A 57069-nucleotide genomic window follows, 5' to 3' on the forward strand; every position below is an offset into this window, starting at 1 on the left:
TCGGCGGCTCCGATCTCGGCCCCGCCATGGCCTACGAGGTACTCCGGCCCTTCACGGACCGCGATCTGACGGTGCGTTTCGTCTCCAACGTCGACGGTGCCGACCTGCACGAGGCCACCCGGGACCTGGACCCGGCCGAGACGCTCTTCGTCGTCGCCTCGAAGACCTTCACCACCATCGAGACGGTGACCAACGCCACCTCGGCGCGTCGCTGGCTGCTGGACGCGCTGGGCGACGAGAAGGCCGTGGCCGAGCACTTCGTCGCGCTGTCGACCAACGCGGAGAAGGTCGCCGAGTTCGGCATCGACACGGCCAACATGTTCGAGTTCTGGGACTGGGTCGGCGGGCGCTACTCCTACGACTCGGCCATCGGCCTGTCGCTGATGATCGCCATCGGACCTGATCGGTTCCGGGAGATGCTGGACGGCTTCCGCCTAGTCGACGAGCACTTCCGCACCGCCCCGGCGGAGAGCAACGTGCCGCTGCTCATGGGCCTGTTGGGGGTCTGGTACGGCAACTTCCACGGTGCCCAGTCGCATGCCGTGCTGCCCTACTCCCACTACCTGTCGCGCTTCACCGCCTACCTCCAGCAGCTCGACATGGAGTCCAACGGCAAGTACGTCGGTCGGGACGGTCGCGAGGTCGACTGGGAGACCGGGCCCGTCGTGTGGGGTACCCCCGGAACCAACGGCCAGCACGCCTACTACCAGCTGATCCATCAGGGGACCAAGCGTGTTCCGGCGGACTTCATCGGCTTCGCCGAGCCCGTCGCCGAATTGGGCGGCTCCCTCAGGGACCAGCACGACCTGTTGATGGCCAACTTCTTCGCCCAGACCCAGGCGTTGGCCTTCGGCAAGACGCCGGACGAGGTCCGGGCGGAGGGCGTGCCCGAGGAGTTGGTGCCCCACAAGACCTTCAAGGGCGACCACCCCACCACCACGATCCTCGCGCGCGCCCTGACCCCGTCGGTGCTCGGTCAGTTGATCGCCCTGTACGAGCACAAGGTGTTCGTCCAGGGAGCGATCTGGAACATCGACTCCTTCGACCAGTGGGGAGTCGAACTGGGCAAGGTGTTGGCCCGGCGGCTGGAGCCCGCCCTCACGGACGGCGTCGAGGTGCCGGGCACGGACGCCTCCACCCGCGCCCTGGTGTCCGTCTACCGCGGGCTGCGCGGGCGAGCCTGACGGGCTCTTGGGGAGGTGGCGCGCGGTCGCCGCCTCCCCAAGAGCGGGGCGCTCAGGCGACCGAGTCCAGCGTGTCGCCCAGTCGTCGGCGGACCGCCCGGGAGGCGGGCAGGACGGCGAGGATCACGGCGCCCAGGACCGCGCCCCCGCCCAGCGCCAGCGCCAGCGCCGGCGAGGGCCCCCGCGCGATTCCGGAGCCGATGCCGCTGGAGGCACCCTGGCCGTCGATCAGCCAGTGCGAGAGCGGCAGCCCCAGCACCAGGGCCAGGATGACCGCGGCCAGCGCCGTCAGACCGGTGGCGATCACTGCGACGGAGGCGACCTGTCGCGGCGACAGTCCCGCCGCCTTCAGGGCGGGAAGATCGCGCTCGCCCTCGCGCACGGTCCCGCCGATGGTGGTCAGAAGATCGATCAGCCCGATGAGGGCCAGGACGGTCGTCAGGCCGAGGACGACCTCCCGCAGCGGCGACAACCCGTCCGCCGGGTTGTCCACCGTGTGGGCGTCCATCCGCCCCCCGCCCGCGCGCGCGATGCGCTCGGCGACGCGCTCGGGGTCGGCGTCGGGGGCGAGGCGGACCCGGTACAGCGTGGGACGGAGCGCCGGGTCGTTCTGCCGGAGGGTGTCCAGGGAGGTGGAGACCACACGCCCCGCGTTCTCGGGTTCGATGGCGCGTCCCACGATGTGCAGGATCTGCGGTCGATCCCCCACGGTCATCCGCACCCAGTCTCCGACGTCCACCCGCAGCAGGTCGAGCAGTCCCTGCCCGGCCACGGCCTCGTCGGGGCCGCGCGCCGCGCGACCCTCCACCACGGCGTACGGATAGGGGTCGGCGCGCGTGCCGAGTCCGCGCAGGGCGATCGTGGCCGTCTGGCCCGGGACCAGCGCGGCCATCTCCACGCCCGGGTGGGCGGCGACCACGTCCGGATCACCCTCGATCCGCGCACGGGCGTCCGCGTCGCCCATCGCGGGGTCGGCGCGGACGGTGAGGGCGGCTGCCAGTCCGACCTCCTCGGGATGGCGGTGGAAGGCGTCGATGGTGGTCCACGCGCCGAGCGCCACCACGATCAGCAGCAACGGCAGGGACAGTCGGCCGATGGTGGCGGCTGTCCGGCCGCCTCGCCGGAACGCCGCGTGCCAGCCGAGGACGGCGGCGGCCGGTACCCGCAGCCGGGGCACCCCTCGCATCCGCAGGCCCAGGGCGCCACGGGCGAGGCCGGAGAGCCCGTTCCCGCCGGCCACCGCGGGACGGGCCCGCGGCACCGCAGGCACCCGTCCGGCCCGCCAGGCGGCCAGCCCGGTGGTCGCGCCGATGAAGACCACCACGCCCACCGGTACGGCGAACAGGGTGGCGGTGTGACCGACCAGACCCTGCCAGACCCCGACCGCCTCGCCGAGGCGTCCGGGAACCAGCCCGCCCAGCGCCTGGACCAGAGTCGCCCCGAGAACGGCACCGAGCACGGCGTAGGCCAGGTGCTGGAAGAGGAACACCCCGACGACCTGGCCGGGGGTGAAGCCGATCGCCTTGAGCACCGGGATGTCCCGGAGGTGTCCGCGAACGCGCGTGCCGATCGCCCCGTGCACGGCCAGCCCGGCGGCGAGCAGCGCCCCCAGCCCGAACAGCCCGAGCACCTGTCCGAGCAGCCGGTTGTCGACCTGTGCCTCGCCCCGGGCCTCCTGCCAGGTGGTGACGCGTTCGATCGCCCCCGATCCGAGCGCGGTCACGGCCCGCTGCACGGCGTAGCCCGTGTCGTCGGGCTCGGTCAGCCGCAACCCGACCGCCTGTCCGTCGGGTCGGGGCACGTCCGCCGGCAGCGCCCACACCAGCCCGGGACGCTCCCCGGCGCGGTAGCGCGGCTCGGGGCTCTCCGCCACGCCAACCACGGTGAGCGGCGCGCTCGCGTCCGGGAGTTCCAGGGCATCGCCCGGCTGCACGAGGAGCGCGGCTGCCAGGCGGTTCTCCAGGACGACGCCGCCGGGATCGCCCGGGTCCAGCCAGGTCCCGGAGGTGAGGAGCGGACGCCCCACGGCGGGCAGACCGGGCGTGCCGCGCAGTTCCACGGCTGCACGGGTGCCGCGCGTCGTGGTCACCGTGGTGTCGGCGGTCGGATAGGGCCCGGCGACCGACTCCACGCCGTCCAGCTCGCGCAGCGCCCCGGTGTCGGCCTCAGCGCCGGTGTGCAGCCACACGTGAGCCCCTCGCGCCTGACCGAAGACGCGTTGCCACGGGTTGGTGGCGTGCCCGAACAGGGCCGCGGCCAGCAACAGCGAGGCGACGACGCCCGCGGTGGCGAGCACCAGGAACAACGCTTCCCCGCGATGCGCCCGCAGGTCCGCGTGGGCCCAACGGAGGGCGGCTCGCACGTCTCTCACCCCCGCCGGGATCGCGGGTCGGGCACGGGCATGTCAGTCCCTCAGCTCCAGCACCCCGGAGGCCCCGGACCGGCGGGCGGGAGGGTTTCCGGTCAGGTCCGCGTCGTCGGCCACCGCTCCGTCGAAGAAGCTGATCACGCGGTCGGCGGCGCTCGCCAGCCGGGCGTCGTGGGTGACCAGCAGGATGGTCTGTCCGCGCTTGTGGAATCGGGACAACAGGCGCATGACCTCGCGGGTCCCTCGACTGTCGAGACTGCCCGCCGGCTCGTCGGCCAGGAGTAGCGGGGGGTGGTTGACCAGCGCTCTGGCCAGGGCCACCCGCTGTTGCTCGCCTCCGGACAGTTCGCCGGGCATGGCGCGGTCCTTCCCGGACAGCCCCAGCTCGCCGAGCAGCTCGGCCCGCTTCTCGCGGGCCCGTCCGGGGGGCGTTCCGGCGAGGAGGGCGGGCAGCTCCACGTTGTCGGCCACGGAGAGGCTCGACACGAGGTTGAAGAACTGGAACACGATGCCGACGCGGGTGCGACGCTCCACCGCCCAGCGGCCCTCGGACCACTGGTCCGTCGGGGTCCCGTCCAGCCAGAGCCGGCCCGCGTCGGGTCGTTGCAGACCGCCCAGCAGGTGCAGGAGTGTCGACTTGCCCGCCCCCGAGGGCCCGGTGATCGCGACGAACTCGCCACCGCGCACGCGGAGGTCGACACCGCGCACCGCGGGGACCGGAGCCCCCTCGCCGTGGTACGTCTTCACCAGGCCCGAGGCGCGCAGGGCAGGGGTGGGTGCCTCCTCGCTCACCTCAGTTCCTCCAGCTCCTCCTGGCACCGCTCCAGCCAGTCGAGGTCGGCCTGCAGGTGCAGCATCGCGCCCTCGATCAGCAGTTGTGCGATGCGGTTGTTCCGGTCTTCGGCGGCGGCGAGCCGGGACAGCTGCCGCATCGTGTTCAGGTACTGCCGGCGCTGTCTGTTGATGAGGGCGACCTGGTCGGCGAGTCCGGACTGGGGCGCCAAGGCGAGCTTCATGAAGAACTCGTCCCTGACCCGGGGCTCGTCCGCGGTCTCCTCGAACCAGAGGCGCAGGGCCTCCCGACCCGCGTCGGTGAGGTGGTAGACCTTCTTGTTGGGGCGGCCGGACTGCTCCACGTCCTCGCCCTCGATCAGCCCCGTCTTCTCCAGGCGGCCGAGGGTGACGTAGATCTGGCCGACATTCGGCTGAGGGTACGCCGAGCCCAGGATTTGCTCAAGGTCCTGTTTCAGCTCGTAACCGTGGGCCGGGCCACGAGCGAGGAGCGCCAGGAGGTGCGGGCGCACTCGGCTGTCCTCCCGTTCTGGTCGTGTGCCGCAGACCCTAGTATCACGTATACCCAACCGGTATACATGGCCTCTGACCGGGCGACGGCGCCCGGTCCGGCGCGGGCCGCGCGCCGGGATCGCTCGTGTCGGGAGGTGCCCATGCGGTGGATCGGTGCCGCCGGGAGGGGCCTCCTCGTCCTGTTGGTGATCATGACAGGTTACGCCGCGTCGGGAGTGCGCGCCCCGGAGGGGCTCGCGGAGGGTCGTGGCCCGCTGACCCTGGCCACCGCCGGGGACCTCACCGGGTACCTGGGCCCGCTGCTGGAGGGCTGGAACCTGACCCACCCGGACGAGCGGGTCACGCTCGTCGAACTCCCGGACTCCGCCGACGAGACCCGCGCGCAGATGGCCACCGACCTTCGCGACGGCGACCGTCATCGGTTCGACGTCCTCAACATCGACGTCAACTGGACCTCCGAGTTCGCCGCGGCCGGGTGGATACGTCCGTTGCCGCGCGAGCGTTTCGCGCTGGACGCCTTCCTTCCTCCCGTCGTGGACACCGCGACCTACGACGGCCGACTGTTCGCCGTGCCGTACGTCACCAACGCGGGTCTGCTGCTGTATCGGGAGGACGTACTGGAGGCCGAGGGGGTCGAGCCGCCGAGGACCTGGGCGGAACTGGAGCGGCAGGCGAGCACCCTGGCCCCGTCGCACGGTCTCGACGGCTACGCGGGGCAGTTCCTCCCCTACGAGGGGCTCACCGTGAACGTGGTGGAGGCGGTCCACTCGGCCGGTGGCGAAATCCTCGGTGACGAGGGGCGGCGGGTCACGGTCGACTCCGAGGCGTCTCGGGAAGGGCTCGGCCTGTTGGTGCGCGGGGTGCGGGAGGGCTGGATACCCCGGGAGGCGCTCACGTACAAGGAGGAGGAGTCCAGGCAGGCGTTCCAGGACGGGCGCCTGCTCTTCCTGCGCAACTGGCCCTATGCCTACGTGGCCGCCACCGCCCCGGGTTCATCGGTGGCGGGGAAGGTCGGCGCGGTGCCGCTTCCCGGCCCGGACGGCCCGGGGACCAGTGTCCTGGGAGGCTCCAACCTCGCCGTCGGCTCTCACGCGCGCCATCCCGACTCGGCCGCCCGGCTGCTCGCCTACCTGACGGGGGAGAGCGCCCAGCGCGAGGTGTTGACCCGGGGGGCGCTGCCGCCCGTCCGGGCCGATCTGTACGACGACCCGGAGCTGGTCCGCGACTTCCCCTATCTGCCGACGCTGCGGGAGAGCGTGCTGGCCGCCGCGCCGCGTCCCAAGAGCCCGCACTACGACCAGGTCAGCCTGGCCGTGCAGGCGGTCGTGTACGACGCGATGACCGGGCACGAGACGCCCGAGAGCGCCGTGCGACGGCTGGCGCGGGAACTGGCCGCCATCTCCCGCCGCTAGCGCCCGACGCCGCGCCCGCGTCGGGCGAGAGGCGTGCGCTCGGGTGTGGAGACACCTGCTTCATGGTTACGCGTTAGGTAACGCTCGCATCTCATTCATGCGGTCAATATGGACATATGCCAATTAATGGCCGCAGTCTTGCTCATGTTTCGTCTGCCCGCCGTTGACACTCTCCTGATGGCGCTACTTAACATGCATGTAGACGTATCGGAGCGACAGGCGGGCTGACGGGTGAACGGACACCACTGGTGGCGGGACGCGGTGATCTATCAGGTCTACGTCCGCAGCTTCCTCGACAGCACCGGCGACGGCGTCGGGGATCTCGCCGGGGTCCGGGCCGGGCTGCCGTATCTGCGCAGACTCGGCGTCGACGGCGTGTGGTTGAGTCCCTTCTACCCTTCCCCCCAGCACGACCACGGCTACGACGTGGCGGACTACCGTGGCGTCGACCCGCTCTTCGGCGACCTCGACGAATTCGACCGGCTCGTCGAGTCGGCCCACAGGCTGGGCATTCGCGTCCTGCTGGACATCGTGCCCAACCACTGCTCCAGCGAGCACCCGTGGTTCCGTCGAGCGGTCGAGGACGGGCCCGGGAGTCCGGCCCGCGCCCTCTTCCACTTCGCCGACGGCAGCGGGCCCGACGGCGCCGAGCCGCCCAACAACTGGCACGCCATGTTCGGAGGCCCCGCCTGGAGTCGGGTCACCGAGCCCGACGGTCGGCCCGGACAGTGGTACCTGCACCTGTTCACGCCGGAACAACCCGACTGGAACTGGCGCGCCCCCGAGGTCGGCGCCGAGTTCGAGCGCACCCTGCGCTTCTGGCTCGACCGCGGCGTCGACGGGTTCCGCATCGACGTGGCCGCCGGTCTCTTCAAACACCCCGACCTGCCCGACTCGCCCGACCCCGAGGCGGACGCCCGGACCCGTGACTCCGTCAACCCCCTGGCCTGGAACCAGCCCGAGGTCCACGACGTCTGGCGGCACTGGCGGTCTGTCTGCGAGGACTACACCGCCCGGGACGGACGCGAACGCCTCCTCGTCGGCGAGGTGTCCGTACCGACTGCCCGCGAGCACGCGCGCTACGTCCGTTCCGACGAACTCCACCAGGCCTTCTTCTTCGACCTCCTCGGCGCGCCGTGGGACGCCGACGCCTTCCGGAAGGTCATCGCGGAGGCGATGCAGGACATCGCGGGCACCGGGTCGACGGTGACCTGGGTCCTCAACAACCACGACCAGGTGCGCACCGTCACCCGCTACGGCGAACCCGCGCAGGGGGCCGGCGGCCTCGGCGCCGCCCGGGCCCGCGCCGCCGCGCTGCTCATGCTGGCCCTGCCCGGGGCCGCGTACGTCTACCAGGGCGAGGAACTCGGCCTGCCCGAGGTCGTCGACCTCCCCGACGACGTCCTCACCGACCCGATCTTCCACCGGACCGGCAGCCGGGCCCGGATCCGCGACGGCTGCCGCGTCCCGCTGCCCTGGTCCGGACAGGCTTCCCCGTTCGGCTTCACCTCCGGGGCACAGGGCGTCAAACCGTGGCTGCCCCAACCGGCGTACTTCGCCGAGTACGCGACCGACCGGGCCCTCGCCGACACGAGGTCCTTCTGGCATCTGTACCGCGACGGGCTCCAGTTCCGCTCGGAGCTGCCGCAGCTCGGCGAGGGCACCCTGCGGTGGCTGGACACCCCTCCCGGTGTGCTGGCCTTCGTCCGGGGCGAGGGACTGGTCTGCGCCGTCAACTTCGGCACCGCCCCCGCCCCCGCCCCGGTTCCGGGACCGCCCCTGCTGGCCAGCGGCCCCTGTCCGACCGGGGAACTGCCCGGCTCCACCGCCGCCTGGTGGATGGCCGACCTCTGAACCCGCGTCACCCACACCGTGAAGGGACATCGACGATGATGCGACGACGTACCACCTTGCTCACCGGCTGCACGGCGCTCGTGCTCGCCCTGGGCGCGACCGCGTGTGGAGGAGGGACCGTCGAGGCCGGCGGCGACAAGTCGCTGGACGGCAGCACGGTCACCGTGGCCGGTGTGTGGTCCGGCGCGGAGCAGGAGAACTTCCAGAAGGTGCTCGACGCCTTCTCCGAGAAGACCGGGGCGCGCACCGAGTTCGTCGCGACCGGCGACAACGTCTCGACCGTGGTCGGCAGCAAGATCGAGGGCGGCAACGCCCCCGACGTGGTGATGGTGCCGCAGGTCGGCGTGCTGGAGCAGTTCGCCGAGGCGGGCTGGCTCGAACCGCTGTCCGACACGGCCCGGGAGTCGATCGAGGCCAACTACGCCGGGGTGTGGCAGGACTACGGGACCGTCGACGACACCCTCTACGGCCTCTACTTCAAGGCCGCGCACAAGTCCACGGTCTGGTACGACCCGGACGCGCTCGCCCAGGCCGGCGTCCGGCCTCCCACGACCTACGAGGAGATGCTGGACGCCGGACGCGCGGTGTCCGACTCCGGCCTGGCCGCCTTCGCGGTCGCCGGGCAGGACGGTTGGACCCTGACCGACTGGTTCGAGAACGTCTACCTCTCGCAGGCCGGGCCGGAGAAGTACGACGCCCTCGCCGCGCACGACCTGGCGTGGACCGACGCCGGCGTCGTCGACGCGCTCACCACGCTCGGGGAACTGTTCCAGGACGACCGGCTGGTCGCCGGCGGCCAGAAGGGCGCCCTGACCACGGACTTCCCCGGCTCGGTGGAGAAGGTCTTCGGCCCCGCGCCCGACGCCGCCATGGTCTACGAGGGCGACTTCGTGGCCGGCGTCGCCAAGGACCAGTTCGGCCGGACGATCGGGGACGACGCCGACTTCTTCCCGTTCCCCGCGGTCGGCGACGGCCCCGCCCCCGTGGTCAGCGGGGGCGACGCGGCCGTCGTCCTCAAGGACGGCGCGAACTCCGAGGCCGGAATGGCTCTGATCGAGTATCTGGCCGGTCCGGAGGCCGCGGCCGTGTGGGCCGCGGAGGGCGGTTTCCTCTCCCCCAACAAGCGACTCGACCTCGCGGCCTACGCCGACGACGTGACCCGTGCCATCGCCGAGTCGTTGGTGGAGGCCGGTGACACGGTCCGGTTCGACATGTCCGACCAGGCACCGGCCGCCTTCGGCGGGACGAAGGGCGCCGGGGAGTGGAAGATCCTCCAGGACTTCCTCCGCGACCCCTCCGATCCCGAGGCGACCGCCGCCGCGCTGGAGGCCGCCGCGGCCAAGGCCTACCAGGACTGAGGGCCATGACCGCGACCCCGACCAAGGGACCGCCCTCCGCCGACGCCGGCCGCTCCGCGCGCGCCCGACGGCGGAGGCGGGTCACCGCCCTCCTCTTCGTCCTGCCCGCGCTGCTCCTGCTCGGTGCCCTCGTCGTCTACCCGGTGCTCTTCTCCGTCGGTCGGAGCCTCTTCGACGCCTCGGGGACCCGCTTCGTCGGCGGTGAGAACTACGCCGAGATGTTCCGTGACCCCGCCACACTCACGGCCATCCGCAACACCGCGATCTGGGTCGTGGTGGCGCCGGTCCTGCTGACCGGCCTCGGGCTGATCCTCGCCGTGCTGGTGGAGAAGGTCCGCTGGGCGACCGCGTTCAAGCTGCTGCTGTTCATGCCGATGGCGGTGTCCTTCCTGGCCGCCGGGATCATCTTCCGACTCGCCTACGACGAGAACCCGGACAAGGGCGTGCTCAACGCGGCCGTCGTCGGCGTGCACGACGCCGTCACGGGCGGCTCGCCCTACCCGGCCGCGCGGCCCCGGCCGGGCATGGGGCTGGAGGAGGGCGGTGACGGCTCCTACCTGACCGAGGCGTCACCGGGTCGGACCGTGACGCTGGGGTTGGTCGGGGTCAGGCCCGACGACGTGCCCGCCGACGCCGAGGACGCCCTCGCCGCCGCCGAACGGCGAGCGGGCGCCGACGAACTGCGCGGCGTCGTCTACCTGGACTTCACCCCGGGTGGCGGAGGAGAGCCGGGCGTCGTCGATCCCGGGGAGCGGGGACTGCCCGGGATCGAGGTGGAGGCGCGCCGAGACGGGACGACGGTGGCCACCACGACCACCGCGGCGGACGGCTCGTTCGCCTTCGAGGGACTCGACGACGCCACCTACACGGTGGAGTTGCCGGCCCGGAACTTCGCCCCGCCCTACCAGGGCGTGTCGTGGCTCGGCCCCGCACTCGTCACCCCGGCGATCATCGGCGCCTACCTCTGGATCTGGACCGGGTTCGCGATGGTGCTCATCGGCGCCGGACTCGCGGCGCTGCCCCGGGACGCGCTGGAGGCGGCCCGAATGGACGGGGCCAACGAGTGGCAGATCTTCCACCGGATCACGGTGCCCCTGCTGGCACCGGTGCTCACCGTCGTCTTCGTCACCCTCGTCATCAACGTGATGAAGGTGTTCGACCTCGTCTACATCATCGCGCCGGGCCCGGTGCAGCAGGACGCGACGGTCCTCGCCACCCAGATGTGGCTCGTCTCCTTCGGCGGTGGCAACGACCAGGGCCTCGGCAGTGCCCTCGGTGTGCTCCTGCTGCTGCTGGTGGTCCCCGCGATGGTCTTCAACGTCCGCCGCTTCAGGAGGAACCAGCGATGAGCGAGACCGACGAGAAGCGGGCGCGGAGGAGGAACCGATGAACGCCGTCAGGCGCCTGGTGGGCAACGGGGTGGTGCGGGTCTTCCTCGTCCTGGTCGGCCTGGTCTGGATGACCCCGCTGGCCGGTCTGTTCCTGTCGTCCCTGCGAACCGCCGAGGACACCGCCGAGGGCGGCTGGTGGACGGTTCTGGCCAGTCCCGGTCAACTGACCCTCGACAACTACTCCGCGCTCCTGGGGAACACCGGAATCACCCGGGCCTTTTGGAACACCGTCCTGATATCGGTGCCGACCACGGCACTGGTCGTGGTCGTCGCGGCACTGGCCGGCTACGCCTTCGCCTGGCTGGACTTCCCGGGGCGCGACGCCCTCTTCCTCCTCGTCGTCGCCCTGCTGGTGGTGCCGGTCCAGATCGGCTTGCTCCCGGTGGCCAAGCTCTTCGGCCAACTCGGCCTCTTCGGCACGATTCCCGGAGTTGTCCTCTTCCACGTGGCCTACGGGCTGCCGTTCGCGGTGTTCCTGTTGCGGAACTACTTCGCCGAGTTGCCCAAGGAGATGCTGGAGGCGGCCCGGATGGACGGCGGCGGGGAATGGCGGATCTTCACACGCCTGGTACTGCCCGTGGGGCGCCCGGCCATCGCCAGCCTCGCCATCTTCCAGTTCCTGTGGGTGTGGAACGACATGCTCGTGGCGCTGCTCTTCGCGGACAGCGGCTCCCAGCCGCTGACCGTGGCGCTCCAGTCGCAGATCAGGCAGTTCGGCAGCAACATCGACGTCCTCGCGCCGGGTGCCTTCCTCTCGCTCGTCGTCCCGGTGGCCGTGTTCTTCGCCTTCCAGCGACACTTCGTCCAAGGGGTGATGGCGGGGTCGGTCAAGTAGGGCCGCACCGCGGGCGAGGAGCCCCGCCCCGCGACCGGACCGGCGCGGGGCGGGGCTCCTCGCCCGCGGAGGCGTGGCCGGACGCGGTCACTGCCGGGTCGGGCCGGGCGAACGAAGTTCCGAAGGCAGCCGGGACGCCGCAGCGGCGTCGAGCAGCCACAGCGTCTCGGACCGGCCCCGAGCCCCCGCCGCCGGCGCCCGGACCTCATCGGCGCCGGACAGCGCCAGCGCGGCGGCGCCGGCCTTGTCCTCACCGGCCGCGAGCAGCCACACGGCGCGGGCCTCCCGGATCGCCGGCAGGGTCAGCGACACCCTGGTGGGCGGGGGCTTGGGCGAGTCCCGCACGCCGACCACGGCTCGCTCGGTCTCGCGCACGGCGGGAGACTCGGGGAAGAGCGAGGCCACGTGGGTGTCCGGGCCGACGCCCAGGAGCAGGACGTCGAAGGCGGGAACCGTTCGGCCGGGGCCGGCGGCACGCGCCAGTTCCCGGGCGTATTCGGCCGCCGCCGCGTCCACGTCCTGCCCGTGCGGGCCGTCGGACGCCGGCATCACGTGCACCCGTTCCGAGGCGAGCGGCACCGAGTCCGCCAGCGCTTCCCGGGCCTGTGTCACGTTGCGGTCCGGGTCTCCCTCGGGCAGGAAGCGTTCGTCGCCCCACCACAGGTCCAGCCGCGTCCAGTCGATCGCCTCCCGGGCCGGCGCGGAGGCGAGGGCGGCGAGCAGACCGTTGCCGTTGCGCCCACCGGTGAGCACCACGGAGGCGTGACCGCGCGCCGCCTGGGCGTCGACCACGGCGGTGATCAGCCTCGCCGCGGTGGCCCGGGCCATCACCCGCTTGTCCCGGTGGACCACCAGTCGGGGCGCGGGCGCGCTCACTTCGCCGCCGACTTCCGCACCGGCGGCGTCTCCTGCGCCGCGTGCGCCGCGGGCGCCTTCGCCGCTTCCTCGATCGGGGTGGGGACCGCCAGGGGCGCCGACGCCCCTCCCTTGGTCCCGCCGTCGCCGGCCGGGCCGTTCAGGCGCTTCAGGCCTTGGCGCAGGGCCGAGGCGTAGGTGTCGTCGGGGTCCAGCCGCCGCAGTTCCTCGGCGATCAGCTCCGCTGTGTCCCGGCGCTTGAGCGCCACCGCGCGGTCGGGTTGGCCGTGGATGGACAGGGTCGCGAGAGTGCCGTCGCCCCGGTCCAGGGCGATCGGGCCGCAGTCCGTGTCCAACCGGACGGCGGTCAACCCGGGACCGGCGGAGGAGGACCGCTCCACGGGCACTCCCAACCGCTCGGCGAGCCACATCGCCAGCAGCTCGCGACTGGGGTCGACTTCCTCGCCCTCCACCTGGACGCCCCGTACTTCGCAGGCCACCTGGTCCAGGGCCGCCGCCAGCATCGACCGCCACGGCGTGATCCTGGTCCAGGACAGGTCCGTGTCGCCCGGGGTGTAGTTGCGAGCCCGGGTGATCAGCTCCGCGACGGGCCGCTCGCACGCGTAGGTGTCGGTGACCCGACGCTGGGCCAGGGAACCCAGCGGATCGCTGGCCGGGTTCGTGGGCGCGTCGGCCGGCCACCACACCACGACCGGCGCGTCCGGCAACAGCAGCGGCAGCACCACCGACTGGGCGTGGTCGACGACCTCGCCGTGCAACCGCAGCACGACCGTCTCGCCGGTGCCCGCGTCGGTGCCGAGGCGGACCTCGGCGTCCAGCCGGGACCTGGTGCGGTCGCGGGGGGTGCGCGAGACCCGCCTGATCACCACCAGGGTCCGTGAGGGGTGCTCGTGCGAGGCCTCGCCCGCCGCCTTCAGCGCGTCGTAGGCGTTCTCCTCGTCCGTGACGACCACGAGGGTGAGCACCATGCCGATGGCCGGCGTGCCGATGGCCCGGCGGCCTTGCACCAGTGCCTTGTTGACCTTGCCGGCTGTCGTGTCGATGAGGTCGATCTTCATGGCCGGCGCCAGCTCCGTCCGTCTCGCTCGAGCATGTGGTCCGCCTCGGCGGGTCCCCAGGTACCGGCGGGGTACCGGGCCGGGGCGCCGTGTCGTTCCCAGTACTCCTCGATCGGGTCGAGGATGCGCCAGGACAGTTCGACCTCCTCGGTTCGGGGGAACAGGTTGGCGTCGCCGAGGAGGACGTCCAGGATGAGTCGCTCGTAGGCCTCGGGGCTCGACTCGGTGAAGGACTCGCCGTAGGCGAAGTCCATCGAGACGTCCCTGATCTCCATCGACGTGCCGGGAACCTTCGAGCCGAACCTGACCGTGACGCCCTCGTCGGGCTGCACTCGGACGACGATCGCGTTCTGTCCCAGCTCCGCGGTGGCGGTGGAGTCGAAGGGGGAGTGGGGGGCGCGTTGGAAAACGACGGCGATCTCCGTCACGCGGCGGCCCAGCCGCTTGCCGGTGCGCAGGTAGAAGGGGACGCCCGCCCAGCGGCGGTTGTCGATCGCCAGTCTGATCGCGGCGTAGGTGTCGGTCTTCGACTTCGGGTCGATCCCCTCCTCGTCGAGGTAGCCGATGACCTTGGCTCCGCCCTGCCAACCCGCCGCGTACTGGGCACGCACCGTGTCCCGGCCCAGGTCCTTGGGCAGCCGGACGGCCCCGAGCACCTTGGTCTTCTCGGCGGCCAACGCGTCCGCGTCGAAGGAGGCGGGTTCCTCCATGGTGGTGAGGGCGAGGAGCTGGAGCAGGTGGTTCTGGATGACGTCGCGGGCCGCGCCGATGCCGTCGTAGTAGCCCGCCCGGCCACCGATGCCGATGTCCTCGGCCATGGTGATCTGGACGTGGTCGACGTAGGACCGGTTCCAGATGGGCTCGAACATCTGGTTGGCGAAGCGCAGCGCCAGGATGTTCTGGACGGTCTCCTTGCCCAGGTAGTGGTCGATCCGGAAGACCTGGTCCGGGGCGAAGACCTCGTGGACGATCGAGTTGAGCTCCTCGGCGGACCTCAGGTCGTGGCCGAAGGGCTTCTCGATGACCGCCCGTCGCCACGCCCCCTCCGACTGATCCGCGAGGCCGTGCTTCTTCAGCTGCTGGATGACGACCGGGAAGGACTTGGGCGGCACCGAGAGGTAGAAGGCGAAGTTGCCGCCGGTACCCTGGGCCTTGTCCAGTTCCTGGATGGTGTCGCGCAGCCGGACGAAGGCGTCGTCGTCGTCGAAGGTGCCCTGGACGAAGCGCATGCCCTGCAGCAACTGCTGCCAGACCTCCTCCCGGAACGGCGTGCGCGCGTGCTCCTTGACCGCGTCGTGCACGACCTGCGCGAAGTCCTCGTGCTCCCAGTCCCGACGGGCGAAGCCGACGAGGGAGAAGCCGGGCGGCAGCAGGCCGCGGTTGGCCAGGTCGTACACGGCGGGCATAAGCTTCTTGCGGGACAGGTCGCCGGTGACGCCGAAGATGACCAGGCCCGACGGCCCCGCGATGCGCGGGAGCCGTCGGTCCGCGGGGTCACGCAGCGGATTGCTGCTCGACAATTTCTAGCCCTCCGAGGGAGCGAGGCGCCGCAGCTCCGCCTCGGTCGACTTCAACAGGTCGTTCCAGGAGGCCTCGAACTTCTCGACGCCCTCGTCCTCCAGCAGCCTTACCACGTCGTCGTAGGCGATCCCCAGGGCCTCGACGGCGTCGAGGTCGGCGCGGGCCTGCTCGTAGGTGCCCGAGACGGTGTTCCCGGTGACCTCGCCGTGGTCCTCGGTCGCCGCGAGGGTGGCCTCCGGCATGGTGTTCACCGTGTTGGGCGCGACCAGTTCGGTGACGTACATCGTGTCGCTGTACGCCTTGTCCTTCACGCCCGTCGACGCCCACAGCGGACGCTGGCGGTTGGCGCCGGCCTTCTCCAGGGCGGCCCAGCGGTCGGACGAGAAGACCTGCTCGTACGCCTGGTAGGCCAACCGTGCGTTGGCGACGGCCGCCCGACCGCGCACGGCCTTCGCCTCGTCGGTCCCCAGGGCGTCGATCCGCCGGTCGATCTCGGTGTCCACGCGCGAGACGAAGAACGAGGCCACGGAGTGGATCGGGGAGAGGTCGAGACCACGCTCGCGGGCCTGCTCCAGGCCGGTCATGAACGCGTCCATGACCTGTCGGTAGCGGTCCAGGGAGAAGATCAGCGTCACGTTGACGCTGATGCCGTTGGCGATGGTCTCGGCGATCGCCGGAAGTCCGGCCTCGGTGGCAGGGATTTTGATGAAGGTGTTGGGGCGGTCCACCAACCAGGCCAGCTGACGGGCCTCGGCGATGGTGGCCCGGGTGTTGTGCGCGAGTCGGGGGTCCACCTCGATGGAGACGCGGCCGTCGCTGCCGCCGGAGGCGTCGTGGACCGGGCGCAGGATGTCGGCCGCGTCTCGGACGTCCGCCGTGGTGATCATCCGGACGGCCTCCTCCACCGTCACCCCGCGCGCGGCCAGGTCCGCCAGCTGTCGTTCGTATCCGTCGCCCGACGAGATCGCCTTCTGGAAGATCGTCGGGTTGGTGGTCACACCGACGACGTGCTGCTGATCGATCAGCTCGGCGAGGTTGCCGGACGTGATGCGCTTGCGGGACAGGTCGTCCAGCCAGATCGCGACGCCCTCCTCGGAGAGGCGCTTGAGTGCGTCGGTCATGGAATATGCATCTCCTACGTGTCGTATACGAACGTCAGCGCCGTGCGGCGGCGATCGATTCCCGGGCCTGGTCGGCCACGTTCTCGGCGGTGAAGCCGAACTCCCGGAAGAGCGTCTTGCCGTCGGCGGAGGCCCCGAAGTGCTCCAGCGAGACCACGCGGCCGGCGTCTCCCACGTACTTGTGCCAGGTCAGGCCGATGCCGGCCTCGACGGCCACCCGGGCCTTGACGGCGGGCGGCAGGACGCTGTCCCGGTACCCCCGCTCCTGCTCCTCGAACCACTCCACGCACGGCATCGAGACCACGCGGGTCGGCACGCCCTCGGCCTGCAGCCGCTCGCGTGCCTCCACGGCCAGGTGCACCTCGGAACCGGTGGCGATCAGGAGCACCTCGGGCTCGCCGCCCTCGGCCTCGAACAGGACGTAGCCGCCTCGGGCGGCGGCGTCGTCCGGCTCGTAGGTCGGCACCCCCTGGCGGGTCAGAGCCAGCCCGTGCGGGGCGCCCTTGCCGTACTCCTTCGTCCAGCGCTCCAGGATCTCCCGCCAGGCGATGGCCGTCTCGTTGGCGTCGGCGGGTCGCACCACGTTCAGGCCCGGGATGGCCCGCAGCGAGGCCAGGTGCTCCACCGGCTGGTGGGTCGGACCGTCCTCGCCCAGGCCGACGGAGTCGTGCGTCCAGACGTACGTCACCGGCAGGTGCATCAGGGCCGACAGACGCACGGCGTTGCGCATGTAGTCGGAGAAGACGAGGAACGTACCGCCGTAGACGCGGGTGTTCCCGTGGAGGGCGATGCCGTTCATCTCCGCGGCCATCGCGTGCTCGCGGATGCCGAAGTGGATGGTGCGGCCGTAGGGGTCGGCCTCCGGCAGCGGGTTGTCGGCGGGCAGGAACGACGACGTCTTGTCGATCGTGGTGTTGTTCGAGCCCGCGAGGTCGGCTGAGCCGCCCCACAGCTCGGGGACCACGGCGCCCAGCGCCTGCAGCACCTTGCCCGACGCGGCCCGGGTGGCCACACCCTTGCCCGCCTCGAAGACCGGGATCTTCTCCGCCCAACCGGTGGGAAGCTCGCCCGCGGCCACGCGATCGAACTCGGCCGCGCGCTGGGGATCGGCGTCCCGCCACCGGCGGAAGGACTCCTCCCACGCGGCGCGCGCGGCCCGGCCGCGCTCCACCGCCCCGCGGGTGTGCGCGAGGACGTCGTCCGCCACCTCGAAGGATCGCGACGGATCGAAGCCGAGGACGCGCTTGGTGGCCGCGACCTCCTCCTCGCCGAGGGCGGAGCCATGGGCGGCCTCGGTGTTCTGCGCGCTCGGCGCGGGCCAGGCGATGATCGACCGCATGGCGATGAAGGACGGCCGGTCGGTGACCCGCTTGGCCTCCTCGATCGCCGCGTGGATCGCGTGCGGGTCCAGGTCGCCGTCCGCCTTGGGCTCCACCCGCTGGACGTGCCAGCCGTACGCCTCGTAGCGCTTCACGGTGTCCTCCGAGACGGCGGTCTCGGTGTCGCCCTCGATCGAGATGTGGTTGTCGTCCCACAGCAGGATCAGATTGCCCAGCCGCTGGTGGCCCGCGAGCGAGGAGGCCTCCGCGGAGATGCCCTCCTGAAGGCAGCCGTCGCCGGCCACGCAGAAGACGAAGTGGTCGAACGGCGACTCGCCGCGCGGGGCGTCCGGGTCGAAGAGGCCGCGCTCGTAGCGGGAGGCCATGGCCATGCCGACGGCGTTGGCGACGCCCTGGCCGAGCGGCCCGGTCGTCGTCTCCACGCCGGCGGTGTGACCGTACTCGGGGTGCCCCGGGGTCTTCGATCCCCAGGTCCGGAAGGCCTTCAGGTCGTCGAGCTCCAGGCCGAACCCGCCCAGGTACAGCTGGGTGTACAGGGTCAGGGAGGAGTGTCCGGCGGACAGGACGAACCGGTCGCGTCCGACCCAGCCCGGGTCGCTCGGGTCGTGCCGCATCACCTTCTGGAAGAGGGTGTAGGCGGCGGGTGCCAGGCTCATCGCCGTCCCCGGATGGCCGTTGCCCACCTTCTGCACGGCGTCGGCTGCCAGGATCCGGGCGGTGTCGACGGCCCGGCGGTCCAGCTCGGTCCATTCGAGATCTGTTGTGGTCGGCTTGGTGCTCACCCTGGGTCAGGGCTCCTCTCCACATGTCGGTTGCCGGTGAACGTGGCCGCGCACCGGCTGCCGGCTGTCTCGGCATCGGCCGGCCGCTGACGAGCCTACCCTCGCGAGTCGTGGCGGCTTTCCGCCGGAATCCAGAGTGCCGGGACTCGGTCAAGTTCGCCTGCCGACCTGGCGGGACGGCGTTCGACAGATGAATACGGATGCGCTCATCCGAACGCTCAATCGGGCCGATTCGCGCGCGTCGGAGCGGGCCCGACGCGCCCCGTCCACCCGGCCGCCAACACGACCCCACCCCCGCTGAGACCGGGGTGCGGGCAACGTCTAAAGTGGCGTGGTACGCGCGGGCCTTTGCCACCGCTCCATCGGGTGAGGGGCTTGCTGGGATGTCTCTGTCAGGGGTGTGCGTGACGGCCGTTGAATCCCGTCCAGCGGGGGTTGTCGGGACGAACCGGAGCCCGAGTCGCCGGCCGTTCGGGGCCCGTGTCATGGCGTTCGTGGCGCTGACCAAGCCGCGGATCATCGAGCTTCTGCTGATCACCACCGTTCCGGTGATGTTCCTCGCCGAGCGGGGCGTGCCCGACATGACGCTGGTGTTCCTCACCTGTCTGGGCGGCTATCTCTCCGCCGGTGGCGCCAACGCGCTCAACATGTACATCGACCGCGACATCGACGCCCTGATGGACCGCACTTCCCGGCGTCCACTGGTGACCGGGATGGTCAGCCCGCCCGAGGCGCTGGCCTTCGGTATCGCCCTCGCCGTCGTGTCGACGCTCCTCTTCGGTCTCACGGTCAACTGGCTCTCCGCGTGGCTCGCCCTGGGCGCTCTCCTCTTCTACGTGGTCGTCTACACGATGATCCTCAAGAGGCGGACGTCGCAGAACATCGTCTGGGGGGGCATCGCCGGCTGTATGCCGGTCCTGATCGGCTGGTCGTCGGTGACCGGCTCGATGTCGTGGGCTCCGATCGTTCTCTTCCTGGTGATGTTCTTCTGGACGCCGCCCCACTACTGGCCGCTGTCGATGAAGGTCCGGGACGACTACGCGCGGGTGGGCGTGCCGATGCTGCCGGTCGTCGCGTCCAACAAGGTGGTCGCCCGGCAGATCGTCGTCTACAGCTGGGTCATGGTGGCGGTCTCGCTGCTGCTGACCCCGCTCGGGTACACGGGGTGGTTCTACACGGTCGTCGCCTTGGTGGCGGGCGGCATGTGGCTGTGGGAGGCGCACGCGCTGCGCGGCAGGGCCCGCGCCGAGGTGACCGGGGCCGCCCTGAAGGAGATGCGGCTGTTCCACTGGTCGATCACGTATGTCTCGGTCCTGTTCCTGGCGATCGCGATCGATCCCTTCCTCCGCTGAGTCGCCGACCGGGGGCGGGCGTGGCGCGTGCCATGGCACCCGGCGTCGCCGAGTGGCCTACTCGTCGGTAGCATCCAGGTCATGGCAGACACGCAGCAGGCTGACCGCAAGGCCGAGCGCAAGGTGGCGCGACTGGCCCGGCAGATCGACTCCTTCGCCAAGGCCCACGGCGGTGCACAGGGCCAGGTGGCCTACATCGGCCAGATGGGTGCCCGACTCGTCCTCGTCGGCGAGGACGGCGCCTGGGGTGACCTGGTGGCGCCCTCCCGCGACATCGCCCGGAGGGCCGCGGACAAGTCGGGGATCACCGTGCACGACGACTTCGACGGCGAGTTCGCCGCCAAGATGCGCACGGGACCGTACGAGTGGTCGCGCATGGCCGGCCTGCAACTGGGCGGCCGTCAGGGCGACTGACGCCCCGTCGGGGGCTTGGCGAGATCCCGACGGCTCACCGCGCCGAAGTCCTTCGCCGGTTCCTCCCGAGCGCCGGGCGAAGCCGCTGGCCGGTCTGTTCCGCCCCCTCGCGACACCGGACCGGGTGGACCACGACCGGCGAACCCCTCGGCGGCTCTCGGGCGGCTCTCACGCCGCTCTCTCTCCTCGCCGTCCGGGCGCACGGGCCCCGGGCGGGCGGCGCGAGGCACCTGCGGGGCTCCTCGCTCGGGGCGCTCCCGCCGACCGGTGCCCGATGCCGGGGCGCGTCGACACGAAGGGGTCGTCGCGATCGGAGCCGGCCGGCGGGCCCGGTCGGGCGGAGTCGACGCGTGCCTAGCCGCGTCCGGCGATCGACGCCCCGCTCGCCTCGTACGAGTGAGTGTCCGGGTGCTGCGCGGGCGGCCCGGTCAAGGGGAGCGGGGGACGTTCGCGCAGCGAGAGCAGGACGCGCAGCGTCGCGATCCACACCGCGCACGACCCGAGCATGTGCAGGCCGACGAGGATCTCCGGCAGGTCGGTGAGGTACTGGGCGTAGCCGATCGCGCCCTGGGCGAGAAGGATCAGGAACAGGTCCCTGGTCCGCGCGGCCGGCCCCGGCGGCGCCTGGTTCGCCCGGAGCGCGAACCACAGGGCGAACGTCAGGGTGACCACGATCCACGCCAGCACGGCGTGTGCCCGCGTGACGGCCTCCCAGTCCACGGGCATCCGCGCCACGTCGCTGGAGTCGCCGGCGTGCGGGCCCGCGCCCGTGACCACCGTGCCGACCGCGATCAGCAGGGCCGTGGCGGCGACCAGCACCCACACCAGCTGCCGCACGGCGGGTCCGACCGAGGCGCGCGGGGCGCCCTCGCCCTCGCCGGCCCGGTGCCACATCACGGTGGCGACGGCGATGAGCGCGGTGGAGAGCATGAAGTGCGCGGCCACGGTGTAGGGGTTCAGCCCGACGAGCACCACGACTCCGCCGAGCAGGGCGTTGCCCACCACCACCCAGAACTGTGCCCACCCCAGCCGTACCAGTCCGGGCCGGACCGGCTTCGCCGCTCGCGCGGCGACGATCGCCCAGCCGACCGCGGCGCACAGGACGTAGGTCAGCAGCCGGTTGCCGAACTCGATCGCCCCGTGCACACCCATCTCGCGGGTGGAGGCGAGCGAGTCGGCCGTGCACTTGGGCCAGGTGGGGCAGCCCAGACCGGAACCGGTCAGTCGGACGGCGCCGCCGGTGACGACGATGATCACCGCCATCGCGAGTGCGGCGAGGGCCGCGCGACGGACGGTCCGGGGGTCCGGGGTCCACCGCGCGGCGACGAAGGCGAGCGGGTTGCGCGCCGCGAGGCCGGCGTCGTCTCGGGTCAGATGGGGCACGCGCACCATGGTAGGCGGGCGATTGTGCACGGCTTCACGAGGGCCCCCGCCAACGGGCCGCTCCCCGAAGAGCGTGCCTGGGTCAGTCCCAGCGGAAGAAGCGCCCCGCCGCGGTGAGCCCGACGACCGCCCAGCCGACGAGGATCGCCAGGGAGGCCCAGGGGGTCCCGCCGCCGTGCTGGAGCACCTCCCGGAGCCCCTCGGAGAGCGCGGCGAGCGGCGACAGCCCGAGCACCGCCTGGGCCGGCTCCGGGAAGCGGTCCAGCGGGACGACGACACCGCCACCGACGAGCAGCAGCAGGAAGACCAGGTTCGCCGCCGCCAGCGTCGCCTCCGCCTTCAACGTCCCGGCCATCAGCAGGCCGAGACCGGAGAACGCGGCCGTGCCGAGGGCGAGGAGCGCCAGGACCGCGAGAAGGCCCCCACGTGGAGACCATCCCATCGTCAGGGCGACCGAGGACAGCAGCGCGAACTGGAGCACCTCCACGGCCAGTACGGACAGGGTCTTCGCCGCCATCAGGCCCCGGCGCGGCAGCGGTGAGGCGGCCAGCCGCTTCAGCACTCCGTAGCGGCGCTCGAAGCCGGTCGCGATGGCCTGCCCGGTGAAGGCCGTCGACATGACCGCGAGGGCGAGGATGCCCGGGGTCAGGAAGTCCACCGCCTCGCCCGTCCCGGTGTCGACGATGTCCAGCGAGCCGAAGAGGACGAGCAGCACGGTCGGGATGACGACGGTGAGCAGCAGCTGTTCGCCGTTGCGCAGCAGCATCCGGGTCTCCAGCGCGGCCTGGGCGGCGATCATGCGCGTGAGAGGGGCCGCTCCCGGTCGGGGCGTGTGCGACCCGGTGCCCGTGGTCGTGGTCAAGAGCGCAGCTCCTTGCCGGTGAGTTCCAGGAAGACGTCCTCCAGCGTGTGCCGTTCGACCGCGATCCGGTCCGGCAACACGTCGTGCCGGGCACACCACGAGGTGACCGTCGCGAGCAGTCGGGCGTCGACTCCGCCGGCCACGCGGTAGGAGCCCGGCGACGGCTCGGCGGCGGTGCTGTCCGGGGGCAGCGCGCTGAGCAGGGAGTCGAGATCGAGCCCCGGGCGGCCCGTGAAGCGCAGGGTGTTCTCGGCGCCGCCCCGGCACAGCGCCTCAGGGGAACCCTGGGCGACGACCCGGCCGGCGTCGACGATGGCGACGTCGTCGGCGAGTCGCTCGGCCTCGTCCATGTGGTGGGTGGTGAGGATCGCGGAGACGCCGTCCGCGCGGATCTCGCGCACCAGGTCCCAGACCGCGCGTCGGGCCTGTGGGTCCAGGCCGGCGGTGGGTTCGTCGAGGAAGACCAGCTCCGGGCGGCCGACCACCGCCATGGCCAGTGCCAGGCGTTGTCGCTGGCCGCCGGAGAGCCGGCGGTAGGCCGTCCGCCCGCAGGAGCCCAGCCCCAGACGTTCGACGAGTTCGTCCACGTCCAGGGGGTGGGCGTGGAGCCGCGCCACGTGGCGGAGCATCTCGTCCGCCCGGGCCCCGGAGTAGACGCCCCCGCTCTGGAGCATCACGCCGACGCGGGGTCGGAGTCGCTCGCCCTGGCGGACGGGGTCCAGGCCCAGTACCCGGACCGTGCCGGCGTCGGGTCGCAGGTACCCCTCGCAGGTCTCGACGGTGGTCGTCTTCCCGGCGCCGTTGGGGCCCAGCACCGCCGTGACGCCGGGGTGGGCGACGAGGTCGAGGTGGTCCACCGCGGTCTTGGGTCCGTACCGCTTCACCAGGCCCCGGACCTGGACCACGGGCTCGCTTCGCATGGGTCACGAGTCTAGGCAGCCGCCCCGCGTCCCCGTGGAGGGGGTGGGGGGGCCGTCGGCGGCCGGGGCCGCCCAGGGCGCCCTTCTCGTCCGCGTGGCACCAGGGCCGCCGAGCCGGGCGCCACGCGGACGGCGCGGGAGCGGCTCGCCTGATGTCGCCGGGCCGGGTCCGGTGATCGTTGTCGCAGGTCAGGTTAGCTTTACCTAAGTGATACACGGCACCGTGAGGGGGGTCGACCGCGCTTGCCCGGTTCCGAGGAATTACGCAACAATGGCGTTGTGAAAAACGTCGGCGAGGTACCTCACGAGGAGCTCGCGACCGGTGAGCGGCCCACGCGGAACCGCGTCGCCCGGTCCGTCCTGGACCACGGACCGTCGACGGTCGCGGAGCTCGCCGGACGTCTCGGGCTGACCCAGGCGGCCGTCCGGCGCCACTTGGACGCGCTGGTCACCGACGGTGTGGTGGAGGCCCGCGAGCGGCGGGTGTACGGCACGCGGTCGCGTGGTCGCCCGGCGAAGGTGTTCGCCCTGACCGATTGCGGTCGGGACGCCTTCGACCAGTCCTACGACACCCTCGCCGTCGACGCGCTGCGCTGGATCGCGGAGCGTGAGGGCGGCGGTCAGGCGGTCGCCGCCTTCGCGCGGGCCCGCATCGCCGCGCAGGGCGCGGCCTACCGCAGCGCGGTGGAGTCGGCGACGCCGGAACGACGCGCGGAAGCGCTGGCCAAGGCCCTGACGTCGGACGGGTACGCTGCCACCGCGCGCAAGGGTCCGGTGGGCGAGCAGCTCTGCCAGCACCACTGCCCGGTCGCCCACGCGGCCGAGAAGTTCCCGCAGCTGTGCGAAGCCGAGACCGAGTTCTTCGCCGAACTCCTGGGCACCCATGTGCAGCGGCTCGCGACCATCGCCCACGGGGACGGCGTCTGCACCACGTTCATCCCCGAGACGTCCCCCACATCCACCACGACCCACCACACATCCGCCAGCACGGCCGGGAGGAACCCCGCATGACTCTCCCCACGGAGACTGCCCACCCCGAACTCGAGGGCCTGGGCAAGTACGAATACGGCTGGGCCGACTCCGACGAGGCGGGCGCCTCGGCGCGCCGAGGTCTGGGTGAGGACGTCGTCCGGGACATCTCCGGGAAGAAGGACGAGCCGGAGTGGATGACGAAGCTCCGCCTCAAGGGGCTGCGTCTCTTCGAGAAGAAGCCCATGCCGAACTGGGGGTCGGACCTCACGGGGATCGACTTCGACAACATCAAGTACTTCGTCCGTTCCACCGAGCGACAGGCGGAGTCCTGGGAGGACCTGCCCGAGGACATCAAGAACACCTACGACAAGCTGGGCATCCCGGAGGCGGAGAAGCAGCGCCTGGTCGCCGGTGTCGCCGCCCAGTACGAGTCGGAGGTGGTGTACCACCAGATCCGCGAGGATCTGGAGGAGCAGGGCGTCGTCTTCCTGGACACCGACACGGCCCTGAAGGAGCACCCCGAGCTCTTCAGGGAGTACTTCGGCACCGTCATCCCCGCCGGCGACAACAAGTTCGCCGCGTTGAACACCGCCGTGTGGTCCGGTGGCTCCTTCATCTACGTGCCGCCGGGCGTCCACGTGGAGATCCCGCTCCAGGCGTACTTCCGGATCAACACCGAGAACATGGGACAGTTCGAGCGGACTCTGATCATCGTCGACGAGGGTGCCTACGTGCACTACGTCGAGGGCTGCACCGCCCCGATCTACAAGAGCGACTCGCTGCACTCCGCGGTCGTCGAGATCATCGTCAAGAAGAACGCCCGCTGCCGCTACACGACCATCCAGAACTGGTCGAACAACGTCTACAACCTCGTCACCAAGCGCGCCGTCGCCTACGAGGGCGCGACCATGGAGTGGGTCGACGGCAACATCGGTTCCAAGGTGACCATGAAGTACCCGGCCGTCTACCTGATGGGCGAGCACGCCAAGGGCGAGACCCTGTCCATCGCCTTCGCCGGCGAGGGCCAGCACCAGGACGCCGGCGCCAAGATGGTCCACATGGCCCCCAACACCTCGTCCAACATCGTCTCCAAGTCGGTGGCGCGCGGCGGCGGCCGGACCTCCTACCGGGGTCTGATCGAGATCGGCGAGGGCGCCCCGGGCGCAAAGTCCAACGTCCTGTGCGACGCCCTCCTCGTGGACACGATCTCCCGTTCCGACACGTACCCCTACGTGGACGTCCGCGAGGACGACGTCTCGATGGGCCACGAGGCGACCGTTTCGAAGGTCTCCGAGGACCAACTCTTCTACCTGATGAGCCGCGGCCTGAGCGAGGACGAGGCCATGGCGATGATCGTGCGAGGCTTCGTCGAGCCGATCGCGAAGGAACTGCCGATGGAGTACGCCCTGGAGCTCAACCGGCTGATCGAGCTGCAGATGGAAGGCTCGGTCGGCTGACCCGGCCGGCACGGACCTCCCACCCCCCTACGCAACGGAAAGCGAGCACCACGACAGCCATGGCCGAGGCCCAGACTCCCGCCATCTCCGGCTCCGCCGCCGGTGGAGCCCCACCGGTCGGCTCGACGACCGCGGGGGCGATCGCCGTCGCGGCGGAATCCACCGTCGCCACGCGCGCCAGCGCCCCGCCGTCCTACGACGTGGCCGACTTCCCGGTCCCGCACGGCCGTGAGGAGGAGTGGCGGTTCACCCCGCTGGAGCGGTTGCGCGGTCTGCACGACGGCACCGCCGCGGCCGACGGCTCCGGCGTCAAGGTCGTGATCGAGGCGCCCGAGGGGGTCCTCGTCGAGACGGTCGACCGATCCGACGCCCGGGTGGGCAGGGCCGGCACCCCCGTGGACCGCGTCGCCGCGCAGGCCTACACCTCCTTCGACCGGGCCACGGTCGTCACCGTTCCCAAGGAGACCGTCCTGACCGAACCGATCCGCGTCGCCGTGCACGGCGAGGGCGGGACGGCCTACGGTCACCAGGTGGTCGAGCTGGGGGCGTTCGCGGAGGCGGTCGTGGTGATCGACCACACCGGCGACGCGGTGCTTGCCGCCAACGTCGACTACGTCCTCGGTGACGGCGCCCGGCTGACCGTCGTCTCCGTGCAGGACTGGGACGACCGGGCCGTGCACGTCGGGCAGCACAACGCCCTCGTCGGGCGCGACGCGCGGTTCAAGTCGGTCGTCGTCACCTTCGGCGGGGATCTGGTCCGTCTCCATCCCCGGGTCGCCTACGCCGGTCCGGGCGGCGAGGCCGAACTGCTGGGCCTGTACTTCACCGACGCCGGCCAGCACCAGGAGCACCGCCTCCTGGTCGACCACAACGTCCCGCACTGCCGGTCCAACGTCGTCTACAAGGGCGCCCTGCAGGGGGACGACGCCCACGCCGTCTGGATCGGCGACGTGCTCATCGAGGCCGCCGCCGAGGGCACGGACACCTACGAGATGAATCGCAACCTCGTGCTGACCGACGGCGCCCGCGTCGACTCGGTACCCAACCTGGAGATCGAGACCGGCGAGATCGTCGGCGCCGGCCACGCCTCGGCCACCGGCCGTTTCGACGACGAACAGCTCTTCTACCTGATGGCCCGGGGAATCCCGGAGTTCGAGGCCCGCCGGCTGGTCGTCCGCGGCTTCTTCGCCGAGTTGGTCCAGCAGATCGGCCTGCCGGACCTGGAGGAGCGGTTGATCGCCAGGATCGAGCAGGAACTGGAGGCGTCGGTCGCATGACCTTCGTACGCGTCTGCGGAGCGGACGAACTCCCCGAGGACACCCCGAAGCGGGTCGAGGTCGACGGCACGCCCGTCTCCCTCGTGCGTACCGAGGGCGAGGTCTTCGCGATCCACGACATCTGCTCGCACGCGAACGTCTCCCTGTCCGAGGGCGAGGTCGACGACTGCCACATCGAGTGTTGGCTGCACGGTTCGCGGTTCGACCTGCGCTCCGGCAAGCCGGACGCCCTCCCGGCGACCCGACCCGTCCCCGTATACCCCGTAAAGATCGAAGGGGACGACGTGCTCGTCTCCGTCACCCAGGAGTCCTGAGGCACCCATGGCAACGCTTGAAATCCGAGACCTGCACGTCACCGTCGAGGCCGACAACGCCACGAAGGAGATCCTCAAGGGCGTCGACCTCACCGTGAAGCAGGGCGAGACGCACGCCATCATGGGCCCCAACGGCTCGGGCAAGTCCACGCTCGCCTACTCGCTGGCGGGTCACCCCAAGTACACCGTCACCGGCGGCAGCGTCACCCTCGACGGCGAGGACGTCCTGGAGATGTCCGTGGACGAGCGCGCCCGCGCCGGCGTCTTCCTCGCCATGCAGTACCCGGTGGAGGTCCCCGGGGTCTCCGTCTCCAACTTCCTGCGCACCTCCGCCACCGCCGTCCGAGGCGAGGCCCCCAAGCTCCGCACCTGGGTGAAGGAGGTCAAGGAGGCCATGGAGCGCCTGGACATGGACCCCTCCTTCGCCGAGCGCAACGTCAACGAGGGTTTCTCCGGCGGGGAGAAGAAGCGCCACGAGATCCTCCAGCTGGAGCTGATCAAGCCGAGGATCGCGATCCTGGACGAGACGGACTCCGGCCTGGACGTCGACGCCCTGCGCGTCGTCGCCGAGGGAGTCAACCGGGTCCGGGCGACCGGGGAGGTCGGCACCCTCCTGATCACGCACTACACCCGTATCCTGCGCTACATCAAGCCGGACCACGTCCACGTCTTCGCCCGGGGTCGGATCGCGGAGTCGGGCGGGCCCGAACTCGCCGACAAGCTGGAGGCGGAGGGCTACGAGGCCTACACCAAGGGCGGGACCGCGGGCGGGACGACCTCCGGGGAGGACGCCGCGTGACACAGCTGCCGGGCCTCCTCGACACCGAGACGATCCGCAAGGACTTCCCGATCCTGGATCGCCGGGTCCACGACGACAAGAAGCTCGTCTACCTCGACAACGCCGCCACCTCGCAGACCCCGCGCCAGGTCATCGACGCCGTCAGCGAGTACTACGAGCGGTACAACGCCAATGTCCACCGCGGCGTGCACGTGCTCGCGGAGGAGGCCACGGCGCTGTACGAGGGCGCTCGGGACAAGGTCGCGGAGTTCGTCAACGCCCCCAGCCGCGACGAGGTGATCTTCACCAAGAACGCCTCGGAGTCGCTCAACCTGGTGGCGAACATGCTGGGCTGGGCCGACGAGCCCTACCGGGTGGACTCCGACACGGAGATCGTCATCACGGAGATGGAGCACCACTCCAACATCGTGCCGTGGCAGTTGCTGGCCCAGCGGACCGGAGCGAGGCTGCGGTGGTTCGGGCTCACCGACGACGGCCGCCTGGACCTGGCCGACCTGGACCAGGTCATCACCGAGAAGACGAAGATCGTCTCCTTCGTCCTGGTCTCCAACATCCTGGGCACCCAGAACCCGGTCGAGGCGATCGTGCGGCGCGCCCAAGAGGTCGGTGCCCTGGTCTGTGTCGACGCCTCGCAGGCGGCTCCGCACATGCCGTTGGACGTGCAGGCGCTGGGCGCCGACTTCGTGGCCTTCACCGGCCACAAGATGTGCGGCCCGACGGGTATCGGCGTGCTCTGGGGGCGCCAGGAACTGCTGGAGGACCTCCCCCCGTTCCTGGGCGGCGGCGAGATGATCGAGACGGTCTCGATGCACTCCTCGACCTACGCCCCGGCGCCCCACAAGTTCGAGGCCGGTACCCCGCCGGTCGCGCAGGCCGTCGGCCTCGGCGCGGCCGTCGACTACCTGCGCTCCGTGGGTATGGACAAGATCCTCGCCCATGAACACGCCCTCACCGAGTACGCGGTGGAACGCCTGACCGCTATCCCGGACCTGCGCGTCATCGGCCCCGCCACGGCCGAGGAACGCGGGGCCGCGATCTCCTTCACCCTGGGTGACATCCACCCGCACGACGTGGGGCAGGTGCTCGACGAGCAGGGCATCGCCGTGCGGGTCGGGCACCACTGCGCTCGCCCGGTCTGCCTGCGCTACGGAATTCCCGCGACCACCCGGGCGTCGTTCTATCTGTACTCCACACCGGCGGAGATCGACGCCTTGGTCGACGGCCTGGAGCACGTACGGAACTTCTTCGGCTGACGGGACGAGCGATCGTATGAAACTGGATTCCCTGTACCAGGACGTCATCCTGGACCACTACAAGAATCCGCACGGGCGCGGGCTCCGGGAGGGCGACGCGGAGGTGCACCACACCAACCCCACGTGTGGTGACGAGATCACCCTCAGGGTCAGGTACGACGGCACCACGGTGGCCGACGTCTCCTACGAGGGGCAGGGCTGCTCGATCAGTCAGGCCTCCGCCTCCGTGCTCAACGAGCTGCTGGTCGGCAAGGACCTCGCCGCGGCACGGCGGATCCAGGAGACCTTCCTGGAACTGATGCAGTCCAAGGGCCGGGTAGAACCCGACGAGGCGATGGAGGGCGTGCTGGAGGACGCGGTGGCCTTCGCCGGGGTCTCCAAGTACCCCGCGCGGGTGAAGTGCGCCCTGCTCAGCTGGATGGCCTGGAAGGACGCGACGGCCCAGGCGCTCGACGAGGGCGCCGGAGCCGAGAAGGAGACGACATGAGCGAGACCGTCGAGATGAAGCCCGCCTCGGAGGAAGAGGTACGCGAGGCGCTGATGGACGTCGTCGACCCGGAACTGGGTATCGACGTCGTCAACCTGGGTCTGATCTACGGCATCCACGTGGACGACGCGAACATCGCGACCATCGACATGACCCTCACCTCGGCGGCCTGTCCGCTGACGGACGTGATCGAGGACCAGGCCAAGTCCGTCACGGACGGGCTGGTCGGCGAGTTGCGGATCAACTGGGTCTGGATGCCGCCGTGGGGCCCCGACAAGATCACCGATGATGGTCGGGAGCAGTTGCGGGCGTTGGGCTTCAACGTCTGACCCGAGTCGGCACACCGCGAGGCGGCACGCGACGGCAGTCGCGGTGCCGCCTTTCGGCGTCTCCGGGGAAGCGACGTTGTGTACGCTCGTACACATGGGATATCTGCTCCTTGCCGGAGCCATCGCCGCAGAGGTCGCCGCCACCACCGCGATGAAGTACAGCGAGGGTTTCACCCGACTGATCCCCTCCCTGCTGACAGCGCTGGGGTACGTCGTCTCCTTCACCCTGCTCGCGCAGACCCTCCGCACCATCGCGGTGGGCACGGCGTACGCGATCTGGGCCGGGGTGGGCACGGCGGCCATCGCCACGATCGGTGTCCTCTTCCTCGGCGAGGGCATGACCGTCGCCAAGGCCGCCGGCATCGCGCTGATCATCCTCGGCGTGGTGGTCCTGAATCTGGGCGGAGCGCACTGATGGCCCGCCGCCACGATCCGGGGCGCCGCCGACGGATCATCGACGCCGCGATCACGGTGGTCGGCTCCAAGGGCATCGCCGGCCTCAGCCACCGCACCGTCGCCGCCGAGGCGGACGTGCCCCTGGGTTCGACGACCTACCACTTCCGCACCCTCGACGACCTGTTGGTGGCCGCTCTCCGGCAGGCCAACGAGGGGTTCGCGAGGGTCGTCGCCGATCACCCCGAAGTGGGCGACCCGGACCGGGACCTCGCCGACGAGCTGGCCCGGCTCCTCGGCGACTGGCTCGGCGGGGAGCGGCAGGGCGTGGAACTGGAGTACGAGCTGTACCTGGCCGCCCTGCGTCGCCCCGCGCTCCGCCCCGTCGCCGCCGAGTGGTGCGAGGCGGTCGCCGAGCCGATCGCCCGGCGGACCGACCCGACGACCGCGCGGGCGCTCGTGGCGTTCATGGACGGTGTCTGCCTCCAGGTGCTGCTGACCGACACGCCCTACGACCACGCGTACGTCCGCGAGATGCTCGCCCGCCTGATCGGCTGACGACCCCTCCGGGCGCTCCCTGCCCGTGCTGTTCGCTTCCGGTGCCGGGACGTGCCCGACGAGTGGGGACGGCGGGCACGGCCCGGTTCGCCCCCGGCTGCCCCCTCCCGCTAGGTTTCCCTCATGACCGACACCAACGCTTCCCGCACCACCGGCGCCGTGGCCTCCGGCCTCGCCACCGTCGCCGCCGACGGCACCGTCCTGGACACCTGGTTCCCCGCCCCCCGGCTCGTCGAAGAGCCGGGGCCCTCCGGCACCGAGCGGCTCTCCGCCGAGCGGGCGGTCGAGGAACTCGGCGAGGACGCGTCCGCCGCCGTCGGGCCGGACCCCCGTCGGGGTGTCGAGGTGGTCGCGGTCCGCACGGTCGTCTCCTCGCTTGACGCCAAGCCCGTCGACGCCCACGACGTGTACCTGCGTCTGCATCTGCTCTCCCACCGGCTGGTGCGACCGCACGGTCAGAACCTGGACGGGATCTTCGCCCACCTGGCCAACGTCGCGTGGACCTCGCTGGGTCCCGTCGCCGTCGACGACATCGAGAAGGTGCGCCTGCGTGCGCGCGCCGCGGGATCGCACCTTCAGGTCACCTCGGTCGACAAGTTCCCGCGCATGACCGACTACGTCCTCCCCTCGGGTGTCCGGGTCGCCGACGCCGACCGGGTCCGGCTCGGCGCGCACCTCGGCGAGGGCACGACCGTGATGCACGAGGGCTTCGTCAATTTCAACGCCGGCACCCTGGGGACCTCCATGGTGGAGGGGCGAATCTCCGCCGGGGTCGTGGTCGGCGACGGTTCCGACATCGGCGGCGGAGCGTCCACGATGGGAACCCTCTCCGGCGGCGGCAACGTGCGCATCAGTGTGGGGGAGCGGTGTCTGATCGGCGCGGAGGCCGGCGTGGGCATCGCGCTCGGCGACGAGTGCGTCGTCGAGGCCGGGCTCTATGTGACGGCCGGCACCCGGGTCACCCTGCCGGACGGTCAGATCGTCAAGGCCCGTGAGCTGTCCGGAGTGTCGCACATCCTCTACCGCCGCAACTCGGTCAGCGGCACTGTCGAGGCGCGTCCGAACAACGCGGTGTGGGGCGGCCTCAACGACATCCTGCACTCGCACAACTGACCCCGAGGCGCTTCGCCGCCCCGTCGCATACCCCCGGCGCGGCGGAGCGCCGCCGCCCCGCCGCGCGAGCCGGCTCTCAGCGGCCGACGGTCCCCACGTCCACGCGCTGGCCGCGTGAGGAGTCCACCACGACGGGGATGCCGGTGGGGACCTGCCCCTCCAGGCTGTCCAGAAGCGGCTGGAGCGGCGGCAGGTCGCCCGGGGTGCGGACGTGGATGTACATGGTGCGGGACTGCGCGTCCACGCTCGTGACCGTGGACCCGGGGGCACCGTCCTCGGCCAGCCACTGCTCCGCCGCGTCCTTGGCCCGGCCCGTCCAGAGGTCGATGAGCAGTGTGGTCACGGTGTTGCCCGCCAGGGGCACGAACACGACGGCGAACAACAGCGCCATGGCGGCGTACGTCCTCCGGGCCGGCCCGCCCGCCGCCCGGTCGGTCCCGGAGCCGTATCCGAGGGAGGCGAAGACCACCATGCCCCCGAAGACCAGCGCGAACAGGTTGGACACGAAGAGGACCAGCGAGCCCAGCGCCAGCCACCCCGACAGTTGGCCCAGGCACACTCCGGTGACCACGAGCGGTGGTACGAGCGAGATGGCGATGGCGACACCCGGCAACACCGCGGCGACGTCCCGCCGGGCGAGGGCGACGGCACCGGCGAAACCCGTGGCCAGAGCAGCGATCAGGTCCATCAGCCCCGGTGACGTCCGGGAGGAGATCTGACTGTTGTCCAGCAGGGAGTAGTCGCTGGGCAGGGCCATCGAGAAGAAGGCCCCGGCGGCGATCACGAGCAGGCAGGCGAAGAAGACGATCGGCGCCGACCTCGTTCGGCGCCGCTGCACGGACCCCAGCGCGATGCCCATGATCGGCGTGGACAGCGGAGCGATGATCATTGCCCCGATCACCGTGGCGGTGGAGTCGGTGAGCACCCCACCGGAGGCGATGACGGACGACAGCAGCAGCATCGTCCAGAACGCCGAGCGCTTGGACCCGGTGTCCCCGGACGACAGGTCCAGGTCGTCGGTCAACTCGTCCAGGGAGCGGCGCTGGGAGGACGGGAGGACCAGGGCGCGCAGGCGACTCGACATGCGCACCAAACAATCACGAACGGGATCGCGCCGTCGTTCGGGACACGGGGAATCGCCTCGGGGCGCCGGGGATCGGCGGCGGCCTCCAGACACCTCCCGGGGTCACGCCTGCGGGGCCACCAGCCGTTCGTACGCCTCGCGGAGCGCCGCGGCGGTCTTCGCGTCCGCCGACCGCAGGGGTGGGCGCACGCGGCCCGCGGGCAGCCCGAGGTCGCCGAGGAGGGCCTTGGCGGTGACGGCGCCGGGCAGGCCCGAGGCCGTCACGAGCTCGACGAGTTCGGAGAGCCCGAGCTGTCGGCGGGCCGCCTCGGCGGTGTCGCCTCTCGCGTAGGCGTCCAGGATCGCGCGGACGTGTCGGGGCACCACATTGGCAGCGGTGGAGACGTAGCCCGTCCCTCCGGTCGCGAGGGTCGGCAGCACGTGCTCCTCGCTGCCCGCGTAGAAGGCCAGGTCCGTCCGGGCCCGTACGCGTTGGGTGCCGAGGGCGTCGTAGGAGCAGTCCTTGACGGCGACGATCCGCGGGTGTTCGGCCAGTCGGACCATCGTGTCGGGCGTGACCCGGACACCCGTTCGGCCAGGGATGTCGTAGAGCATGACTGGAAGTCCGGAGGCGTCGGCGACGTCCCGGAAGTGCGCCTCCACCGCCTCGCGGGGCGGCAGGCTGTAGTACGGGGCGACGACGAGGATCCCGTCGGCCCCGGACTTCTCGGCGGCCTTGGTCAGTTCCACCGTGCGGACGGTGTCGGCGGTGCCTACTCCGGCCACCAGCGGCACTCCGTCACCGACGGCCGACCGCACGGCGGCGATCAGCGCGGACTTCTCCGCGTCCGTGGTCGTCGGCGACTCACCGGTCGTCCCCGAGAGGACCAGGCCGTCGCAGCCGCCCTCCACCAGTCGGACGGCCAGGCTCGCGGCGCCGTCCCGGTCCAGGGCGCCCGAGGCGGTGAACGGCGTGACCATGGCGCACAGGGCGCGGCCGAAGGGGGCGGGTGGGACGAGCGAAGATCGTTTCGTGTTCACCGGCGCAGTATCCCCCGACGTCTGTACGGGGTCCATCCGCGGGGAGATCGGCCGGGCGACGACGTGACCGTGCCTCGCGGGTCCGACCGGAGCGGACCCGCGAGGCACGGTGGGGGAGCGACCGTCAGGGACGGAACCGCACGACCTGCGGGTCGTGGTCGCTGATCTGGTCGTGGAACTCGGCGTTGATGTGCACGCTGTCGTAGGAGAGGCCGGAACCCCGACGGATCGAGGGGCTGACCAGGATCTGGTCGAGCACCTGGCTGTTGCCCTGGTACACGTACGAGTAGCGGTCGCCGCGCGGCAGCGACTTCACCGCGGACCACAGCGCGCCGTCGGCCTCCAGCAGCCGCGCGGTCTCGGAGAACTCGAAGTCGTTGATGTCACCGAGGACGACCACGTCCGCGTGCTTGTCGACGGCGAGGATCTCCTTGACGAAGGCGTTGACCGACGTCGCCTGCAGGTGGCGCTGCTCCTCCGAGTCGCGCGCCGGCGGCTGGTACTGCGAGCTGAGCGCCTGGTCGCCGCCCTTGGAGGCGAAGTGGTTCCCGACCACGAAGACCGTGCGGCCGCGGAAGACGAACTCGCCCGCCAGCGGCTTTCGGCTGCTCTCCCAGGCGGCGTTCTCCGGGTCCACCCGGCCCGGGGAGGCCGTCAGCGCGGCACCGCCCGGCACCTTCGTCACGCCGGTCGCGGTCGTGGCGTCGCCGCCCGGACGGTCCGTGAAGGAGACGCGGTCCGGGTTGAACAGGAACACGGTGCGTATGTTCCCGCCCGGCTGGCCGCCGTCCGCCTTGTCGGCCGGGTCGATGCCGCGCCAGTCGTACCGGGGGCCGCCGGCCGCCACGATCGCGTCGATCAGCGCGCCGACGGTCTCGTCCGCTGCCACGGTGCCGTCGTCGGTGGAGCCGCTGTTGTCCTGGATCTCCTCCAGGGACACGATGTCGGGCGCGGCGAGGTTCTCGACGATCGCCTCGGCGTGGGCGGCGAAGGTGTCGTCCGAGGGGTCGAGGTTCTCGACGTTGTACGTCGCCACGGCCAGTTCGCCGGAGCGCTGGGCCCGGGTGGTCTCCCGCTCCAGGCCCCCGTCCTCGATCTCCCCCAGGTCGTTGGCGACCAGCGTGTAGCCGCCGTACTGGCTGTAGTCCAGCGGCCCGGAGGTGGTGCCGGCGAGCCGGTCGCCGACGTTGGCGTCGGGGAAGTCGGCGGAGGAGGCGAGGGACTGGATCTGCAGCCGGCCGCCGTTCTGCGAGGAGTAGGAGCCGTAGACGGTGCCGCCGCGACGGTTGTCGTGTTGCCGCGGCTTCACCGTGACCCAGAGTTCGCTGTAGGGGTCGGTGGCGCCCACCACCCGGGCGTCGTCGACCCGGACGACCATGCCCTCCAGGGACTCGTAGTAGTCGAGGGCGTAGGACTCGGGGCGCAGCGTCAGCCCGTTGATCGAGCCGCCCTCGGCTTCGTCTCCCTCGGGGGCGTAGGCGGCGGGCACCGAGCGGCCCCCGACCTTCACGGCTTCGGGGAGTTCGTTCCCGGTCGACACGACGGTGGCCGTCGCCTTGGTGATCTCGGTCAGCGACTGGTTCCCGGACGAGGTCCCGCCCGGGACGTACTCCGTCACGGTGCCGGAGACGGTGACCTCGTCGCCGAGGGAGACCGTCGGGGTGGACCCGGTGTAGACGAAGACACCCTCACTGGTGGCCGGATCGGAGTCCGGTCGCGGGTCCTGTATCCAAAAGCCCCGGGAGGAGCCGTAGACGCGGACGCCGGTGACGATTCCGGCCACGTCGGTGACCTGTTGTCCGGCGTAGGGGGAGAGCCGGGTGGTGCCCTGGATGTCGTGGATGCGCGGGGCGTCGTCGGCGTGCGCGGGAGAGACGGCGACGACGGTGGACGCGCAGCAGACGGCGGCGACGGTGAGCGCGGCGAGGCGCGCGGACGACTTGCTCGGCAACGGTATCCCTCCGGGGACCTGGCGGAGCGCCGGGACAGGGGCGGGCGTGGGAGCCGCGCCTCGATGGGTTGGGGGAGAGGGGGGTTCCCGCGCGCGTCGCGAACGAGCGCGGGGACGCCCCCTGACTTCTACGCGCGTCAATCTCCTGTGCGTCCCCGTCGGTTGTCAAGGTTTCGGCCATGTCCGGGAGACCGCCGGGAGATGAACCGGGCGGCATGGGTCGAAACCCGGCTAGGCTGAGGGGTTGAGTCGTACGGCGTCCGAGGCCGGCGGCGGTCGAGGCGCACCGAGGAGAATCAGCCGATGTCAGACAGCTCCACCCTGCCGCCCGCGCGGCTGCGTCCCGAAGCGGAGCTGGCCGGAGAGGCCCTGTCCGCGCCGCTGCTCGCCCGCGCCGCGCGCCTGGCCCGCTGGGCCGGGCCGGACACCCGGGTGGGGGCGGGCGGGGAACTCGTGGACGAGTTGCTCGCCGCCGCCGCCGAGGAACTGGCGCCGGTGGGCGAGAACGCCGAGTTCTCCGCCGGTGAGGCCTGGGACGTCGCGGTGGCCACCGGACTCGTCGAGATCGTCGACGAGGAAGAGGGGACGGTGGCGGCCGGCGCCGACCTCGCCCTGCTCACCGCGGGCTCGCCGCGGGACGTGCTGGAGGTGTGGCTCACCGCCCTGGACGCCGTGATCGCCGACGCGGGCGCCCCCGATCTCGGGGAGTTGGTGGACGCCGTGGCCGAGGCGGGGGGCGGGGAGGAGATCGACCTGTCCTCGCTCGACTGGGACCCCGACGCGGAGGCCGACTTCCTCGACGCGATCCTCGCCAACCTCTACCTGATCACCGTAGGCGAGGACGCCCCGGAGGGCCTCGCGGTGCCGCTGCCCGCCCTCGCGGCCTCCGTCCTCGTCCCCGACGACATGCCGGAGCCGAGCGACGAGGTCCTGGAGCGGGTGTCGCAGGCCATGGTCCGGCTCGACGAGCAGTTCCGCCTGCTGGAACCGGTCGGGCTGGTGGCCTACCACCCCGTCGACGAGGCGCTGCTCGCCGACGTGACGGACGAGACCCCGGCGCCGGCCGAGGAGGCGGAGGCGCCGGTGGACGATTCCGACGTCACCCGCTATGGCATGGTGCGCCTCACCCCGCTCGGACTGTTCGGGCTGCGTGCCCGGCTGCGGGAGGCGGGCTTCGACGCCCCGGCGGTCGGCGAACTCGCGGACAAGGACGCCGCCGCGCTGCTGGACGGCACCGCGCGGTTCCCCTCCGGCGCCGCTCAGGCCGAGACCGAGCGCTGGCTCGCGGACCGGGAGCCCCGTGGCGCGGCGGGCGAACTGCTCGCGGCGGCTCGCGGGGCGGACCCCGCCGCGCCGCTGCGTCGGCTCCGCTGCCAACAGGCGCTGTCGCTCGTCGGGGCGGAGGCCGAGCCCGCGCTCCGCGAGGTCCTCGACGATCCCGAACTGGGTGGTCTCGCCCGGGTGTGGCTCACCGAGCGTGACGCGGCGGACGTGCCCCCGCCGTCGCAGGACATGGTCTTCTGGCTGACCGTCGACACCCTGGCCGCGCAGCTGGCGGCCGAAGGCGAGTCCGAGGAACTCCGGGCCTTGGTCGAGGGGCTGGCCGGTCGGCACAGCGGCTTCTTCGAGACCGTCTGGCGTGTGGACCACCCTGCCACCGCCGACGTCCTGGAGACCGTGGGCCGCCTCCACCCGGACAAGAGAATCGCCAAGGACGCGCGGAAGGCGGCCTTCCGGGCCCGGTCCCGACGAGGCGAATGACGATTCCGTCGGGGGCGGCGACGGCCGCCCGTCGTCCGCCCCCGACGTCGCCCGCTCTCTACAGGGCCTGGGCCGCCGGCTTCACCATCCCCCGCACGGTGCGCGCCTTGACGAAGTCGCCCATCGCGGTCATCTCCCACTCGCCGGAGTACTGGCGGATCAGCTTCGCCATCATCACGCCCGTCTGCGGTTCGGCACCGGTCAGGTCGAACCGCACCAACTCCTCGCCGGTGACGCCGTCCAGCAGGCGGCAGTAGGCCTTGGCGACCTGGGTGAACTTCTGGCCGGAGAAGGAGTTGACGGTGAAGACCAGACCGGTCACGTCCTGGGGCAGCCGACCGAGGTCGACGGTGATCACCTCGTCGTCGCCGCCGCCCTCGCCGGTCAGGTTGTCGCCGGAGTGCCGGATCGCGCCGCCGACGATCTGGAGCTTGCCGAAGTAGCAGCTGTCGACGTGGTCGCGGCGCGGGCCGTAGGCGATCACGGACGCGTCCAGGTCGATGTCCTTGCCGCGGTGGGCCGGTTCCCAACCGAGGCCCATCATGACGGAGGAGAGCACCGGCCGGCCGCCCTTCACGAGCGAGACCGTCTGGTTCTTCCGCAGGCTCACCCTGCCCTTGTCCAGATTGATCTTCCCGGAGCCCGCCGTGGGCGCCTGTGTGGCCGGCGGTGTCGCGGGCGGGGCGGGAGCGGCCACCGGCGGCGCCGCGGCCGGCGCCGGGGTGGCCGGCTCCTCCACCGAGACGCCGAAGTCCGTGGCGATCCCGGCCAGACCGTCGGCGTATCCCTGACCGACGGCACGCGCCTTCCACGCCCCCTGGCGCCGGTAGATCTCCATGACCACCAGGGCCGTCTCCGTGCCGAGACGCGGGGGAGTGAAGGTGGCCAGGGCGCCGCCGGAGTCGGCGTCGCGCAGGGTGGCCGTGGGTTCGATGCCCTGGAAGGTCTGCCCGGCCGCGTCCGGGCTCGCCGTGACGACGATCTTCTCGATGGCAGCGGGCACGGCGTCGGTGTCGATCGAGATCGAGTCCGGTGTGGCTCCGCCACCGGAACGGTGGCTCACCCCCGGCCCGGTGGGCTGGTTGTAGAACACGAAGTCGTCGTCGGATCGGACCTTGCCGTCCGCGCCGAGCAGCAGGCCCGACACGTCGAGCCGCACCGGGGCGGCGACGTCCACCGTCACGCGGGGGGCGGGGAGGGGGATGTTCGAGCCGGGGGTCATAGCTGTCATGCCAGGTGAACGAGCCGACCCGGTGAGCCGTTCCCGTCCGGTGGCCCCGTGGTGCGGGCAGGAGGCGCGCCCGGCACGACGGGCGGGTCGGACGGCCCCCGACCGCCGCCTCCCATCCGGCCCGCGGACGCTTTGGCGGCTCCACCGCATGGGGTAGCTCCGGTGGTTCGCCGGTGAGGTGCGGGGGCGGGGCCGGCCGACTCGCCTAGGGTCCGGTGGACGGCGGCGCCCGTGACCGGCACGCGCCCTGGGGTGTCGGCGCGGCGGCGGGACCGGGACCGGGACCGGAGGACGGAGGCTTGGGCATGGCGGGCCGCACAGCCCCTGGCGAGGACGCCGCGCCACGGCGCGGTCAGGCCCTGCTGGGAATCTGTCTCTCCGCCGCGCTGGTGTGGGTGTCCTTCGCCGACTTCGCCGTCATCATTCCGACCCTCGCCGGCGAGTTGGCCGTCACCCTGCCGCAACTGCAGGTCGCCAACAACGTCTTCGGACTCACCGCCGGCGTCTTCGTGCTGGCGGGAGGGCGGCTCTGCGACGCCTACGGTCGGCGCCGCATGCTGGAACTCGGGCTCGTCGCGCTCGGCCTGGCCTCGCTCCTGGGGTTCGTTGTTCCGGGGTACGCCGGGTTGGTGGCGAGTCGCGCGCTGATGGGCTGCGCGTCCGCGTTCGTACTCCCCGCCACGCTCTCGCTCATTCCGTCGATCTTCTCGGGGCGGGAGCAATCCCTGGCGTTCGGCGCGTGGATGGGTACCACGTGGACCGGACAGGCGGGCGCGCCCGCCATCGGCGGTCTGCTGGCGGACCTGCTGGGCTGGCGATCGGTGTTCTGGGTGACGGCGCCGCTGGCCGCGGTGGCGTGGTGGCTGGTCCGGCGGGGCGTGCTGCGGGAGTCCCGCGATCCGGGCGTGTCCCGACACGTGGATCTCGTCGGGCTGCTGACCAGCGGACTCGCCTTCTTCTGCCTGATCTACGGCTGTTCCCTGGTCCAGGATCTGGGGTTCACCGACCCGGTGACGCTGGCCCTGCTGGGCGCGGCCTTGGTGTTCGGCGTGGTCTTCGTCCTGTCTCAACGGGTCGTGGCCGAACCGCTGATGGATCTGGTCCTGTTCTCGTATCCGGCCTTCCGCGGCTCGTTGACGGCCAACGGTGTGATGAACGCGGTCTTCACCGGGGTCGCGTTCCTGCTCGCGCTGTACCTCCAGGACGTGCTCGGGTACTCGGTGCTCGGGGCCGGACTGCTGCTGCTGCCCCCCACCGTGACGATCCTTCTGTTCATCCCGGTCGGCGGGTGGATCGAGTCCAGGATCGGTCCGAGAGCCCCGGTGGCGTGGGGACTGGTGCTGCTCGGAGCGGGCATCCTGATCACCGGGTGGCTCGGCCGCGGGGCCGGCCTGGTCGTCGTCCTCGTCGGGCAGTCGGTGGCCGGTACGGGACTGGGCATGCTCTCCGTCCCCATGTCCCGGGCGCTGGTCGCCGGCGCGCCCGCCCGGCTGGCGGGCAGTGCGTCGGGGGTGTTCAAGGAGTCCAGCATGCTCGGCGGCGCCTTCGGCGTGGCGGTCTTCGCGGCCGTCCAACGCTACTTCGAGGACGACGAAGCGGTGGACGTGGCCATGGCCGCGGGGTTGTCGGAAGAGGACGCGCTCACCCTGGCGAACTCGGCCGTCGACTCGGCGTTGGCCGACCGGTTGCTGTCCACGCTGCCGCCTGCCACGCGGGATGTCGTCGTCGCCGCGATGGTCGAGGCCCACGAGGCCGCCACCGGCAAGGCGATCTGGCTCGCGGGCCTGGTGGCGGTGGCCTCGGCGGGCGTGGTGGCGCTGCTCTGGCGTCCCTACCGTCGGCCGTCGGGGCCCTCCCGGTGACGCGCGGCGGTGCCGGTGGGCGGTCCCCCGACGACGCCCCGGGGATCCGGCGCGGTGCGCCGCGCGCGAACTCGGACGGCCCGAGCGCGAACACCGGGTTCGGGGAGGGGCGGGCGCGTGGCCTCCTTCCGCGATTCGCCCAGGGAAGGCGAGACCGATGACACAGACCCTGGTCCAGGCCCTTCCCCTGTGGGCGCTGCGGTTGCTGGTCCTGGCCGTGGTGGTGGCCGCGGCCCTGGCGATGCTCGCCGTGGTCCGCCGGGTGACGCCGCCTCCGACCGGCCGTCCGGCCGAGGGCCTGCGCCCGACCAACCAGGTCGTCGCGGGCCTCCTCGGGGTGGTCGGCATGGTGTACGCGCTGCTCAGCGGGTTCACCATCTTCAACCAATGGGAGGTGTACATCTCCCTGCGAAACGATGTGCGGTTGGAGGTGTCGGCGCTGAACGCCCTGGCCTCCGGCAGCCACGTGCTCGGCGCCGACGACCAGGCGCGGGTGGTCGGCGCTGTGGAGGACTACGCGCGCGCCGTCGTCGCCGAGTGGCCGGCGCTGGCTCGGGGGGACGAGAGCCTGGCGGCCGAGAACAGCTACGACGAGTTGCTCGACACCGTCGAGGGCGTGCGGGGGGAGACCTCCCAGGAGGACGCCTTCCTGGACACGGCCATGGCGCTGCTCGCCCAGGTCGCCGAGCGGCACAGTCTCTACGTCCAACTCGCCGAGCAGGGGCATCTGGAGGACCCGGTGTGGTTCGCCCTGTTGGTCGCCGGGGCGATGACGCTCCTGTTCTGCTGCCTCTTCCTGTCCGACCGTCCCCGGCTGCACCTGGTGATGGTCGTCGGGGTGGCCGTGGTCGTCGCGACGAGCCTGGTGCTCGTCGTCCAACTCGACAATCCCCTCTCCAGCGGGTTGGAGCTGGGCCCCTCCAGCCACGAGCAGCTCATCTCGGACCTGGCCGAGAGCCGGGGGGCGGCGGCCCCCGAGGGGTCCGACCCCGGGGGCCGTGCGGTCGGGTGACCGGGGAACGCGTCGCCCCGGGGCCCGACGGCGTCCGCCCGGTCGTCGTCGTGGGGCCGCGGCCGGGCGGACCCGGGGTCAGTCGATCCGGGTCGAGCTGAGCACCGGGCTGGGCGCGGGGTAGCAGGACGTCGGGACGTCGGCCTCGAAGAACAGGATGGGCACCCGAGCCGTGAAGGTGAGGCCCGGACTGCTGTACGAGGATCCGGCGAGCCGGGTGGTGACCGTGCCACCGGAGTCTCCCGCGACCAGGTCCAGCGTCAGGGTGGGGAGCGTGAACGTGCTCCCCCCGTTGATCGGCCCGGGGACGGTCATGACGATCTGGTCCCCGCTGATCGCCACGCTCGGGGTGCCGGATCCGGTCCCGGACCCGCCCGACAGGCGGTGGCCGGTGACGGTCGCGTCGGAGGGCAGATCGGCCCGGAGCTTTATCTCCTTGATCGACTTGATGGTGTAGCCGTTCAGCGATCCGGGGACGGTGATCGGCGCGGGGGACAGGGCGATGTCGAAGGCCTCGCCGGAGGCGACGCTCTCGGGTGCCTCGGCGGCGACACCGGCGTCGAGGTCGAAGGTCTGTGCCGAGATGACGGGGGGCTTCGCCTGGCAGTCGAGAGCCAGGGGGGTGTCGGCGGCGACGCCGGGCGACGCCGACAGTCCGACGAGCGCCAGGCAGCCGACGGCCGTCACGGAGAGACGCGGCAGCAGGGATGCGGATCTCATTCCATCTCCTCGCGGTGGTGGTACGGGACAGTGCCGAACAGGGAGCGGTCGGGCCGTCCGGGGCCGTCGGGTCGGCGGGGGAGTGCGACGGTCGGCGGAGTCGCCGTCGGACGCCGGGGCGTGACGGGGCATCGGGCGGCCTTCATTTGCATGGGCATGTCAGCACGTTCCGTCGATGAAGTACAGGCTCGTGGACGGGTGGCCCCGGGACGGCGCACACCTGGCGCACCGTAGGTCCCTCGTGTCCGAGGAGTCGCGCGCCGGGGGCGGGGAGGGGGACGCGTGGAACGGTGTGGCCTCGCCCGGGCGTACGCGGGTGCGGGCCGTGGGGGCGCGTAGCCGGAACGTGACCGTTATTGGGCTGTCCGGCTCGGCCCGGTGCGGCTACGTTCCCAGCGATGATGATGACATGGACACGCCGTTCCCTCGCCCTTCTCGCCCTGCTGCTGGCGGCGGTGCTGGCCGGTATTCCCGCCGCGTCGGCGCACGAGGAGCGCGAGGTCGGCTTCCCCGACGGCACCGGCAGCGTGCCCGAGTACCGGGAAGGCGAGCCCGACCTGGTGGTGTGCAAGACGGACAAGGCCGCCTTCGAACAGCGCGTCGCCAAGTTCCCCGAGGAACTGCGCGCCCGCAACCTCGCGCTCTACGAGAGATGCGCCCGGGAGGGGTTTCGCCACATCCAGCAGGCCGTGGACGCGGTGGACCGCCCCGGGATGTCGATCGCCGTGCTGCCGGGTCGCTACGAGGAGGAGCCCTCGCAGCCGGAGCCCACCGGGGCCTGCGCCCGACTGGACGCTCCCCGCGCCTCGCTCGGCTACCAGGTGCTGACGTTCGATCAACAGAAGCGGTGCCCGCACAACCAGAACCTCGTCGCGATCCTGGGCAAACGCGACCTGCAGATCGAGGGCACCGGAGCGGACCCGCTCGACGTCGTCGTGGACGCGGGATACCGGAAGCTGAACGCCGTGCGGGCCGACTCCTCCGACGGCGTCTACTTCCGCAACTTCACCGCCCAGCGGACCACGTTCAACTCCCTCTACGTTCTGGCGACCGACGGGTTCGTCATCGATCGGGTCCTCACCCGATGGAACGACGAGTACGGCTTTCTGACCTTCGCCAGCGACCACGGCCTCTACCGGGACTGCGAGTCCTACGGCAACGGGGACTCGGGCATCTACCCCGGCAGCGCCTCCGACATCAACGACGGTCGGGGCTACGAGGTGCCGCGCTACTCCATCGAGATCACCGGTTGTCGCAGCCATCACAACCTGCTGGGCTACTCCGGCACCGCCGGAGACTCGGTGTGGGCCCACGACAACGAGTTCGACCACAACATGGCCGGCGCCTCCATGGACAGCGTCTTCCCCGGCCATCCCGGACTCCCCCAGAACCACGCTCGGTTCGAACGCAACCTCATCCACGACAACAACGAGGACTACTACCACCACATCGCCGACGGCACCTGCGCCAAGCCGCCCGCCGAACGAGGCTACGAACAGGGGGTGGTCTGCCCCCAGACGTCGGTCCCACCGGGCACCGGTGTCATGATCGCCGGCGGCAACTGGAACCTCTTCGAGGACAACTGGGTGTACGGGAACGACCGTACCGGCTTCCACCTCAACGCGGTCCCCGCCTTCATCCGCGGCGACGAGACCTGGTCCAAGCAGACCGACACATCCCACCACAACCGCTTCCACGGCAACCGGCTCGGGATCACCGAGGACGGCGCCGCCCGCCCCAACGGCACCGACTTCTGGTGGGACGGCCAGGGCCGAGGCAACTGCTGGCAGGAGACCGAAGGCGGCAGCGACCCCCACACCCTGCCCCGGTGCGGGGACCGGCCCGGCTCGCTCTCCGGTGGATCCCACCGTCTTCTCGGCGAGCCGGTGAAGACCGCTCAGCTCCTGGTCTGCTCCGACTACAGCGCCGGGGCACGGCGACTGCCCGCCGGCTGCGACTGGTACGGGGCACGCGGCTTCGAACGGGTGGAGGTGCAGATCGCCTTGGGGGCCGCCGCCGTGCTCGGCCTCGTGGGCGGGGTGTTGTGGTGGCGGAGGCTTCGCGAGCACCGTTGGGCCACCCTGGCCGCGGCGGCGGGCGCTCTCGGGCTCGCCCTCGACGTCGCGGGGGAGACGATCCCCCTGTCGACGACACTCGTCCCGCCCCTCGCCCTGTTGTTGATCGGAGCCTGGTGGACCGTGACGGGACTCGCCCTGCGGCGGCGGAGCCCGGGCTTCGGCTGGACGACCACCGCGCTCGGACTGCTGACCCTCCTCGACGCCTTCGACCAGGCCGTCGTGATGCTCCCCTGGACTCCGGTGAGCCCGGCCTGGATGCGCGGTCTGCTCGGCCTGGTCTGGGTGGTCTGGGCGGTCGCCGCGGCGGCTCGACGACCGGCCGCCGTCACCGAGGCCCCCACCCCGGCGCGGAGCGCGACGTGACGGTCCGGCGGGCGGCGCTCGCCCGCCGGACGATGGCGTGCGCGGCGACGATCGGGACCCTCGCCGCGCTCTGCGTGTCCTGCGTCGACCGCCCCGAGACTCACCACCCCGAGGGCACCGGCCACCAGGTGGCCACCGGCCGGGTCGGGACCCTGTTGCCCGCGGAGGACGGCGACGGCGGCGGGACGTTGCGCCAGGTGCCGGAGGACCAGGCCCCGGGCGTGGAGCTGACGGTGCGCCCCGACGCCGTGGACGGGTGGACCGTGACCCTGGACGTCACCCGGTTCCGTTTCACGCCCGACAGTGTCGGAGGCGCGGCCGTCCTGGGGGCCGGCCACGCCCATCTGCTGGTCGACGGGGAGAAGGTGGCCCGCCTGTACGGGCGGTGGCACCACCTGCCCGAACGGGACGTCCCGCCCGGCGCCCGGACCCTCACCGCACGACTCGTGGCCGACGACCACACCGCGTGGGCGGTGCGAGGTCGGCCCGTGGAGGACAGCACCCCCCTGCCCGGGGCGGCCGAGGGCGACACCCGCCCGAGGGACCCCACGCCCTCGGGCGAGCCGGCGGCCGAGCGAACGTTGGAGATCACCGTCACGGACGGCCGGGTCACGCCGGCGCCCGGGCGCGTGGACCTGCGCAGGGGCCGGACGCTCACGCTGCGCGTCACCAGCGACACCGACGACGAACTCCACGTCCACGGGATGGACCGGTCCGTTCCGTTGACCGCGGGACGTGCCGCAAGCCTCCGGGTGACGCCGGAGCGGACCGGACTGTTCGAGGTGGAGACCCACCGCTCCCGGCTGGTGTTGACCCAGCTCGCGGTCCGATGACCCTCGCGGCACGGCTGGCACACGGAGTCGGCTCCCGGCACGACCTGCCCGTGTCCGCGTTCCACGCCTACGCCGGCGCGTTCGCCGCGCTCCTCTTCTCCTTCCTGGCGTTGGGACTCCTCTGGCCCGAGTCCCGGTACCGCGGCGATCACCCGGGCCGCCCACTCCCGGCCGCGCTGGGGAGGGCGGCCGACTCCGCGGTGCTCCGCCGCTTGCTGCGGGCGGCGGGGCTCCTCGCCGCCGCCGCCGTCCTGCTCCACCTGTGGTTCGGAGCCGGCGACCCCGACCGCAACCCGGCTCCCGGTGCCGTCTACGTGCTGCTCTGGTGCGGACTGATCCCGGCCTCCCTGCTCCTGGGCCCGGTCTGGAGCCTCCTCAACCCGCTGCGCACGCTGCACGCCCTGGCCTGCCGAATCCTGCGCCGGCCGGGTGAGGGAGCCCGTCCCGACCTGGCCCGTAGGCTGGGCCACTGGCCCGCCGCGGCCGGCCTGCTGGTCTTCACCTGGCTCGAACTCGCCTCGCCGGACCCGACCTCCCCCCTCGTGCTGTCCACCTTCCTGTTGGGATACGCGGCCGTGCAGCTGACCGGAGCGGCCGTCTGCGGGCGTGGCTGGTTCGAGCGGTGCGACGCGTTCGAGGTGTACTCGGCGCTCCTCGGCAGGCTGTCCCCGCTCGGCCGCGCGCCGAACGGACGGCTCGTCCTGCGCGGCCCGCTCCACCGGCTCGCCGGCACGCCGCCGGTCCCCGGACTGGTCGCCGCGGTCTGCGTCCTGTTGGGAGGAACCATGTACGACGGTGTCTCGGGGACGCCGTCCTGGACGGCCGCCCTCCAGACCTCCCCGCTGGGCCGCACCGGCACGGCCACTGTCGGCCTGCTGGCCACGACGGCGGGCGTCGCCCTGCTCTACCTCGCCGCGGCCGGGGCCGTCGGATTGATCGCCGGCCCCGTGGCGCGGCCGGTCGCGGCGTTCGCGCACTCGCTGGTGCCCATCGTCGCCGGGTACCTCGTCGCCCACTACTTCACCCTGCTGACCACCGAGGGCCCCCGCACCGTGGCCTTGGCCTTCGGCGGCGACGGCGGGTCGGCCGCCCCCGACCCGCCGTTGTCGCCCGGAGGGGTCGCGACGCTTCAGGTCACCGCCGTCGTCCTGGGGCACGTGCTCGGGGTCGTGGCCGCGCACGACCGGGCCGTGCGGTCGCTCCCGCCGTCGCGCGCGGTCGCCGGCGGTGTCCCCCTGCTGATGGCCATGGTCTGCTACACGCTCGGCGGCATCCGGCTCCTCGTCGCCTGAGCCCCGGCCCGTCCTCGTCAGTCGGCGAGAGCCGCTTCCATCATCGCCTTGGCCACCGGGGCGGCCAAGCCGTTCCCGCTGACCTCCGAGCGCGCGGCGTCCGACTGCTCGACCAGGACCGCCACGGCCACGCGCTCGCCCGTGTCGTCGGACTCCGCGTAGGAGGTGAACCACGCGTAGGGCGTCTCGCTGTTGTTCTCGCCGTGCTGGGCCGTGCCGGTCTTGCCGCCGACCGTCGCGCCGGCGATCCGCGCGTTGCCGCCGGTGCCCTCCTCGACCACGGTGCGCATGGCCGAGGCCAGTTGGTCGGCGGTGTCGGCGCTCATGATCCGCCGGCTGTCGGCCGACGCGTCCAGGTCCTCCAGGACGTCGCCGCCGCCGTCGGTGACCTGCGACACCACGTGCGGCGAGACCAGTTCGCCCCCGTTGGCGATGGCCGCCGACACCATGGCCATCTGCAGCGGCGTCGCCGTGACGTCGAACTGCCCGATGCCGGAGAGCGCGGTCTGCGGGCGGTCCATGTCCTGGGGGTAGACGCTCGGGTAGGCGCGGATCGGGATGTCCTGCTCCTCGTCGTCGAAGCCGAACTTCTCGGCGGTCTCGCGGACGGCGTCCTGGCCCAGATCCACGGCCATCTTGGCGAACACGTTGTTGCAGGAGTACTGGAGGGCGGTCCGGATGGTGGCGTTCTCGCAGGGCGCCGCCGGGTTCTCGTTGCTCAGCACGCGCTCGGTGTCGGGCAGGGTGTACGGATCCGGGCTGTCCGTGGGGTCGTCCACCGAGGAGTACAGCCCGTTCTCCAGCGCCGAGGCGGCGACCACGAGTTTGAACGTGGACCCGGGCGGCAGCGGCCGGCGCAGGGCGCGGTTGGCGAGTGGCTCGGCCTCGTCGTCGGTGAGCGCCTGCCACGCCGCGGGCGCGGTATCGGCGCCGGTCAGGGTGCCGGGGTCGTACGACGGGGTGGAGACCACGGCGAGGATCCTTCCGGTCTCGGGGTCGATCGCCACGGCGGCGCCCTTCTTGTCGCCCAGGGCGTCGAACCCCGCCCGCTGCACGGCCGGGTCGATCGTGGTGACCACGTTGCCCGGCTCGGCCCGCTGGCCGGTGATCGTGTCCAGCACGGTTCGCAACCGCGGATCGGTGCCGTTGAGGATGTCCTGGTAGATGCCCTCCAGCTGGGTCGGCGCGTAGGACTGCGAGGCGTAGCCGGTCACCGCCGCGTACAGCTCGCCGTCCTGGTAGGTCCGCTGGTAGGCGAGGTCTCCGCCGTCCGTCCGGGCCGAACCGGTGATCGACTCGCCGGCCACGATGATGTTTCCGAGCGGCTCCGCGTACGTCCTGATCGCGTTGCGTCGGTTCTCCGTGTCGTCCGCGAGCGCCTGGGCCTCGTAGAACTGCACCCAGGTCGCCCTGATCAGCAGGGCGAACACCATGAGCAGGGCGAAGACCGAGACGTGCCTGATCGTCTTGTTCATCTTCCGGAAGGGACGAGCGGGGCGGGCGAAACGTTCCCTCATCACCGGTGACATCCTCATTTCTCATGTTCCGCTCACGAAACGACGGGCTCGTCCGACCCGCTGTCGTCCGCGCCCCGCACACGTGATGGACGGGCCCGCGCGCGTACCGCAGAGTGGTGCCATGGAGACCTTCCGGAACCTCGTGCGTGCCGAATTCGCCCCGGCGAACACCTACCTGAACACCGCCGGAGCCGGGCTGCCGCCGGCGCGCGCGGTTTCGGCGGTGACACGGACGGCGGCGTCCGCCGCAACCGGCCGCTTCCCCGACTTGCTCCCGGACGTCGAGGCCGGTCGGGCCGCCTTCGCCCGGATCGTCGGGGTCCACGCCGACCGGGTCGCGGTGGGGTCGTCCGTCGCCGTCTACAGCGGCCTCGTCGCCACCTCCCTGGCGCCCGGGAGCGAGGTCCTCACGGCGGAGGGCGACTTCAGCTCCCTGGTCAACCCCTTCCACGTGCGCGGCGACCTCACGGTCCGGTCGGTGCCCCTGGAGCGGCTCGCCGAGTCGGTCGGTCCGCGGACGGGTCTCGTCGCCGTCAGCTCCGTGCAGTCCCTCGACGGACGGCTCGTCGATCTGCCGGGCCTGCGCGACGCGGCGCGCGCCCACGGCGCGCGGCTGCTCGTCGACGTCTCGCAGTCCGCGGGGTGGCTGCCGATCCCGGCGGACGACGTGGACTACCTGGTGGCTGTCGCCTACAAGTGGCTGTTCTGCCCACGAGGCGTCGCCTTCCTCGTCACCCCGGCGGACCTCGGCGGACTGGTGCCGGTCTTCGCCGGCTGGGCCTCCGGGGAGGACATAGGGGCCGGCTCCTACGACCGGGTCGATCCGCTCGCCCGGTCCGCTCGCCGCTTCGACGGCAGTCCGGCGCTGCTCCCCCACACCGGGGCCCGGCCCGCGCTGGAACTGGTGGAGGAACTCGGGGTGGACACCGTGCGGGCCCACGACATCGGCCTGGCCGACCGCTTCCGGTCGGGGCTGGCCTCGCTGGGACACGAGCCGGTGCCCGCCCCCGGCTCGGCGATCGTCTCCGTGCCCGGACTGGGGCACCGGCGAGGCGAGCTGAGCCGCGCGGGAGTGGAGGTCGCCGACCGAAAGGGACACCTCCGCGCGGCGTTCCACGTGTACAACACGGCGGCCGACGTCGACCGGCTCCTGGACGTCCTCTTCGGATGACCCGTGCCCGGCGCCGCGCGCCGCGGCGACGGAACACGCCGGCGGGCCGGCGCTCCCCGTCCCACGGAGGAACGCCGACCCGCCGGTCGTCGTGACCGGCCCGCTAGCGCACCGGGGTGAAGTCCCGCGCGCCGATGAACTCGGGTCGGCGGACGGGAGCGGCGAAGGGCTCGACCGCGGTGTTCTCCACGCTGTTGAACACGATGAAGACGTTGCTGCGGGGGAACGGCGTGATGTTGTCGCCGGACCCGTGCATGCAGTTGCAGTCGAACCAGGTCGCCGAGCCCGGCTTGCCGGTGAAGAGCCGGATGCCGTGCTCGCTCGCCATCTCGGTCAGCGCCTCGTCGGAGGGCGTGCCCGCGTCCTGCATCCGCAACGACTTCTTGTAGTTGTCCTCGGGTGTCGCGCCGGCGCACCCGAGGAACGTCTTGTGCGAGCCCGGCATGATCATGAGCCCGCCGTTGGTGTCGTGGTTCTCCGTCAGGGCGATGGAGACCGAGACGGTGCGCATCCGGGGGAGCCCGTCCTCGGCGTGCCAGGTCTCGAAGTCCGAGTGCCAGTAGAAACCACTGGCCCCGAAGCCGGGCTTGACGTTGATCCTGGACTGATGCACGTAGACGTCCGAGCCGAGGATCTGCCGTGCTCGCCCCACCACCCTCTCGTCGCGCACCAGTTTCGCGAACACCTCGCTGATCCGGTGCACCTCGAAGACGGAACGGATCTCCTTGGAGCGCGGCTCCACGATCGAGCGCTCGTCGGCCCGGGTCGTGGGGTCGGTGACGAGCCGGTTCAGCTCGTCGTGGTAGACGGCGACCTCGTCATCGGTGATCAACTGATCGATGGCGAGGAAGCCGTCGCGCTCGAAGGACCGAAGGTCGCCGGGCGCGATCGGCCCGGGCGCGTCGGGCGCGCCCCAGACGACCGGGTCCTGCCGGGGCGTGGTCACCTCTGAGGTGCCACGGCTGGGGTAGAGATCGGTGACGGTCGCGGTCACGGTCCTCACACCTCCTCGGTGAGCAGAGGGTAGACGCCGTTCTCGTCGTGGTCCTCCCGTCCGGTGACGGGCGGGTTGAACACGCAGATGCAGCGGAAGTCCTGTTTCACACGGAGGGTGTGCCTCTCGTGTCCGTCCAGGAGGTACATGGTGCCGGGGGTGATGGTGTACGACCGGCCGGTCTCCCGGTCGGTCAACTCGGCTTCGCCCTCCACGCAGACGACGGCCTCGACGTGGTTCGCGTACCACATCGACGTCTCGGTCCCCGCGTACAGGACGGTCTCGTGGAGGGAGAAGCCGACCTTCTCCTTGGCGAGGACGATCCGCTTGCTCTCCCACGTGCCGGACGCTGACTTCACGTGCCGGTCGGTGCCTTCGATGTCCTTGAACGAACGGACGATCACGGTGTTGCGATGCCTCCTCGGTGAGTGGTGCGTTGCGGAACCGGCGGGCGGGGGCCCGCCGGGATCAGGCGGTCTCGCGCACGGCGCGGGCGAGGACCTTGAGGCCCTCGTCCAGCTCGTCGGGGGTGATGGTCAGGGCCGGGAGCAGCTTGACGACCTCGCTCTCCGGACCCGAGGTCTCGATCAGGAGCCCCAGCTCGAACGCGCGCTTGGCGATCTTCCCGGCGCGCTCCTTGTCGTGGAACTCCAAGCCGCGGACGAGACCGCGACCCCGGTACTCCTTGACGTCGGCGAGATTCTCCTCGGTGATGGCGATCAGGTGCTGCTCGACCTGCTCGCCGCGTGCGCGGGTCTGCTTCTCCATCGCCGACCCGTCGGCCCAGTAGGTCTCCAGCGTGGCGGTGGCGGTCACGAAGGCCGGGTTGTTGCCGCGGAAGGTGCCGTTGTGCTCGCCCGGCTCCCAGACGTCCAGTTCGGGCTTGAACAGCGTCAGCGACATCGGCAGTCCGTAGCCGCTGATCGACTTGGACACGGTGACGATGTCCGGCGTGATGCCGGCCTCCTCGAAGGAGAAGAACGCCCCGGTACGACCGCAGCCCATCTGGATGTCGTCGACGATGAGCAGCATGTCCTGGCGCGCGCACAGGTCGGCCAGGGCCCGCAGCCACTCGACCCGGGCCACGTTGATGCCGCCCTCGCCCTGCACCGTCTCGACGATCACGGCGGCCGGCTTGTTCAGGCCGGAGCCCTGGTCCTCCAGGAGTCGCTCGAACCAGAGGAAGTCCTCGACGGTGCCGTCGAAGTAGTTGTCGAACGGCATCGGCGTGCCGTGGACCAGGGGGATGCCGGCGCCGGCCCGCTTGAAGGCGTTGCCGGTCACCGCGAGCGAGCCCAGCGACATGCCGTGGAAGGCGTTGGTGAAGGAGACGATGGCCTCGCGCCCCTTGACCTTGCGCGCCAGCTTCAGCGCGGACTCCACGGCGTTGGTGCCCGTCGGGCCGGGGAACATGACCTTGTACGGAAGGTCGCGGGGGCGCAGGACGAGGTTCTGGAACGTCTCCAGGAAGCGCCGCTTCGCGGTCGTGGACATGTCCAGACCGTGAGTGACGCCGTCCCGCTCCAGGTAGTCGATCAGCGCCCGTTTCAGCACCGGGTTGTTGTGGCCGTAGTTGAGGGACCCGGCTCCCGCGAAGAAGTCGAGGTACTCGTGGCCGTCCTCGTCGTACATGCGGCTGCCGTGTGCGCGGTCGAAGACTGTGGGCCAGCCACGGCAGTAGCTGCGCACCTCGGACTCCAGGGTCTCGAAGACGCTCAGGTCGGGCTGGGTGATGGTCACGACGAATCGCTCCTCGTTGCGTGAGGTTCGGTGAGTGGGAGGTCGTTGGGGCCGGGAGCCGGGTCGGCGGCGTCACCGGCGTGGTCTCAGGCGACGCGGCGCAGCGGGCCGATGCGGTACAGCACCTCGGGGTCGTGCGGGGCGTCGGGGAAAAGACCGGTGTCGAAGAGCACCTCGCGCTCCAGGGGGGCGTCGTGACGCTCGGCGAAGGCGGTGAAGAGTCGTTCGGACGGGGCGTTGCCGGGAGAGATGGTGGTCTCCACCGTCAGCGGCGCCCGGCCGGCGGCGACGCGGGCGACGAGTCCGTCGAGCAGGGAGGCCGCGAGCCCACGCCCACGGTACGCCTCGTCCACCGCGACCTGCCACACGAGCAAGGTGTCCGGCCGCTCCGGGCGGAGGTAGCCGGTCATGAATCCCACCGGCGCGCCCCGCTCGTCACGGGCCACCGCCGACGTGGCGGCGAAGTCCCGGCACCACAGCAGGTAGCTGTAGGACGAGTTGAGGTCGAGGGTCTTGGAATCCCTGGCTATCCGCCACAGCGCGGCGCCGTCCGCCACCTTCGGACGATCGATTTGTAGGTCTGCTTGCGCGGCAGTCATGCAAATTGAATTTACCCAGAGAGAATGGAAATTGCATCGCCGGAAGGGGTTACGGATGAGCGAAGGATGTGGTATCGCGCGAGCGCGACCCGGAGCCGGGAGCCTCGCTGTTTTGGGTGGGTTCATGCGGGATTTTCGGGGCGAATCGGTCGGGACGTGGAACGGGTCACAATCGCGTAACCTAGTTGAAGCGTGTCCGAAATGAGTCTTTCGTGATCTTTGAATTTTGAGTGTTTAGCCTCCGGGAAAGCGGGCAGAAGAATACGGGAAGCTACGTTCGGGCGATTTTCCTAAATGTGTTTGATCGTGTAACGGTGATTGCCGTGAATTCGGGTCGCGGAAACGCGGTGGGAGGCGTCGTGCGTCGGACGGCGCGAGCCGACCGGAGGCGGACGGCCCCCTTCCGCGGAGGCCGCCGTTCCCCTCGGGTCCGGGCTCCCCGCCCGCCCGCACCAGTGGGGTGGGCCGGTGGCGGCCCGGGGCTAGGGTGCGGGCATGAGCGATGACGTGGTGCTGCACGTGAAGGGGAGGGTGCTCGTCGGACCGGAGGACGTGCGCGACGATCTCTGGGTGGTCGGCGGTCGCGTCTCCTTCGAGCGCCCCCGTGCCGGCGACGACGTGCGCACGGTCGAGGGATGGGCGCTGCCCGGGCTCGTCGACGCCCACTGCCATGTGGGACTCGACCGACACGGCGCGGTCCCGGCGGACGTCGCCGAGAAGCAGGCGCTCGCCGACCGTGACGCCGGCACGCTGCTGATCCGCGACGCCGGCTCTCCCTCGGACACGCGGTGGATCGACGACCGCGCGGACCTCCCCGAGATCATCAGAGCCGGCCGGCACATCGCCCGGACCCGCCGGTACATCCGCGGATACGCGTGGGAGATCGAGCCCGAGGACCTCACCGGACAGGTGGCCCGCGAGGCCCGTCGCGGCGACGGCTGGGTCAAGCTCGTCGGCGACTGGATCGATCGCGATCTCGGCGACCTCTCCGCCTGCTGGCCCCGCGCGGCCCTCGACGCCGCCATCGCCGAGGCGCACCGTCTGGGAGCCCGCGTCACCGCCCACTGCTTCGCCGAGGACTCCCTCCGGGACCTTGTCGAGGCGGGTATCGACTGCGTCGAGCACGCCACCGGGCTGACCTCCGAGACCATCCCGCTCTTCGTCGAACACGACGTGGCCATCGTGCCCACGCTGGTCAACATCGCCACCTTCCCCACGCTCGCCGCCGGCGGCGAGGCCAGGTTCCCGCGTTGGTCGGCCCATATGCGCAGGCTGCACGCCCGACGCCACGACACCGTCCGTGACGCCTATGACGCCGGGGTCCGCGTCTACGTCGGGACCGACGCGGGCGGCTCGCTCCCCCACGGGCTCGTCGCGGACGAGGTGGCGGAGTTGGTCGCGGCCGGTCTGCCACCCGTCGAGGCGCTGTCGGCGACGACCTGGGCGGCTCGGGAATGGCTGGGGCGCCCCGGACTCACCGAAGGGGCCGCCGCGGACCTGGTGGTGTACGACACCGATCCGCGCGCCGACCTCCGCGTCCTGGCCGCCCCCCGCCGGGTGGTGCTGAACGGCCGAATCGTCGGATAGAGCCGCGGGCGGGGACCTGAGGGGCGGTATCGGGGCCCGGACCTTCGCGAGCCCGTCGCGACCCCCGGCCCGAGCGCGCGATCTCGCGGAGCGCGCCACGGGGCCGCCGAGGGGCCCGGGGCGCGTTGTCCCCGCCCGGCGCGGTTCGGCCGGGGTCCGCTCGGGTTCAGGCCGTTTCGAAGTCCGTCAGGACCGTGCGCAGCGCGAGCGCCAGGGCGTCGGTGACGTCGCCGCCCCGCACCGCCACGCGCAGCCATTCCGGGCCCAGCCCGGGGAAGGTGTCCCCGCGACGCACCGCGAATCCGCGGGCGCGCAGCCGGCGACGGACGTCCGCGCCCCGGTCCAGCCGGAGCAGGACGAACGGTGCCTCGGCGGGCGCCACCACCCGCAGGCCCTCCGGCGCGAACTCCTCCAGCGCGGCGACGAGCCGGGCGCGGTCGACGGCGGTCCGTCGGGCGGCGCGCTCCGCCTCCGCCAGGGCCTCCGGTCTCACGCACGCCTCCGCCGCGACCAGAGCGGGGGTGGACACCGGCCACAGCGGTTGCGCGCCCGCCAGCTCCGCCACGATCTCGGGCGCGGCCAGCAGATAGCCGACGCGAAGTCCGGCCAACCCCCACGTCTTGGTCAGGCTCCGCAGGACCACGAGTCCGGGGACGTCGGTCCGGCCCGCGAGGGATTCTCGCTCGCCGGGCACCGCGTCCATGAACGCCTCGTCCACGACGACGGTCCGCCCGGGCCGGGCCAGGGACGCCACCACGTCGGCCGGATGCAGCACCGAGGTCGGGTTCGTCGGGTTGCCCAGCACCACCAGGTCCGCGTCGGGCGGCACGGAGGCGGGGTCCAGCCGGAACCCGTGCTCCGCACGGAGGAGCACCCGCTCCACGCCGTGCCCGGCGGCCCGCAGTGCCACCTCCGGCTCGGTGAACTGGGGGTGCACCACGACCGGCCGGCGAAACCTCGGCACCCGGGCCAGCAGGACGAAGGCCTCCGCCGCCCCCGAGGTCAACAGGACCCGCTCCGGGGGAAGCCCGTGTCGCGCGGCCACCGCCGCGCGGGCGGCCCGGTCGTCCGGATAGGCGGCGAGCGCGCCGAGCGAGGCGGCGACGCGTTCCCGGAGCCACCCCGGAGGTGTGCCCGCGCGGACGTTCACCGCCAGGTCGACCAGGCTCGCCCCGTCGTCCCGGACCTCGGCGTCCCCGTGGTGAGCGAGGTCCGGGGCCTGATCCCGCCCCTCAGTGCGCATGAGAAGGCACGCCGTGCCCGTGCCCGTGATGGTGTCCGTCGTCGTCCGGGTGGAAGTGGGGGCGCTGCGGCATCCCCACCTTGTCCTCGAAGCCCGGCAGGGCGATCCGGTAGACGCAGCTGTCGCAGTTCATCCGCAGGTCGCCGGCGACGGCCTCCTCGTACCGCTCCCACACCAGGTCGAGGAGTTCGGGTTCCGGGCCGATGACGTCCGCCGAGCGGACCTCGATCCCGGTCCGCTCGGCGGCCCACTCGCCGGTCTGCCGCCTCACCCGCTCCGGGAGGATCCCGGTGAACAGGAAGTAGGGCAGTACCACGATCCGACGGGCGCCGAGCCGGGCGCACCTCTCCAGCCCCCCGGGCACGTCCGGCTCCGCCAGCGAGACGAACGCCGTCTCCACTCCCGCGTATCCGCGTCCCTCCCACAGCAGTCGGGCGGCCTTGTGCACCTCGGCGTTGGCGTCCGGATCGGTGGAACCGCGCCCCACCAGCAGCACGGTGGTCTCGGCACGGTCCCAGGAGGGGTCGGCCGCCTCCGCGATCCGCCGCTCCAGGACGCGCAGCAGCGCGGGGTGCGGACCGAGGGGGCGCCCGTAGGCGTAAGAGATCCCCGGGTGGCGGTCGCGCTCACGCGAGAGCGCCGCGGGGATGTCGCCCTTGGCGTGCCCGGCGGACACCAGCATCAACGGCACGGCGGCGAAGCGGCGGACCCCGCGCTCGACCA

At 71.7% G+C, this 57069-nt stretch carries 50 protein-coding genes (2 of these 50 cut by a window edge); 27 read left to right on the forward strand and 23 right to left on the reverse strand.

Annotation, left to right across the window (positions count from 1 at the left end; all coding sequences use genetic code 11):
* Positions 1-1184: the 3' portion of a glucose-6-phosphate isomerase gene (gene pgi, locus JEK78_RS18445; protein WP_200261100.1), read on the forward strand. The gene continues 469 nt to the left of window position 1, outside the view; only the last 1184 of its 1653 coding nucleotides appear in the window; the start codon falls outside the window, past its left edge; it ends in the stop codon at positions 1182-1184.
* A 52-nt stretch (positions 1185-1236) separates the two neighbouring features.
* Here pgi and JEK78_RS18450 read toward each other — a convergent pair whose 3' ends face one another.
* Genes JEK78_RS18450 through JEK78_RS18460 form a run of 3 tightly spaced genes read right to left on the reverse strand, consistent with a single transcriptional unit; the run spans position 1237 to position 4856 of the window.
* Entirely contained in the window at positions 1237-3546 is a 2310-nt protein-coding gene (locus JEK78_RS18450; protein ID WP_200264239.1) for an ABC transporter permease, read from the reverse strand.
* Positions 3547-3588: 42 nt separating this feature from the next.
* Positions 3589-4344: an ABC transporter ATP-binding protein gene (locus JEK78_RS18455; RefSeq protein ID WP_242483134.1), complete on the reverse strand. Its 756-nt coding sequence runs from the start codon at positions 4342-4344 to the stop codon at positions 3589-3591.
* Positions 4341-4856: a PadR family transcriptional regulator gene (locus JEK78_RS18460; RefSeq protein ID WP_200261103.1), complete on the reverse strand. Its 516-nt coding sequence runs from the start codon at positions 4854-4856 to the stop codon at positions 4341-4343. Before JEK78_RS18460 ends, JEK78_RS18455 begins: the two co-directional genes overlap by 4 nt.
* A gap of 141 nt (positions 4857-4997) precedes the next feature.
* On the opposite strand from JEK78_RS18460, the gene JEK78_RS18465 reads away from it, so the two are divergent.
* From JEK78_RS18465 to JEK78_RS18485, 5 genes are all read left to right on the forward strand, one after another.
* Positions 4998-6269 (forward strand): ABC transporter substrate-binding protein, encoded by a 1272-nt coding sequence (locus tag JEK78_RS18465; RefSeq protein WP_200261106.1) that lies wholly within the window; start codon positions 4998-5000, stop codon positions 6267-6269.
* Positions 6270-6500: 231 nt separating this feature from the next.
* Positions 6501-8123 carry a glycoside hydrolase family 13 protein gene (locus JEK78_RS18470; RefSeq protein WP_200261109.1) on the forward strand — a complete coding sequence of 541 codons (1623 nt, stop codon included), beginning with the start codon at positions 6501-6503 and terminating at the stop codon, positions 8121-8123.
* A gap of 35 nt (positions 8124-8158) precedes the next feature.
* A complete protein-coding gene (locus JEK78_RS18475; protein ID WP_200261113.1) occupies positions 8159-9481 on the forward strand; it encodes an ABC transporter substrate-binding protein in 1323 nt (440 codons plus the stop codon).
* A gap of 5 nt (positions 9482-9486) precedes the next feature.
* The gene (locus JEK78_RS18480; RefSeq protein WP_200261116.1) at positions 9487-10830 is read left to right on the forward strand and encodes a sugar ABC transporter permease; all 1344 of its coding nucleotides are present in this window, start codon (positions 9487-9489) and stop codon (positions 10828-10830) included.
* A 37-nt stretch (positions 10831-10867) separates the two neighbouring features.
* Entirely contained in the window at positions 10868-11707 is an 840-nt protein-coding gene (locus tag JEK78_RS18485; RefSeq protein WP_200261119.1) for a carbohydrate ABC transporter permease, read from the forward strand.
* Positions 11708-11794: 87 nt separating this feature from the next.
* On the opposite strand, the gene pgl is transcribed toward JEK78_RS18485, so the two are convergent.
* The 5 genes from pgl to tkt are packed head-to-tail and all read right to left on the reverse strand — an operon-like array spanning position 11795 to position 18405.
* The gene (pgl, locus tag JEK78_RS18490; RefSeq protein ID WP_200264241.1) at positions 11795-12535 is read right to left on the reverse strand and encodes a 6-phosphogluconolactonase; all 741 of its coding nucleotides are present in this window, start codon (positions 12533-12535) and stop codon (positions 11795-11797) included.
* Between the two features lie 44 nt (positions 12536-12579).
* Positions 12580-13641 (reverse strand): glucose-6-phosphate dehydrogenase assembly protein OpcA, encoded by a 1062-nt coding sequence (gene opcA / locus JEK78_RS18495; protein WP_200261122.1) that lies wholly within the window; start codon positions 13639-13641, stop codon positions 12580-12582.
* Entirely contained in the window at positions 13638-15161 is a 1524-nt protein-coding gene (gene zwf, locus JEK78_RS18500; RefSeq protein ID WP_200261125.1) for a glucose-6-phosphate dehydrogenase, read from the reverse strand. The genes opcA and zwf overlap by 4 nt, the downstream gene beginning before the upstream one ends.
* 3 nt (positions 15162-15164) lie before the next feature.
* On the reverse strand, positions 15165-16283 hold the full coding sequence (gene tal / locus JEK78_RS18505; RefSeq protein ID WP_200261128.1) for a transaldolase: 1119 nt from the start codon (positions 16281-16283) through the stop codon (positions 15165-15167).
* Positions 16284-16317: 34 nt separating this feature from the next.
* Positions 16318-18405: a transketolase gene (tkt, locus tag JEK78_RS18510; RefSeq protein WP_200261130.1), complete on the reverse strand. Its 2088-nt coding sequence runs from the start codon at positions 18403-18405 to the stop codon at positions 16318-16320.
* A gap of 398 nt (positions 18406-18803) precedes the next feature.
* Here tkt and JEK78_RS18515 point away from each other — a divergent pair, with 398 nt between their 5' ends.
* A complete protein-coding gene (locus tag JEK78_RS18515; protein WP_200264242.1) occupies positions 18804-19757 on the forward strand; it encodes a heme o synthase in 954 nt (317 codons plus the stop codon).
* 81 nt (positions 19758-19838) lie between these two features.
* The gene (locus JEK78_RS18520) at positions 19839-20171 is read left to right on the forward strand and encodes a hypothetical protein (protein WP_200261132.1); all 333 of its coding nucleotides are present in this window, start codon (positions 19839-19841) and stop codon (positions 20169-20171) included.
* Between the two features lie 354 nt (positions 20172-20525).
* Here JEK78_RS18520 and JEK78_RS18525 read toward each other — a convergent pair whose 3' ends face one another.
* The 3 genes from JEK78_RS18525 to JEK78_RS18535 all read right to left on the reverse strand — a co-directional run bounded on the left by JEK78_RS18525 (position 20526) and on the right by JEK78_RS18535 (position 23336).
* Entirely contained in the window at positions 20526-21563 is a 1038-nt protein-coding gene (locus tag JEK78_RS18525; RefSeq protein ID WP_200261134.1) for a COX15/CtaA family protein, read from the reverse strand.
* A gap of 73 nt (positions 21564-21636) precedes the next feature.
* A complete protein-coding gene (locus tag JEK78_RS18530) occupies positions 21637-22353 on the reverse strand; it encodes an ABC transporter permease (RefSeq protein ID WP_200264243.1) in 717 nt (238 codons plus the stop codon).
* Positions 22354-22412: 59 nt separating this feature from the next.
* Positions 22413-23336, reverse strand: coding sequence for an ABC transporter ATP-binding protein (locus JEK78_RS18535; RefSeq protein ID WP_200261136.1), 924 nt, complete (start codon positions 23334-23336; stop codon positions 22413-22415).
* Between the two features lie 279 nt (positions 23337-23615).
* On the opposite strand from JEK78_RS18535, the gene JEK78_RS18540 reads away from it, so the two are divergent.
* The 11 genes from JEK78_RS18540 to dapD all read left to right on the forward strand — a co-directional run bounded on the left by JEK78_RS18540 (position 23616) and on the right by dapD (position 32288).
* Positions 23616-24347 carry an ArsR family transcriptional regulator gene (locus JEK78_RS18540; RefSeq protein WP_200261138.1) on the forward strand — a complete coding sequence of 244 codons (732 nt, stop codon included), beginning with the start codon at positions 23616-23618 and terminating at the stop codon, positions 24345-24347.
* Complete coding sequence (sufB, locus tag JEK78_RS18545; RefSeq protein ID WP_200261140.1) at positions 24344-25765, forward strand: Fe-S cluster assembly protein SufB; 1422 nt, start codon at positions 24344-24346, stop codon at positions 25763-25765. Before JEK78_RS18540 ends, sufB begins: the two co-directional genes overlap by 4 nt.
* 59 nt (positions 25766-25824) lie before the next feature.
* On the forward strand, positions 25825-27042 hold the full coding sequence (sufD, locus tag JEK78_RS18550) for a Fe-S cluster assembly protein SufD (RefSeq protein ID WP_200261142.1): 1218 nt from the start codon (positions 25825-25827) through the stop codon (positions 27040-27042).
* Positions 27039-27356, forward strand: a complete 318-nt coding sequence (locus JEK78_RS18555; protein ID WP_200261144.1) for a non-heme iron oxygenase ferredoxin subunit — start codon at positions 27039-27041, stop codon at positions 27354-27356. The genes sufD and JEK78_RS18555 overlap by 4 nt, the downstream gene beginning before the upstream one ends.
* A 7-nt stretch (positions 27357-27363) precedes the next feature.
* Positions 27364-28155, forward strand: coding sequence for a Fe-S cluster assembly ATPase SufC (sufC, locus tag JEK78_RS18560; RefSeq protein WP_200261146.1), 792 nt, complete (start codon positions 27364-27366; stop codon positions 28153-28155).
* Positions 28152-29408: a cysteine desulfurase gene (locus tag JEK78_RS18565; protein WP_200261148.1), complete on the forward strand. Its 1257-nt coding sequence runs from the start codon at positions 28152-28154 to the stop codon at positions 29406-29408. The genes sufC and JEK78_RS18565 overlap by 4 nt, the downstream gene beginning before the upstream one ends.
* Before the next feature lie 16 nt (positions 29409-29424).
* Complete coding sequence (gene sufU, locus JEK78_RS18570) at positions 29425-29895, forward strand: Fe-S cluster assembly sulfur transfer protein SufU (RefSeq protein WP_200261150.1); 471 nt, start codon at positions 29425-29427, stop codon at positions 29893-29895.
* A complete protein-coding gene (locus JEK78_RS18575; RefSeq protein WP_200261152.1) occupies positions 29892-30224 on the forward strand; it encodes a metal-sulfur cluster assembly factor in 333 nt (110 codons plus the stop codon). The genes sufU and JEK78_RS18575 overlap by 4 nt, the downstream gene beginning before the upstream one ends.
* 94 nt (positions 30225-30318) lie before the next feature.
* Positions 30319-30639: a multidrug efflux SMR transporter gene (locus JEK78_RS18580; RefSeq protein WP_200261154.1), complete on the forward strand. Its 321-nt coding sequence runs from the start codon at positions 30319-30321 to the stop codon at positions 30637-30639.
* Positions 30639-31175 carry a TetR family transcriptional regulator gene (locus JEK78_RS18585; protein WP_200261156.1) on the forward strand — a complete coding sequence of 179 codons (537 nt, stop codon included), beginning with the start codon at positions 30639-30641 and terminating at the stop codon, positions 31173-31175. Before JEK78_RS18580 ends, JEK78_RS18585 begins: the two co-directional genes overlap by 1 nt.
* A gap of 123 nt (positions 31176-31298) precedes the next feature.
* A complete protein-coding gene (gene dapD, locus JEK78_RS18590; protein ID WP_200261158.1) occupies positions 31299-32288 on the forward strand; it encodes a 2,3,4,5-tetrahydropyridine-2,6-dicarboxylate N-succinyltransferase in 990 nt (329 codons plus the stop codon).
* A gap of 76 nt (positions 32289-32364) precedes the next feature.
* Here dapD and JEK78_RS18595 read toward each other — a convergent pair whose 3' ends face one another.
* From JEK78_RS18595 to JEK78_RS18605, 3 genes are all read right to left on the reverse strand, one after another.
* Complete coding sequence (locus JEK78_RS18595) at positions 32365-33372, reverse strand: TIGR00341 family protein (protein WP_200261160.1); 1008 nt, start codon at positions 33370-33372, stop codon at positions 32365-32367.
* Between the two features lie 102 nt (positions 33373-33474).
* On the reverse strand, positions 33475-34332 hold the full coding sequence (gene dapA / locus JEK78_RS18600) for a 4-hydroxy-tetrahydrodipicolinate synthase (RefSeq protein WP_242483428.1): 858 nt from the start codon (positions 34330-34332) through the stop codon (positions 33475-33477).
* A gap of 184 nt (positions 34333-34516) precedes the next feature.
* Complete coding sequence (locus tag JEK78_RS18605; protein ID WP_200261164.1) at positions 34517-36343, reverse strand: endonuclease/exonuclease/phosphatase family protein; 1827 nt, start codon at positions 36341-36343, stop codon at positions 34517-34519.
* 303 nt (positions 36344-36646) lie between these two features.
* Between JEK78_RS18605 and JEK78_RS18610 the strand changes: the two genes are divergently transcribed.
* On the forward strand, positions 36647-38104 hold the full coding sequence (locus JEK78_RS18610) for a hypothetical protein (RefSeq protein WP_200261166.1): 1458 nt from the start codon (positions 36647-36649) through the stop codon (positions 38102-38104).
* 58 nt (positions 38105-38162) lie between these two features.
* Here the strand turns inward: JEK78_RS18610 and JEK78_RS18615 are convergent, their stop codons facing one another.
* Positions 38163-39326, reverse strand: a complete 1164-nt coding sequence (locus JEK78_RS18615) for a TerD family protein (protein WP_200261169.1) — start codon at positions 39324-39326, stop codon at positions 38163-38165.
* 314 nt (positions 39327-39640) lie between these two features.
* Between JEK78_RS18615 and JEK78_RS18620 the strand changes: the two genes are divergently transcribed.
* Together JEK78_RS18620 and JEK78_RS18625 are read left to right on the forward strand one after the other, a co-directional pair.
* Positions 39641-41197: an MFS transporter gene (locus JEK78_RS18620; RefSeq protein WP_200261170.1), complete on the forward strand. Its 1557-nt coding sequence runs from the start codon at positions 39641-39643 to the stop codon at positions 41195-41197.
* Between the two features lie 157 nt (positions 41198-41354).
* Positions 41355-42209 carry a DUF4239 domain-containing protein gene (locus JEK78_RS18625; protein ID WP_200261172.1) on the forward strand — a complete coding sequence of 285 codons (855 nt, stop codon included), beginning with the start codon at positions 41355-41357 and terminating at the stop codon, positions 42207-42209.
* A gap of 78 nt (positions 42210-42287) precedes the next feature.
* Here the strand turns inward: JEK78_RS18625 and JEK78_RS18630 are convergent, their stop codons facing one another.
* Complete coding sequence (locus tag JEK78_RS18630) at positions 42288-42929, reverse strand: cyclase (protein ID WP_200261174.1); 642 nt, start codon at positions 42927-42929, stop codon at positions 42288-42290.
* A 404-nt stretch (positions 42930-43333) separates the two neighbouring features.
* On the opposite strand from JEK78_RS18630, the gene JEK78_RS18635 reads away from it, so the two are divergent.
* Genes JEK78_RS18635 through JEK78_RS18645 form a run of 3 tightly spaced genes read left to right on the forward strand, consistent with a single transcriptional unit; the run spans position 43334 to position 47495 of the window.
* Entirely contained in the window at positions 43334-45370 is a 2037-nt protein-coding gene (locus tag JEK78_RS18635; RefSeq protein ID WP_200264244.1) for a right-handed parallel beta-helix repeat-containing protein, read from the forward strand.
* Entirely contained in the window at positions 45367-46203 is an 837-nt protein-coding gene (locus JEK78_RS18640) for a cupredoxin domain-containing protein (RefSeq protein WP_242483135.1), read from the forward strand. Before JEK78_RS18635 ends, JEK78_RS18640 begins: the two co-directional genes overlap by 4 nt.
* The gene (locus JEK78_RS18645) at positions 46200-47495 is read left to right on the forward strand and encodes a hypothetical protein (RefSeq protein ID WP_200261176.1); all 1296 of its coding nucleotides are present in this window, start codon (positions 46200-46202) and stop codon (positions 47493-47495) included. Before JEK78_RS18640 ends, JEK78_RS18645 begins: the two co-directional genes overlap by 4 nt.
* 17 nt (positions 47496-47512) lie before the next feature.
* Here the strand turns inward: JEK78_RS18645 and JEK78_RS18650 are convergent, their stop codons facing one another.
* A complete protein-coding gene (locus tag JEK78_RS18650) occupies positions 47513-48970 on the reverse strand; it encodes a penicillin-binding protein 2 (protein ID WP_200261178.1) in 1458 nt (485 codons plus the stop codon).
* A gap of 163 nt (positions 48971-49133) precedes the next feature.
* On the opposite strand from JEK78_RS18650, the gene JEK78_RS18655 reads away from it, so the two are divergent.
* Positions 49134-50183, forward strand: coding sequence for an aminotransferase class V-fold PLP-dependent enzyme (locus JEK78_RS18655; RefSeq protein WP_200261180.1), 1050 nt, complete (start codon positions 49134-49136; stop codon positions 50181-50183).
* Positions 50184-50286: 103 nt separating this feature from the next.
* Here JEK78_RS18655 and thpD read toward each other — a convergent pair whose 3' ends face one another.
* The 4 genes from thpD to ectA all read right to left on the reverse strand — a co-directional run bounded on the left by thpD (position 50287) and on the right by ectA (position 53516).
* The gene (gene thpD, locus JEK78_RS18660; protein ID WP_200261182.1) at positions 50287-51177 is read right to left on the reverse strand and encodes an ectoine hydroxylase; all 891 of its coding nucleotides are present in this window, start codon (positions 51175-51177) and stop codon (positions 50287-50289) included.
* 5 nt (positions 51178-51182) lie between these two features.
* Positions 51183-51581: an ectoine synthase gene (locus tag JEK78_RS18665; protein WP_200261184.1), complete on the reverse strand. Its 399-nt coding sequence runs from the start codon at positions 51579-51581 to the stop codon at positions 51183-51185.
* Between the two features lie 64 nt (positions 51582-51645).
* Positions 51646-52917 carry a diaminobutyrate--2-oxoglutarate transaminase gene (ectB, locus tag JEK78_RS18670; RefSeq protein WP_200261186.1) on the reverse strand — a complete coding sequence of 424 codons (1272 nt, stop codon included), beginning with the start codon at positions 52915-52917 and terminating at the stop codon, positions 51646-51648.
* 86 nt (positions 52918-53003) lie between these two features.
* Positions 53004-53516 (reverse strand): diaminobutyrate acetyltransferase, encoded by a 513-nt coding sequence (gene ectA, locus JEK78_RS18675; RefSeq protein WP_200261188.1) that lies wholly within the window; start codon positions 53514-53516, stop codon positions 53004-53006.
* A 495-nt stretch (positions 53517-54011) separates the two neighbouring features.
* On the opposite strand from ectA, the gene JEK78_RS18680 reads away from it, so the two are divergent.
* On the forward strand, positions 54012-55103 hold the full coding sequence (locus JEK78_RS18680) for an amidohydrolase family protein (RefSeq protein ID WP_200261190.1): 1092 nt from the start codon (positions 54012-54014) through the stop codon (positions 55101-55103).
* A 166-nt stretch (positions 55104-55269) separates the two neighbouring features.
* On the opposite strand, the gene cobC is transcribed toward JEK78_RS18680, so the two are convergent.
* Both cobC and JEK78_RS18690 read right to left on the reverse strand, forming a co-directional pair.
* Positions 55270-56346 (reverse strand): Rv2231c family pyridoxal phosphate-dependent protein CobC, encoded by a 1077-nt coding sequence (cobC, locus tag JEK78_RS18685; RefSeq protein WP_200261192.1) that lies wholly within the window; start codon positions 56344-56346, stop codon positions 55270-55272.
* Positions 56336-57069, reverse strand: partial view of a sirohydrochlorin chelatase gene (locus JEK78_RS18690; RefSeq protein ID WP_200261194.1) — the 3' portion only. The gene runs 172 nt beyond the window's last position; 734 of the gene's 906 nt are visible here — the last part of the coding sequence; its start codon lies beyond the right edge, outside the window — the gene reads right to left on this strand; it ends in the stop codon at positions 56336-56338. Before JEK78_RS18690 ends, cobC begins: the two co-directional genes overlap by 11 nt.

Source organism: Streptomyces sp. HSG2 (assembly GCF_016598575.1).
Classification (GTDB): Bacteria; Actinomycetota; Actinomycetes; order Streptomycetales; family Streptomycetaceae; genus Streptomyces.

Excerpts from the sequence above, each read along its gene's own strand:
- JEK78_RS18465 (WP_200261106.1), top strand. The coding sequence starts at position 4,998 with ATGCGGTGGATCGGTGCCGCCGGGAGGGGCCTCCTCGTCCTGTTGGTG.
- JEK78_RS18475 (WP_200261113.1), top strand. The coding sequence starts at position 8,159 with ATGATGCGACGACGTACCACCTTGCTCACCGGCTGCACGGCGCTCGTG.
- JEK78_RS18480 (WP_200261116.1), top strand. The coding sequence starts at position 9,487 with ATGACCGCGACCCCGACCAAGGGACCGCCCTCCGCCGACGCCGGCCGC.
- JEK78_RS18485 (WP_200261119.1), top strand. The coding sequence starts at position 10,868 with ATGAACGCCGTCAGGCGCCTGGTGGGCAACGGGGTGGTGCGGGTCTTC.
- pgl (WP_200264241.1), bottom strand. The coding sequence starts at position 12,535 with ATGGCCCGGGCCACCGCGGCGAGGCTGATCACCGCCGTGGTCGACGCC.
- opcA (WP_200261122.1), bottom strand. The coding sequence starts at position 13,641 with ATGAAGATCGACCTCATCGACACGACAGCCGGCAAGGTCAACAAGGCA.
- tal (WP_200261128.1), bottom strand. The coding sequence starts at position 16,283 with ATGACCGACGCACTCAAGCGCCTCTCCGAGGAGGGCGTCGCGATCTGG.
- JEK78_RS18520 (WP_200261132.1), top strand. The coding sequence starts at position 19,839 with ATGGCAGACACGCAGCAGGCTGACCGCAAGGCCGAGCGCAAGGTGGCG.
- JEK78_RS18525 (WP_200261134.1), bottom strand. The coding sequence starts at position 21,563 with ATGGTGCGCGTGCCCCATCTGACCCGAGACGACGCCGGCCTCGCGGCG.
- JEK78_RS18530 (WP_200264243.1), bottom strand. The coding sequence starts at position 22,353 with ATGATCGCCGCCCAGGCCGCGCTGGAGACCCGGATGCTGCTGCGCAAC.
- JEK78_RS18535 (WP_200261136.1), bottom strand. The coding sequence starts at position 23,336 with ATGCGAAGCGAGCCCGTGGTCCAGGTCCGGGGCCTGGTGAAGCGGTAC.
- sufB (WP_200261140.1), top strand. The coding sequence starts at position 24,344 with ATGACTCTCCCCACGGAGACTGCCCACCCCGAACTCGAGGGCCTGGGC.
- sufD (WP_200261142.1), top strand. The coding sequence starts at position 25,825 with ATGGCCGAGGCCCAGACTCCCGCCATCTCCGGCTCCGCCGCCGGTGGA.
- JEK78_RS18555 (WP_200261144.1), top strand. The coding sequence starts at position 27,039 with ATGACCTTCGTACGCGTCTGCGGAGCGGACGAACTCCCCGAGGACACC.
- sufC (WP_200261146.1), top strand. The coding sequence starts at position 27,364 with ATGGCAACGCTTGAAATCCGAGACCTGCACGTCACCGTCGAGGCCGAC.
- sufU (WP_200261150.1), top strand. The coding sequence starts at position 29,425 with ATGAAACTGGATTCCCTGTACCAGGACGTCATCCTGGACCACTACAAG.
- JEK78_RS18575 (WP_200261152.1), top strand. The coding sequence starts at position 29,892 with ATGAGCGAGACCGTCGAGATGAAGCCCGCCTCGGAGGAAGAGGTACGC.
- JEK78_RS18580 (WP_200261154.1), top strand. The coding sequence starts at position 30,319 with ATGGGATATCTGCTCCTTGCCGGAGCCATCGCCGCAGAGGTCGCCGCC.
- JEK78_RS18585 (WP_200261156.1), top strand. The coding sequence starts at position 30,639 with ATGGCCCGCCGCCACGATCCGGGGCGCCGCCGACGGATCATCGACGCC.
- dapD (WP_200261158.1), top strand. The coding sequence starts at position 31,299 with ATGACCGACACCAACGCTTCCCGCACCACCGGCGCCGTGGCCTCCGGC.
- JEK78_RS18595 (WP_200261160.1), bottom strand. The coding sequence starts at position 33,372 with ATGTCGAGTCGCCTGCGCGCCCTGGTCCTCCCGTCCTCCCAGCGCCGC.
- dapA (WP_242483428.1), bottom strand. The coding sequence starts at position 34,332 with ATGGTCACGCCGTTCACCGCCTCGGGCGCCCTGGACCGGGACGGCGCC.
- JEK78_RS18610 (WP_200261166.1), top strand. The coding sequence starts at position 36,647 with ATGTCAGACAGCTCCACCCTGCCGCCCGCGCGGCTGCGTCCCGAAGCG.
- JEK78_RS18615 (WP_200261169.1), bottom strand. The coding sequence starts at position 39,326 with ATGACCCCCGGCTCGAACATCCCCCTCCCCGCCCCCCGCGTGACGGTG.
- JEK78_RS18620 (WP_200261170.1), top strand. The coding sequence starts at position 39,641 with ATGGCGGGCCGCACAGCCCCTGGCGAGGACGCCGCGCCACGGCGCGGT.
- JEK78_RS18625 (WP_200261172.1), top strand. The coding sequence starts at position 41,355 with ATGACACAGACCCTGGTCCAGGCCCTTCCCCTGTGGGCGCTGCGGTTG.
- JEK78_RS18630 (WP_200261174.1), bottom strand. The coding sequence starts at position 42,929 with ATGAGATCCGCATCCCTGCTGCCGCGTCTCTCCGTGACGGCCGTCGGC.
- JEK78_RS18635 (WP_200264244.1), top strand. The coding sequence starts at position 43,334 with ATGACATGGACACGCCGTTCCCTCGCCCTTCTCGCCCTGCTGCTGGCG.
- JEK78_RS18645 (WP_200261176.1), top strand. The coding sequence starts at position 46,200 with ATGACCCTCGCGGCACGGCTGGCACACGGAGTCGGCTCCCGGCACGAC.
- JEK78_RS18650 (WP_200261178.1), bottom strand. The coding sequence starts at position 48,970 with ATGAACAAGACGATCAGGCACGTCTCGGTCTTCGCCCTGCTCATGGTG.
- JEK78_RS18655 (WP_200261180.1), top strand. The coding sequence starts at position 49,134 with ATGGAGACCTTCCGGAACCTCGTGCGTGCCGAATTCGCCCCGGCGAAC.
- ectA (WP_200261188.1), bottom strand. The coding sequence starts at position 53,516 with ATGACTGCCGCGCAAGCAGACCTACAAATCGATCGTCCGAAGGTGGCG.
- JEK78_RS18680 (WP_200261190.1), top strand. The coding sequence starts at position 54,012 with ATGAGCGATGACGTGGTGCTGCACGTGAAGGGGAGGGTGCTCGTCGGA.
- cobC (WP_200261192.1), bottom strand. The coding sequence starts at position 56,346 with ATGCGCACTGAGGGGCGGGATCAGGCCCCGGACCTCGCTCACCACGGG.